This window comes from Candidatus Methylomirabilota bacterium (genome assembly GCA_035764725.1).
Classification (GTDB): Bacteria; Methylomirabilota; Methylomirabilia; order Rokubacteriales; family CSP1-6; genus DASRWT01.
This window is the reverse complement of the sequence record DASTYT010000013.1, coordinates 1-56,312: the sequence shown is the minus strand read 5'-3', so window position 1 is coordinate 56,312 and position 56,312 is coordinate 1. Positions and strand designations below refer to the sequence as shown.

At 70.1% G+C, this 56,312-nt stretch carries 57 protein-coding genes (1 of these 57 running past the window's edge); 14 read left to right on the top strand and 43 right to left on the bottom strand.

Annotated elements, in window-relative coordinates:
• The 5 genes from VFX14_01865 to VFX14_01845 all read right to left on the bottom strand — a co-directional run.
• Positions 1-266: the 5' portion of a metal ABC transporter permease gene (locus VFX14_01865; protein HEU5188414.1), read on the bottom strand. Its footprint begins 1,021 nt before the window's first position; 266 of the gene's 1,287 nt are visible here — the first part of the coding sequence; its start codon is at positions 264-266; its stop codon lies off the left edge, out of view.
• Positions 267-283: 17 nt separating this feature from the next.
• Entirely contained in the window at positions 284-1,207 is a 924-nt protein-coding gene (locus VFX14_01860; protein ID HEU5188413.1) for a metal ABC transporter substrate-binding protein, read from the bottom strand.
• Between the two features lie 3 nt (positions 1,208-1,210).
• Entirely contained in the window at positions 1,211-2,335 is a 1,125-nt protein-coding gene (locus VFX14_01855) for an acetamidase/formamidase family protein (GenBank protein ID HEU5188412.1), read from the bottom strand.
• Between the two features lie 89 nt (positions 2,336-2,424).
• On the bottom strand, positions 2,425-3,411 hold the full coding sequence (locus tag VFX14_01850; protein HEU5188411.1) for a DinB family protein: 987 nt from the start codon (positions 3,409-3,411) through the stop codon (positions 2,425-2,427).
• Positions 3,412-3,439: 28 nt separating this feature from the next.
• A complete protein-coding gene (locus tag VFX14_01845; protein ID HEU5188410.1) occupies positions 3,440-4,222 on the bottom strand; it encodes an enoyl-CoA hydratase-related protein in 783 nt (260 codons plus the stop codon).
• A 91-nt stretch (positions 4,223-4,313) separates the two neighbouring features.
• Between VFX14_01845 and VFX14_01840 the strand changes: the two genes are divergently transcribed.
• Positions 4,314-5,339 carry an ABC transporter substrate-binding protein gene (locus VFX14_01840; GenBank protein HEU5188409.1) on the top strand — a complete coding sequence of 342 codons (1,026 nt, stop codon included), beginning with the start codon at positions 4,314-4,316 and terminating at the stop codon, positions 5,337-5,339.
• 4 nt (positions 5,340-5,343) lie between these two features.
• Here the strand turns inward: VFX14_01840 and VFX14_01835 are convergent, their stop codons facing one another.
• Genes VFX14_01835 through VFX14_01825 form a run of 3 tightly spaced genes read right to left on the bottom strand, consistent with a single transcriptional unit; the run spans position 5,344 to position 8,839 of the window.
• Positions 5,344-6,504 carry a CoA transferase gene (locus VFX14_01835; protein ID HEU5188408.1) on the bottom strand — a complete coding sequence of 387 codons (1,161 nt, stop codon included), beginning with the start codon at positions 6,502-6,504 and terminating at the stop codon, positions 5,344-5,346.
• On the bottom strand, positions 6,501-7,628 hold the full coding sequence (locus tag VFX14_01830; protein ID HEU5188407.1) for an acyl-CoA dehydrogenase family protein: 1,128 nt from the start codon (positions 7,626-7,628) through the stop codon (positions 6,501-6,503). Before VFX14_01830 ends, VFX14_01835 begins: the two co-directional genes overlap by 4 nt.
• A complete protein-coding gene (locus tag VFX14_01825) occupies positions 7,625-8,839 on the bottom strand; it encodes an acyl-CoA dehydrogenase family protein (GenBank protein ID HEU5188406.1) in 1,215 nt (404 codons plus the stop codon). Before VFX14_01825 ends, VFX14_01830 begins: the two co-directional genes overlap by 4 nt.
• A 94-nt stretch (positions 8,840-8,933) precedes the next feature.
• Here VFX14_01825 and VFX14_01820 point away from each other — a divergent pair, with 94 nt between their 5' ends.
• From VFX14_01820 to VFX14_01800, 5 genes are read left to right on the top strand one after another with little or no spacing between them, the layout of a single operon-like run.
• On the top strand, positions 8,934-9,527 hold the full coding sequence (locus VFX14_01820; GenBank protein HEU5188405.1) for a LemA family protein: 594 nt from the start codon (positions 8,934-8,936) through the stop codon (positions 9,525-9,527).
• Positions 9,528-9,548: 21 nt separating this feature from the next.
• Positions 9,549-10,328, top strand: coding sequence for a TPM domain-containing protein (locus tag VFX14_01815; GenBank protein ID HEU5188404.1), 780 nt, complete (start codon positions 9,549-9,551; stop codon positions 10,326-10,328).
• A 10-nt stretch (positions 10,329-10,338) separates the two neighbouring features.
• Positions 10,339-10,797, top strand: a complete 459-nt coding sequence (locus VFX14_01810; GenBank protein ID HEU5188403.1) for a TPM domain-containing protein — start codon at positions 10,339-10,341, stop codon at positions 10,795-10,797.
• Positions 10,798-10,833: 36 nt separating this feature from the next.
• Positions 10,834-11,934 (top strand): DSD1 family PLP-dependent enzyme, encoded by a 1,101-nt coding sequence (locus VFX14_01805; GenBank protein ID HEU5188402.1) that lies wholly within the window; start codon positions 10,834-10,836, stop codon positions 11,932-11,934.
• Between the two features lie 13 nt (positions 11,935-11,947).
• Entirely contained in the window at positions 11,948-13,243 is a 1,296-nt protein-coding gene (locus VFX14_01800; protein ID HEU5188401.1) for an ectonucleotide pyrophosphatase/phosphodiesterase, read from the top strand.
• A gap of 71 nt (positions 13,244-13,314) precedes the next feature.
• Here VFX14_01800 and dusB read toward each other — a convergent pair whose 3' ends face one another.
• Genes dusB through VFX14_01775 form a run of 5 tightly spaced genes read right to left on the bottom strand, consistent with a single transcriptional unit; the run spans position 13,315 to position 19,907 of the window.
• Positions 13,315-14,325 (bottom strand): tRNA dihydrouridine synthase DusB, encoded by a 1,011-nt coding sequence (gene dusB / locus VFX14_01795; protein ID HEU5188400.1) that lies wholly within the window; start codon positions 14,323-14,325, stop codon positions 13,315-13,317.
• 37 nt (positions 14,326-14,362) lie between these two features.
• On the bottom strand, positions 14,363-15,583 hold the full coding sequence (locus tag VFX14_01790; protein HEU5188399.1) for an alpha/beta fold hydrolase: 1,221 nt from the start codon (positions 15,581-15,583) through the stop codon (positions 14,363-14,365).
• A gap of 10 nt (positions 15,584-15,593) precedes the next feature.
• Positions 15,594-16,124, bottom strand: a complete 531-nt coding sequence (locus VFX14_01785; GenBank protein HEU5188398.1) for a hypothetical protein — start codon at positions 16,122-16,124, stop codon at positions 15,594-15,596.
• A gap of 7 nt (positions 16,125-16,131) precedes the next feature.
• Entirely contained in the window at positions 16,132-18,672 is a 2,541-nt protein-coding gene (locus VFX14_01780; GenBank protein ID HEU5188397.1) for an ATP-binding protein, read from the bottom strand.
• A complete protein-coding gene (locus tag VFX14_01775; GenBank protein HEU5188396.1) occupies positions 18,669-19,907 on the bottom strand; it encodes an amidohydrolase family protein in 1,239 nt (412 codons plus the stop codon). The genes VFX14_01780 and VFX14_01775 overlap by 4 nt, the downstream gene beginning before the upstream one ends.
• Positions 19,908-20,135: 228 nt before the next feature.
• On the opposite strand from VFX14_01775, the gene VFX14_01770 reads away from it, so the two are divergent.
• Positions 20,136-20,303, top strand: coding sequence for a hypothetical protein (locus VFX14_01770; GenBank protein ID HEU5188395.1), 168 nt, complete (start codon positions 20,136-20,138; stop codon positions 20,301-20,303).
• Positions 20,304-20,372: 69 nt separating this feature from the next.
• On the opposite strand, the gene VFX14_01765 is transcribed toward VFX14_01770, so the two are convergent.
• From VFX14_01765 to VFX14_01710, 12 genes are read right to left on the bottom strand one after another with little or no spacing between them, the layout of a single operon-like run.
• Positions 20,373-21,911: an ABC transporter substrate-binding protein gene (locus VFX14_01765; protein HEU5188394.1), complete on the bottom strand. Its 1,539-nt coding sequence runs from the start codon at positions 21,909-21,911 to the stop codon at positions 20,373-20,375.
• 25 nt (positions 21,912-21,936) lie between these two features.
• A complete protein-coding gene (locus tag VFX14_01760; protein ID HEU5188393.1) occupies positions 21,937-22,776 on the bottom strand; it encodes an ABC transporter permease in 840 nt (279 codons plus the stop codon).
• Positions 22,773-23,693 carry an ABC transporter permease gene (locus VFX14_01755; GenBank protein HEU5188392.1) on the bottom strand — a complete coding sequence of 307 codons (921 nt, stop codon included), beginning with the start codon at positions 23,691-23,693 and terminating at the stop codon, positions 22,773-22,775. The genes VFX14_01760 and VFX14_01755 overlap by 4 nt, the downstream gene beginning before the upstream one ends.
• 45 nt (positions 23,694-23,738) lie before the next feature.
• Positions 23,739-24,245: a hypothetical protein gene (locus VFX14_01750; GenBank protein HEU5188391.1), complete on the bottom strand. Its 507-nt coding sequence runs from the start codon at positions 24,243-24,245 to the stop codon at positions 23,739-23,741.
• 10 nt (positions 24,246-24,255) lie between these two features.
• A complete protein-coding gene (locus VFX14_01745; GenBank protein ID HEU5188390.1) occupies positions 24,256-24,831 on the bottom strand; it encodes a class I SAM-dependent methyltransferase in 576 nt (191 codons plus the stop codon).
• Positions 24,828-25,781: a hydroxymethylglutaryl-CoA lyase gene (locus VFX14_01740; GenBank protein HEU5188389.1), complete on the bottom strand. Its 954-nt coding sequence runs from the start codon at positions 25,779-25,781 to the stop codon at positions 24,828-24,830. The genes VFX14_01745 and VFX14_01740 overlap by 4 nt, the downstream gene beginning before the upstream one ends.
• Positions 25,778-26,329 carry a GNAT family protein gene (locus tag VFX14_01735; protein HEU5188388.1) on the bottom strand — a complete coding sequence of 184 codons (552 nt, stop codon included), beginning with the start codon at positions 26,327-26,329 and terminating at the stop codon, positions 25,778-25,780. The genes VFX14_01740 and VFX14_01735 overlap by 4 nt, the downstream gene beginning before the upstream one ends.
• A gap of 3 nt (positions 26,330-26,332) precedes the next feature.
• A complete protein-coding gene (locus tag VFX14_01730) occupies positions 26,333-27,271 on the bottom strand; it encodes an MBL fold metallo-hydrolase (protein ID HEU5188387.1) in 939 nt (312 codons plus the stop codon).
• Between the two features lie 4 nt (positions 27,272-27,275).
• Positions 27,276-28,439, bottom strand: coding sequence for an acyl-CoA dehydrogenase family protein (locus VFX14_01725; GenBank protein HEU5188386.1), 1,164 nt, complete (start codon positions 28,437-28,439; stop codon positions 27,276-27,278).
• 34 nt (positions 28,440-28,473) lie between these two features.
• Positions 28,474-28,833 carry a RidA family protein gene (locus tag VFX14_01720; GenBank protein HEU5188385.1) on the bottom strand — a complete coding sequence of 120 codons (360 nt, stop codon included), beginning with the start codon at positions 28,831-28,833 and terminating at the stop codon, positions 28,474-28,476.
• Position 28,834: 1 nt separating this feature from the next.
• On the bottom strand, positions 28,835-29,629 hold the full coding sequence (locus VFX14_01715) for an enoyl-CoA hydratase-related protein (GenBank protein ID HEU5188384.1): 795 nt from the start codon (positions 29,627-29,629) through the stop codon (positions 28,835-28,837).
• Positions 29,613-30,806, bottom strand: coding sequence for a CoA transferase (locus VFX14_01710; protein HEU5188383.1), 1,194 nt, complete (start codon positions 30,804-30,806; stop codon positions 29,613-29,615). Before VFX14_01710 ends, VFX14_01715 begins: the two co-directional genes overlap by 17 nt.
• A 103-nt stretch (positions 30,807-30,909) precedes the next feature.
• Between VFX14_01710 and VFX14_01705 the strand changes: the two genes are divergently transcribed.
• Genes VFX14_01705 through VFX14_01690 form a run of 4 tightly spaced genes read left to right on the top strand, consistent with a single transcriptional unit; the run spans position 30,910 to position 35,379 of the window.
• On the top strand, positions 30,910-31,956 hold the full coding sequence (locus tag VFX14_01705) for a 2-dehydropantoate 2-reductase (protein ID HEU5188382.1): 1,047 nt from the start codon (positions 30,910-30,912) through the stop codon (positions 31,954-31,956).
• A complete protein-coding gene (locus VFX14_01700) occupies positions 31,953-33,536 on the top strand; it encodes an ABC transporter substrate-binding protein (protein HEU5188381.1) in 1,584 nt (527 codons plus the stop codon). The genes VFX14_01705 and VFX14_01700 overlap by 4 nt, the downstream gene beginning before the upstream one ends.
• A 22-nt stretch (positions 33,537-33,558) precedes the next feature.
• Positions 33,559-34,482, top strand: a complete 924-nt coding sequence (locus VFX14_01695; protein ID HEU5188380.1) for an ABC transporter permease — start codon at positions 33,559-33,561, stop codon at positions 34,480-34,482.
• 3 nt (positions 34,483-34,485) lie between these two features.
• Positions 34,486-35,379 carry an ABC transporter permease gene (locus tag VFX14_01690; GenBank protein HEU5188379.1) on the top strand — a complete coding sequence of 298 codons (894 nt, stop codon included), beginning with the start codon at positions 34,486-34,488 and terminating at the stop codon, positions 35,377-35,379.
• A gap of 9 nt (positions 35,380-35,388) precedes the next feature.
• Here VFX14_01690 and VFX14_01685 read toward each other — a convergent pair whose 3' ends face one another.
• The 4 genes from VFX14_01685 to VFX14_01670 all read right to left on the bottom strand — a co-directional run bounded on the left by VFX14_01685 (position 35,389) and on the right by VFX14_01670 (position 40,345).
• Positions 35,389-37,479, bottom strand: a complete 2,091-nt coding sequence (locus VFX14_01685; GenBank protein HEU5188378.1) for a 3-hydroxyacyl-CoA dehydrogenase NAD-binding domain-containing protein — start codon at positions 37,477-37,479, stop codon at positions 35,389-35,391.
• 79 nt (positions 37,480-37,558) lie between these two features.
• Entirely contained in the window at positions 37,559-38,620 is a 1,062-nt protein-coding gene (locus tag VFX14_01680) for a phosphotransferase (GenBank protein ID HEU5188377.1), read from the bottom strand.
• Between the two features lie 28 nt (positions 38,621-38,648).
• Positions 38,649-39,242 carry a YceI family protein gene (locus VFX14_01675; GenBank protein HEU5188376.1) on the bottom strand — a complete coding sequence of 198 codons (594 nt, stop codon included), beginning with the start codon at positions 39,240-39,242 and terminating at the stop codon, positions 38,649-38,651.
• Positions 39,243-39,313: 71 nt separating this feature from the next.
• Positions 39,314-40,345, bottom strand: coding sequence for a methionine synthase (locus tag VFX14_01670; protein HEU5188375.1), 1,032 nt, complete (start codon positions 40,343-40,345; stop codon positions 39,314-39,316).
• Positions 40,346-40,379: 34 nt separating this feature from the next.
• On the opposite strand from VFX14_01670, the gene VFX14_01665 reads away from it, so the two are divergent.
• A complete protein-coding gene (locus VFX14_01665; protein ID HEU5188374.1) occupies positions 40,380-40,769 on the top strand; it encodes a hypothetical protein in 390 nt (129 codons plus the stop codon).
• A 3-nt stretch (positions 40,770-40,772) separates the two neighbouring features.
• Positions 40,773-41,627, top strand: coding sequence for an alpha/beta hydrolase (locus tag VFX14_01660; GenBank protein HEU5188373.1), 855 nt, complete (start codon positions 40,773-40,775; stop codon positions 41,625-41,627).
• Positions 41,628-41,637: 10 nt separating this feature from the next.
• Here VFX14_01660 and VFX14_01655 read toward each other — a convergent pair whose 3' ends face one another.
• From VFX14_01655 to VFX14_01605, 11 genes are read right to left on the bottom strand one after another with little or no spacing between them, the layout of a single operon-like run.
• The gene (locus VFX14_01655) at positions 41,638-42,351 is read right to left on the bottom strand and encodes an ATP-binding cassette domain-containing protein (protein HEU5188372.1); all 714 of its coding nucleotides are present in this window, start codon (positions 42,349-42,351) and stop codon (positions 41,638-41,640) included.
• Complete coding sequence (locus VFX14_01650; GenBank protein ID HEU5188371.1) at positions 42,348-43,103, bottom strand: ABC transporter ATP-binding protein; 756 nt, start codon at positions 43,101-43,103, stop codon at positions 42,348-42,350. The genes VFX14_01655 and VFX14_01650 overlap by 4 nt, the downstream gene beginning before the upstream one ends.
• Positions 43,100-44,068: a branched-chain amino acid ABC transporter permease gene (locus VFX14_01645; protein ID HEU5188370.1), complete on the bottom strand. Its 969-nt coding sequence runs from the start codon at positions 44,066-44,068 to the stop codon at positions 43,100-43,102. The genes VFX14_01650 and VFX14_01645 overlap by 4 nt, the downstream gene beginning before the upstream one ends.
• A gap of 10 nt (positions 44,069-44,078) precedes the next feature.
• On the bottom strand, positions 44,079-44,966 hold the full coding sequence (locus VFX14_01640) for a branched-chain amino acid ABC transporter permease (GenBank protein ID HEU5188369.1): 888 nt from the start codon (positions 44,964-44,966) through the stop codon (positions 44,079-44,081).
• 10 nt (positions 44,967-44,976) lie between these two features.
• Positions 44,977-45,993, bottom strand: a complete 1,017-nt coding sequence (locus tag VFX14_01635) for an ABC transporter substrate-binding protein (GenBank protein ID HEU5188368.1) — start codon at positions 45,991-45,993, stop codon at positions 44,977-44,979.
• Positions 45,969-47,249 (bottom strand): ABC transporter substrate-binding protein, encoded by a 1,281-nt coding sequence (locus tag VFX14_01630; GenBank protein ID HEU5188367.1) that lies wholly within the window; start codon positions 47,247-47,249, stop codon positions 45,969-45,971. The genes VFX14_01635 and VFX14_01630 overlap by 25 nt, the downstream gene beginning before the upstream one ends.
• 23 nt (positions 47,250-47,272) lie before the next feature.
• Positions 47,273-48,307, bottom strand: coding sequence for a methionine synthase (locus VFX14_01625; protein HEU5188366.1), 1,035 nt, complete (start codon positions 48,305-48,307; stop codon positions 47,273-47,275).
• 12 nt (positions 48,308-48,319) lie between these two features.
• Positions 48,320-49,471 carry an acyl-CoA dehydrogenase family protein gene (locus VFX14_01620; GenBank protein ID HEU5188365.1) on the bottom strand — a complete coding sequence of 384 codons (1,152 nt, stop codon included), beginning with the start codon at positions 49,469-49,471 and terminating at the stop codon, positions 48,320-48,322.
• Between the two features lie 28 nt (positions 49,472-49,499).
• Positions 49,500-50,600, bottom strand: a complete 1,101-nt coding sequence (locus tag VFX14_01615) for a PrpF domain-containing protein (protein ID HEU5188364.1) — start codon at positions 50,598-50,600, stop codon at positions 49,500-49,502.
• Positions 50,597-52,540 (bottom strand): aconitate hydratase, encoded by a 1,944-nt coding sequence (locus VFX14_01610; GenBank protein HEU5188363.1) that lies wholly within the window; start codon positions 52,538-52,540, stop codon positions 50,597-50,599. Before VFX14_01610 ends, VFX14_01615 begins: the two co-directional genes overlap by 4 nt.
• Positions 52,527-53,675: a citrate/2-methylcitrate synthase gene (locus VFX14_01605; GenBank protein HEU5188362.1), complete on the bottom strand. Its 1,149-nt coding sequence runs from the start codon at positions 53,673-53,675 to the stop codon at positions 52,527-52,529. The genes VFX14_01610 and VFX14_01605 overlap by 14 nt, the downstream gene beginning before the upstream one ends.
• 50 nt (positions 53,676-53,725) lie before the next feature.
• Between VFX14_01605 and VFX14_01600 the strand changes: the two genes are divergently transcribed.
• Positions 53,726-54,163, top strand: coding sequence for a response regulator (locus VFX14_01600; protein HEU5188361.1), 438 nt, complete (start codon positions 53,726-53,728; stop codon positions 54,161-54,163).
• Here VFX14_01600 and VFX14_01595 read toward each other — a convergent pair.
• The 3 genes from VFX14_01595 to VFX14_01585 all read right to left on the bottom strand — a co-directional run.
• Positions 54,160-55,107 (bottom strand): LLM class flavin-dependent oxidoreductase, encoded by a 948-nt coding sequence (locus VFX14_01595; GenBank protein ID HEU5188360.1) that lies wholly within the window; start codon positions 55,105-55,107, stop codon positions 54,160-54,162. The two genes, VFX14_01600 and VFX14_01595, sit on opposite strands and share 4 nt — an antisense overlap.
• 13 nt (positions 55,108-55,120) lie before the next feature.
• Positions 55,121-55,891 (bottom strand): SDR family NAD(P)-dependent oxidoreductase, encoded by a 771-nt coding sequence (locus VFX14_01590; protein ID HEU5188359.1) that lies wholly within the window; start codon positions 55,889-55,891, stop codon positions 55,121-55,123.
• 4 nt (positions 55,892-55,895) lie between these two features.
• A partial coding sequence (locus VFX14_01585; protein ID HEU5188358.1) for a thiamine pyrophosphate-dependent enzyme occupies positions 55,896-56,312 on the bottom strand: 417 nt, incomplete at its 5' end.

Genomic DNA, 56,312 nt, shown 5'->3' with positions numbered 1-56,312 from the left:
TCCTGCGGGAGGGCGACCCGGCGGGTGCGGGAGGCGGCGAGGAAGCCAGCGCCCGCCACCGCGAAGGCCAGCGCATACCAGTAGGCGGCCGGGCTCTGGATCGCATGGCCGGCCAGGAACGCCGCCGTGATGCCGAGCGCGGCGACCTGAGCGAGGGCCAGGTCCACGAAGATCACGCCGCGGGCGAGGACATGCAAGCCCAGATAGACGTGGATGCCGGTGAGGACGAGGCAGGCGAGAAAGGGCACTGCGAGGATGTCGAGCATGTCGCGGGACTCGGAACCTAGCGCGGGGCCGCCGCGGCGGCGGCCTCGACGAGGCGACGGATGTCGAGGTCGAAGAGGGTCAGGTAGTCGGTGGCGTCGGGATCCGCGCCCACCGACGCGGGCAGCGTAACCACGCGGGCGCCGCCGCGCGCGGCGACCTGGCTGACCACCGAGGGATTCGACCAGGGCTCGGCGATCACGAGCCGCACCGCGCCCTCTCGCATGTGGGTTGTCAGCGCGCCGAGCGACTGCGGGGAGGGCGGCACGCCGGGGCTCGGCTCGATGGCGGCCACGATGATGAGCCCGAATCGGCGCGCGAAGTATGGCCACGAGTCATGCGCCACCACCACGCGGAGGCCGCGCAGCGGCGCGGCGGCGCGCGTCCAGCGCGCGAGGCCGGCGTCGAGACGGGCCAGGAAGCGCGCGCGATTGGCGGTGAAGGCGGCCTGGTCCGCCGGCGCCACCCGCGCGAGCCCGCCGAGAATGCTCGCGGTGATGACGCGCGCGTTCTCGGGATCGAGCCAGTAGTGGGTGTTGCCGAGGCCGTGCACGTGCCCGCCTCGCGCGGGGCGCGCGCGCACCGTCTCCGCGTCGAGCAGTTCGATGCCGGTCGAGACGTCGAGATCGCCGCGCGCGCCGCGGGCCAGCGCGGGATTGCCTGCGGTCTGGACGGCGCGCGCCAGCCAGGGCTCGTGGTCGAGCCCGATGCGCACGAGCAGGGCCGCGTCGCGGAGCCGTGCGAGCTGCCCCGGCTTCACCTCGACGGCGTGGGGATCGTGGACGGCGGGGGTCAGGCTCTCCGCACGGACGCGGTCACCTCCCACCGCCTCCACCAGCGCCTTCAGATCGGTGGTGGTCGTGACGACGGACAGCGCGCCGCCGCCCCAGGCGGGGGCGGCGGCGAGCAGGAGGGCGGCGAGCAGCGCCGCGAGGCACGCCACCGGCTACTTCTTGGCGAACACGCTCTTGGGGATCATGCAGTGCACGCCCTTGCGGACGTCCACGACCTGGCTGACCCGGCAGTCGCCGACCATCGAGGTCAGCGCGTAGGCCTCGTACCGGTCCAGCGGCACCATCTTCTGCGCGGCCAGGAAGTCGACGGTCTCGCGCACGGCGGCGACCATCGCCTTGTTCAGGTCCTCGTCGAAGCCGGTCATGATCCAGTGGGTGCGCGTCTCGATGCGCGGCCACTCGAGCTTCATGTCCTTGCGCACGATGAGCTGCATGACGATCTCGCGGTACGAGCACTCGAGCGCGGTCAGATTCACCTCGCCGTTGCCCTGGCGGCAGTGCGAGTCGCCCGTCCACACGAGCCCACCCCTGAGGAAGATGGGAATGAAGATCGTGGAGCCTTCCTGCAGCTCGTTGATGTCCATGTTGGAGCCGTTCTTCCAGGGCCGCAGCGTGGACACCGGCGCCATGGGGTCGGTGGAGCCCCCCTTGCGGGGCGACGGATCCCTGGGGTCGATGCCGACGGCGAGGGTGCCGGGGAAAGGTTGCAGATCCACCGTGAGGCCGGGCTTGAACTCGGCCTGCCGCTTGTCCCAGTCGAGGTAGAAGTACTTGAGATAGCCGTTCGGCATCTCGGAGGCCAGCGCGCCGATGGTGGGGAAGTCCTTGCCGGGCAGGCTGAAGTTGGTCCCGAAGGCCTTGGGCACGATCTTCAGGATGCGGATCTCCATCACGTCACCGGGCTCGGCGCCATTGACGTAGATGGGCCCGGTGAGGGAGTGTGGGCCACCGCCGGGATTGGCGCGCCGGAGGGCGACGATCTCGTCCATGGTGGTGCCGGGGACGATCTTGTTGTGGGAATGCATCATGGTCTCGACGGCGACGGTGTCGCCGGAGTTCACCACGAGCTTGGGGGACTCGTGGGGATCGAGCCAGCCCCATTGCGTGGTCTCGAGCGTCGCCGGAAGCACGTGGTAGTTGCCGCCGGCGATCGGCACCGTGCGGTCGCGCTTCGATTCCTCGACCTGCTGGGCGGTGGCGTAGAGCCCCAGGCTCAGCAGAACGGCGGCGAGGGCGATACCGGTCGCGAGCCACCGGCGGGTCCGGAGTCGGGCCATGAAGGTCTCCTTTCGAGTCGCGGTTCGGGGTCTAGCCGCCCATCGCGACACTGCGGAGCGGGCCGTGCCGTGCCGGATTCTACCGCACCTCAGGTGCTTCCTTTCAGCGCCCGCCGCAGCTGGTCGACGTGATCCCCGTCGTGGGCGGCGAGGAGGCCCGCGAACTCGGCCAGCGTGAGCATTCCCCGGGCGGGATGGATGCCGCGCCGCGCCCACTGCGCGGGGGTGAGATGGCGCAGGAAGGCGAGCGACTCCGCCCGCCGGCGCCGGAAGGTCTCGAGAGCCTCGACGGTGTCGTTGCGCCGATACTGCCGATCGTCCACCCACCGCTCGGGCGCGCTGCCGTCGTCATAGCGGGGCTCGTCCAGGTCGAGCATGGCCTGGAAGAAGGCGAGGAAGGGCTCCTCGGTGTCCCGCACGTGACACACGATCTCCTTCGCGCTCCAGGCATGGGCGGAGGGACGTCGGGACAGGGCCGCGTCGTCCGCGCCCGCGATGGCTGCGGCGAGGTCGTCGGGGGTGCGCGCGAGGCGCGCGAGCGAGTCCTCCACAGGAGGGCCCTTCTCTACGGCGCCCTCGGCGTCGGTCACAAGCTGGTGAAAGAGGTGGGACTCTCGCGCGTAGAAGCCCTCGGTGTGGAAGGAGTCGCTCAGCTCGAGCCCCGCGTAGTCGAGATGATGCCCCACCTCGTGGAGCAGCGTGCGGAGAAAGGTGCGGAACGCGACCACCCGGCGCTGCTTGGCCGTGCGCATCCAGAGCGTGATCAGCGGCGCCTTCCCGCTGCGCGGCTCCGCTTCGTAGAGGCCGTGGAGCTCACCCCAGCGCGCGTGGGGCCGGACGGCGAGCACCTGCACCCGGACCGGCGGCAGCCGCAACGCGCCGGCCAGCGCGCTCACGAGCTGCTGGGCGGCTGCCTCCGTCGCCGCCCGCTCCTCGCCGGCGAGCGCGGCGGCGAGGGCAGCGACCCGCGTGCGCAGGGCCTCCGGGCTCGATAGCGGCACGGCGGTGATGGCGTCGCTGCGGAGATAGATTGCCTGCTGCGCGCGATTCAGCCGCTTGAAGTAGGCGAAGGGCATCCCCTCGCCATCTTACGACCGCGGGCGGCTAGCGGCCCGACCAGTTCGGCTTGCGCTTCTCGAGGAAGGCGCGGGCGCCCTCCAGGCGATCTTCGGTGGTGCGCAGCAACGTCGAGAGGTCCGCCTCGAGGCGAATGCCGTCGGCCAGCGGCAGGGCCATCCCACCCACCACCGCCTCCTTGGCGTAGCGCAGGGCGATCGGCGCCTTCGCGGCGATGGCGCGCGCGAAGGTGGCGGCGGCCCCGGCCAGCTCGGCCGCCGGCACCACACGCTCCACCAGTCCGATGCGGAGCGCCTCCTCCGCGGGTACCCGCTGGCCGGTGAGGATCATCTCGAGCGCCTTGCCGCGGCCGACCAGCCGGGGCAGCCGCTGGGTCCCGCCGCCGCCGGGGATGATGGCGAGGTTGATCTCGGTCAGGCCGAGCTGCGCATCGTCGGCGGCGATGCGGATGTCGCAGGCCAGCGCGAGCTCGAGCCCGCCCCCGAACGCGTAGCCGCGTATGGCGGCGATGATGGGCTGGGGACACCGGTCCATCGCCTGGCGGAAGTCGATGCGCTTGCGCTCCTCACGGAACTGCGCGGGCACCAGCGGCTCCACGAACTCGCGGATGTCCGCGCCCGCGGAGAAGGCGCGCTCGCCCGCGCCCGTGACCAGGGCCACCCGCACGGTGTCGTCGGTGGCGAGGCGCGTGAACACCTCGGTCAGCTCGCGGCGCATGGCGTTGTTCATGGCGTTGTGCACGTCGGGCCGGTTCAGGGTGACGGTGGCAACGTGATCGGCCACCTCATACCGGATCGCCTCGTAGGTCATGGCAGCGCGCTCCCTCTCGGATTGCGTTGGCTCGATAGTTGGTGGAAGATCGCGGGACTGTCGCGGCGACGCGGCGAAAAGGGGCGTGGGCATGCGGCTCGACCGGCGGTCATTCGTTCGGCTCGTGGGGACGGGAGCCATCGTCTGGGCCCACGCCGGCTGCACACAAGGACGCTTTCCGGGACCTCGAGAGCCGTATTCGGCGACCCGGCGGCCGGTCATCGGCTATCTCAGCGGCTGGTCCGCGGAGGAATCGAGGCCCATCGTCGCCGCGTTCCACGCGGGCTTGAAGGAAGCCGGCTACGTCGAGGGGATGAACGTCCTCGTCGAGTCCCGGTTCGCCGACGGCCAGGTCGACCGCATCCCCGACCTGGCCAAGGAGCTGGCGCGCCGCCCGGTGACCGTGCTCGTGGCCACCGGGGGGGCACAGACCGCCGTCCGGGCCAAGCCGATGGTGCCGCCCATCATGCCGATCGTCTTCGCGATGAGCGAGGATCCCGTCAAGCTCGGTCTGATGACCAACATGACCCGCCCGGGCAACAACGTCACCGGCATACGCTTCGTCATCGACGATCTGGCCACCAAGGGGGTCGAGATCGTCCACGAGCTCCTCCCCAAAGCGACGCTGGTCGGCTTCCTCGTCAACCCCGACGACCCCGACAGCGAGCCACGCACGCGCGGGGCCCAGACCGCCGCGGACGCGCTCGGGCTCAAGCTGGTCGTCGTGGGGGCGAGCACGGAGAGCGCGATCGACGCGGCCTTCGACGGGCTCGCGCAGCAGCGGGTGGGGGTGCTGCTCGTGGATGTCGCGCGGTTCCTGACCGAGCAGCGGCGCAAGATCACCGCCCTCGCCGCCCGGCATGCGCTGCCCACCGTGTATCCGCTGCGGGAGTTCGTGGACGCGGGCGGTCTCCTGTCCTATGGCATCAGCATTGCCGACGCGAACCGGCAACTCGGCATCTACACCACGCAGGTGCTTCGGGGCGCCCGGCCGGGGGACCTGCCGGTGATTCAGGCGACGAAGCACGAGCTCATCATCAACCGACGTGTGGCCCAGGTGCTCCTGCTGCCGGTGCCGAGGACGATGCTGGTCCGCGCCGACGAGGTGCGCGACTGAGCGGTCACGGCCCCGGCCGCTTGCCGCCCACGACCTGGCGGCGGCGGAGATCGGCGATCTCGTCGTCGCGGTAACCGGCCTCGCGCAGCACGGCGTCGGTATGCTGGCCCAGCGTGGGCGGCGGCCCCGCATCCTCGGCCTGGGTCTCCGAGAAGCGGAGCGGCTGGCCCATCAGCGACAGCGGCCCGATCTCGGGGTGGTCGTACTGCACCACCATCTTGTGGTGCGCCACCACCGGGTCCTTCATGAAGTCGAGCATGGTCTGCGTGCCCGCGGCGGGGATGTCGTGCTCGGCGAGGATGCGCAGCCAGACGTCTCGGGGCTTGGACGCGAAGGTTTCCTCCAGCAGCGTCATGAGCTGGTCGCCGTTGTCGCGACGGGCCAGCCAGGAGCCGAAGCGCGGATCGTCGGCCATCTCGGGGTGGCCGATCGCCTGGCAGAGCTTGCGCCAGAAGGACTGGTTGCCGACGGCGAGAAAGAGCCACTCGCCGTCCTGCGCCCGATAGATACGGTAGGTCGGTGTTTCCTTGTAGGTGCGCTCGAGGCCGGGATAGTCCACCACGCTCCCGGACTGTAGCGCCATCACGCCCTGCAGGAGCGAGGTGCGCACATGCTGGCCGCGGCCGGTGCGCTCGCGCACGAACAGGGCGGCGAGGATGGCCTGGCAGGACAGCGCCGCGGTGTAGTAGTCGGTGACCGCGATGCGCATGTATTTGGGCGGGCCGCCGAAGCCCTGCGTCGTCATCACGCCGCCCATGGCCTGGAGCAGGGGGTCGAAGCCGGGGCGCTCCCGGTAGGGCCCGTCGGGACCGAACGCGGTGACCGACGAATAGATGATGCGCGGATTGACGGCACGGAGGTCCTCGTAGCCCACGCCCAGGCGGTCCACCACGCCCGGCCGCATGTTCTCCATGGCCACGTCGGCGCGGCGGGCGAGGCGGTGCACGATGGCGCGCCCGTCCGGCTCCTTCAGGTTGACGGCGAGCGACCGTTTGCCGCGATTCCACCCGTAGAAGCCGGGCAGCTCGCGGAAGGAATCGCCCTCGAGGCCCTCGACCTTGATGACGTCGGCGCCGAGATCGGCCAGCATCATCGCCGCATAGGAGCCGGCGATGTACGACGTCAGGTCGACGACGGTGACGTTGGCGAGCGGGCCGGAGGTCATGAAGCGGAGGACACGTGCCTGGCGATGAGCTCGCGGTGATATTCGGCGTCGCCGAACTGCACCTCGAGCGACTTGGCGCGCTTGAAGTAGAGGTGGAGGTCGTACTCCCAGGTGAAGCCGATGCCCCCGTGCACCTGAATAGCCTCGCCGCACACCTTACGCGCCGACTCGCTGACGTAGGACTTGCAGATCGAGGCGGCGATGGCGGCGTCCTCCGCGCCCGCCTCCAGCGCCCACGCCGCGTAGTACACGGCAGAGTGGCTGTTCTCCACCTCCATCAGCATCTCGGCGCACTTGTGGCGAATGGCCTGGAAGGTGCCGATGAGCTGCCCGAACTGCTCGCGCACCTTGGCGTACCCCACCGCCATGTCGAGCGAGCGCCGCGCCGCGCCCAGCATCTCCGCCGAGGCGCACACGGCGGCCCGGCGCAGCGTGGACTCCAGGATGGCGCCACCGCCGCCCGCCCCGCCGACGAGGGCGTCCGCCCCGACGCGCGCGCCGTCCAGGCGCAGCTCCGACCAGCGCGTGGTGAGATCCATCCCGGTGACGGGCTTGAGGGCGGCGCCGGCCCCCTTGGGGTCCACCAGGAACAGCGAGAGGCCCTCGGGCCCGCGCGCGGGCACGAGCAGCGCATCCGCCACGTGCGCCCAGGGCACGAAACGCTTCACGCCGGTGAGCGCCCAGCCATCGCCCGCCCGGGCGGCGGTGGTGGTGATGCCGGCGGGGTCACAGTCGAGGCGGTCCTCCTGGAGGGCCGCGCTCAGGCGGGCGCGGCCGGAGGCGATGGCGGGCAGCCACTTCTCCTTCTGCGCCGCCGAGCCTCCGAGCAGGATGGGGAAGCCGCCCAGCACCACGCTGGCGAGGAAGGGGCCGGGATAGGCAGCGCGGCCCATCTCCTCGTGGATCAACGCGAGCTCGACGAGGCCCAGCCCGGCGCCGCCGTACTGCTCGGGGAAGGGAAGGCCGAGCCAGCCGAGCTTGGCCATCTCGCCCCAGAGGGGCTCCCCGTAGCCCGTCTTGTCGTCCATCATCGCGCGCACGTGCTCGGGCTTGCAGTGCTCGTCGAGAAGGGCGCGGACGGAGTTCTTCAGCAGGACCTGGTCGTCGCTGAACGAGAAGTTCATCGGGCGCCTCCCCGGTCCGCGCGCGACTCCTTGGGCAGGCCCAGGATGCGCTCGCCGATGACGTTCTTCTGGATCTCCGACGAGCCGGCGTAGATGGTGCCGGCGCGGGACCAGAGGAAGCCGTACGCCCAGGTGCCCATCTCGCCGACGGCGGTGTCGATCTCCAGCGCGAGCTCGGCGGGCGCGCCGTCGGTGAGCTGGCCGTAGGGCCCGAGGATCTCCTGCGCCACCTCCATGAAGCGCTTCTCGAACTCGGAATAGGAGAGCTTGGTGAGCGATCCGCCCGCGCCGGGATGCTCGCCCTTCTCCAGCTGCGTCAGCACGCGGAGCGCGTTGTAGCGCTCGACCTCGAGGTCGGCCCAGATCTTGCCGAGGCGCTGCCGTACCGTCGGGCTCTCCATGAGCGGGCGGCCGTTGCGCATGAGCTTCTTCGCCGCGCCGACCAGGCGGTGGTACTGCGCGGCATAGCCGGAGATGCGCGCCAGCGAGCGCCCGCCGCGCTCGTAGCCCAGCGTGGTGTTGGCGATGGCCCAGCCCTCGCCGAGCTTGCCGATCTGGTTCTCCTTCTCCACGCGCGCGTTCGTCATGAACACTTCACAGAACTCCGCCGAGCCCGTGATCTGCTTGAGTGGCCGCACCTCGACGCCGGGCTGGCGCATGCTCATGAGGAAGCACGTGATGCCCTTGTGTTTCGGGACCTTGGGATCCGTGCGGGCGAGGAGCAGACCCCAGTCCGCCACCTTCCCGCCGCTGGTCCAGATCTTCTGGCCGTTCACCATGAAGTGGTCACCCTTGTCCTCGGCGCTGGTCTTGAGCGAGGCGAGGTCGGAGCCGGAATTGGGCTCCGAGTAGAGCTGGCACCACATCTCCTCGGCGGTGAGGATCTTCCGGAGATACCGCTTCTTCTGCCACTCGTTGCCGTGCACCACGATGGTCGGCCCGACGATGCCGAGGCCGAGTCCGTTGGTGGGCGCCGGCGCGGCGGCGTGCGCCATCTCGTCGGCGACGATGGCCTGCTCCATGGGGCGGGCGCCCTGGCCGCCGTACTCCTTGGGCCAGCCCATCCCGAGGAAGCCGCCCTCGTAGAGCTTGCGGTGCCAGACCTTGCGTTCTTCCAACGTGCGAGGTGGGGAGAATGGCAGATTCCGCTCGAGCCACGTCCGCACCTGCTTGCGATACGCGACGTCTTCCGGGGAGTAGTTGAGATCCATGGCGGGCGCCTCCTGGGGCTGGCGGGTACGCCCGTTTCTAGCATGGGGCCCAGGGGCGGTCAACACGGCGCGAGACCACGCTATACTACCGCCCATGAAAGCCATCATCGTCGTCCTCGTGGTGCTGCTGGTGGTCGTGGGCGGCCTCTTCATGTGGGGTGTCGGGGTGAACAACCGGCTCGTGGCCTCCGAGCAGGGGGTCAACGCCGCCTGGGCCCAGGTGCAGACGGTGTATCAGCGGCGCGCCGACCTGATCCCAAACCTTGTCGAGACGGTGAAGGGCTTCGCCGCCCAGGAGCGCACGGTGCTCGAGGAAGTCACGAAGGCGCGCGCGAGCGCGTCCCAGATGACCCTCACGCCGGAGATGCTGAACGACCCCAACGCGCTCCGGAAGTTCCAGGAGGTGCAGAACCAGCTGGGCGGCGCGCTGTCGCGGTTGCTCGTGACCGTCGAGCGCTACCCTGACCTCAAGTCGAATCAGAACTTCCTCGCGCTGCAGAGCCAGCTCGAGGGCACCGAGAACCGGATCGCGGTCGAGCGTCGCCGCTACAACGAGGTGGTGCAGGGCTACAACACCCAGATCCGCGTCTTCCCCGCCAGCATGGTGGCCGCCTTCCGAGGCTTCAAGGAGAAGGCGTACTTCGAGGCCGCCCCGGGCAGCGAGGCCGCGCCCAAGGTCAAGTTCTAGGCGCTCGGCGAGTAGGCTCCCGTGCGCCCGATCCGCCTGGCGCTCGCGATCGCCCTCCTCGTCACCGCGCTGCCCGCGGTGGTCGCTCTCGCGCTGACCGTTCCCCCCGCGCCGACCCGGCGCATCAACGACTACGCGGGTGCGTTGAGTCTCGCGGAGCGCGATCGTCTCGAGGCCAAGCTTGCCGAGCGCGAGCGGACGAGCCAGAACCAGGTCGTGGTGGCGATCTTCCGCTCGCTTGAGGGCGAGAGCCTGGAGGATTTCTCGATCCGGCTCGCGGAGCGGTGGAAGATCGGGCAGAAGGGCCTGGACAACGGCGTCATTCTCCTCGTCTTCCTCGACGACCGGAAGCTACGCCTCGAGGTGGGCTATGGGCTGGAGCCCACGCTCACCGACGCGGTGACCTCGACGATCATCAACACTGTGATCGTGCCCCGCTTCCGCGAGCGGCAGATGGCGGTGGGGATCGAGGCCGGGCTCGACGCCATCGACGCGGCGATCCGGGGCGAGTTCCGCGCGGAGGCGCGCCGCGAGCCGCGGCGCAGCAACGATCGTCTCCCCGCCTTCGTCCCGCTCCTCTTCGTTGTGCTCGTGATCGTGGGGATATTCATGGCCGCCCAGCGGAACGCCGCGTACGCCCGCCGTCAGGGCTGGACCGGCGGCTCTCGTGGATGGGGCGGCCCGTATTATGGGGGCGGCGGATTCGGGGGCGGCGGATTCTCCGGCGGTGGATCATCCGGCGGCGGCTTCAGCGGCGGGGGCGGGTCCTTCGGCGGCGGCGGCTCGAGCGGAAGCTGGTAGGAGGCACGGCATGGCTCGACATCCACGATGGCTCAAAGAATTCGCGTCGAATGCCGATCTCGACGCGGTGGCGGACGCGGTCTCTCGTGCGGAGCGCGGGACCGCGGCCGAGATCCGCGTCCATCTCGATCACCGCTGCGCCGGGGACGCGATGGCGCGGGCGATCGAGGTCTTCGAGCGCCTCCACATGCACGAGACGGCGGAGCACGCCGGGGTGCTCCTCTACCTCGCCGTGGTCGACCACAAAGTGGCGGTGCTCGGCGACACGGGCATCCATCAGCGGGTGGGACAGGGCTACTGGGATGGGGTCGTCGCGCGTGTCATCGGCCACCTGCGCGAGGGCCGTCCGCGCGAGGGTCTGGTCGGCGCCGTCTCCGAGCTCGGCGACGCGCTGTCGACGCATTTCCCGCGCCGGCGTGACGATCGCAACGAGCTATCCGATCGCGTGAGCGTCGACGGCGGTGGCTGATCCGGCGCGGCGCCGCCGTGCTATGCTTCCGACGCCATGACGAAAGCCGAGCTGCCGACGCCCGCTCTCCTCCTCGATCTCGACCGCTTCGAGCGCAACGTCCAGAAGATGGCCGCGCACGTGAAGGCGGTGGGCAAGAAGCTGCGGCCTCACGCGAAGACGCACAAGTGCCCGGAGATCGCGCGCCGCCAGATCGCGGCGGGGGCGGTGGGGGTGTGCGTGGCGAAGGTCGCCGAAGCGGAAGTGATGGCGGCGGCGGGTATCCGGAATCTCCTCATCACCACCGAGGTCGTGGGAGCGGAGAAGATCGGGCGGCTGCTCAAGGTGCTCGACCGCAATCCCGAGACCCTCGCGGTGGTGGACAACGCCGACAACATTCGCGAGCTGGCGGCGGCGATGGGCCGGGCCGGCAAGGTTCTGAACGTCCTCGTCGACGTGGAGGTCGGCGGCCGCCGTACCGGCGCCGAGCCGGGCGAGCCCGCGCTCCACCTCGGCAAGCTCGCGGCCAACGAGCGCGCGCTGAACCTCCGCGGCCTCCAGGGCTACGCGGGGCACTGCGCGCACGTCGTGGGCTGGGCGGCGCGGCGCAAGGCCTCCCACAAGTGGATGAAGCGGCTCATGAAGACGCGCGATCTCTTCGAGAAACACGGGCTGCCCACGGAGATCGTCACCGGCGGGTCCACCGGCACGTTCGACATCGACCCTGAGCTGCCGGGGCTCACCGAGCTGCAGTCCGGGTCCTACTGCGTGATGGACATCGACTACCGACGGATCGGCGCCAAGGGCGGCAAGATCAACGATCAGTTCGAGACCGCGCTCACCGTGCTGACCACGGTGGTGAGCCGCCCGAGCGTGGAGCTGGCCATCGTCGACGGCGGCTTCAAAGCGTTCTCGACGGACCGGCCGTTCCCGCCGGAGACGGTGGAGTGGCCCGGGCTCGAGTTCTCGTGGGCGGGCGACGAGCACGGCCGGCTCACCATCGTGGATCCGGACCGCGCCCCCCGCCTGGGCGACCGCATCGAGTTCCTCCCGCCGCACTGCGATCCGACCTTCAACCTCTACGACCAGATCTACGCCATGCGCGGAGACAAGGTCGAGGCGGTCTGGGAGATCGCCGGGCGCGGCAAGAGCCAGTAGCGGCGAGCCTGGCATGCGCCGGGCCCTCCTCGTGAGTATCGACGGCTTCGCGGGGTTCTACTGGGACGACCCCGCGTTGCGCATCCCCACGCTGCGGCGGCTCGCCGAGCGCGGCGCGGTGTCCTCGCGGATGACCGCGGTCTTCCCCAGCACGACGTGGCCCACCCACGTGAGCCTGGTCACGGGCGTGCGGCCGCGCACCCACGGGGTCGTGGGCAATCACATCCTCGACCGCGCCACCGGGCTCAGCCAGGACCTCACCGGCGACCCCCTCTACGACGCGGGCGCCATCCTCCGGTCGCCCACCATCTACGACCGTGCGCACGCCGCGGGACGGAGCACCGCCGCGGTGGACTGGCCGTGCACGCGCCACGCGGCCACGCTCGACTGGAACCTTCCCTTCTTCAAGGATCAGCGCGTATTCGAGACCCACACCGCGCGCGCCGTCTGGCAGGAGCTGGTCGCCCTCGGTTATCCCATGGACCGTCAGGGCGAGTGGGCGCTCCTGGCCAAGCGCTTCCTCAAGGACGCGATGGTGGCGGACGTGGCTGCCCACCTCCTGCGGACTCGCGGGCCCGATCTGCTCTTGCTGCACTTCCTCTGCGCGGACAGCCATCAGCACCTCTTTGGCCCCCGCTCGCCCGAGGCGCGCTGGGCCATCGAGTACATCGACGGCCTGATCGGCCAGGTGCTCGCCGCGCTCCCCGCCGGCGCGCTCGATCGCGACACCGTCGTGTTCGTGGTGTCGGACCACGGCTTCTTGCCCGCCGAGCGCGAGATCCGGGTGAACGTGCACCTGCGCCGGCGCGGCCTGCTCGCAGTTGACGGCGAGGGCCACGTCGCCAGGGGAGACGCGCGGCTCGTGATGAATCACGGCGCCGGCTACGTCTACCTTGCGGGCGGTGGCGACCGTGCTCGGCTGGCCCGCGACCTCGCGCGTGAGCTGGCCGGCCTCGAGGGGGTGGCGGGCGCGTGGCCCGCGGAGGAGTACGAGAGCCTCGGGCTGGCCGCGCCCCACGAGAACGCGCTGGCCGGCGACCTGGTGCTCGACGCGGCGCCGGGCTACTGCTTCGGCGATGAGGCGCGCGGGGACGATCTCCACGCGCCGCCGCGCTATCGCGGCACCCACGGCCAGCGGCCCGAGCACCCCGACAACGCGGCCTTCTTCCTCGCGGCGGGGGCGGGCGTGCGGCGCGCGGGAGGGCTCGGGCCCATCACGAGCCGGGACGTGGCGCCGACGCTCGCGTCGCTGCTGGGGCTCGAGATGGGAACGGTGGAGGGACGGCGCCTCGACGAGGCGCTGGCCTAGGCCCAGGAGGCTGCTGAAAAAGGGTCAGATGCGAGGCGGCGCCCGCAGGCCGCGCGCGAGGCGTAGTCTCTCTACGTTGAGCGCGCGACCAAGGGCGCCAACGACGCAGATGGCCCTTTTTCAGCAGCCTCCTCCCAGTGGCGGTCCCAGTAGGCCTTGAACGTCGCCCACACGTCCTCGTGGGTGCGGCACTCGAAGAGGCGCCGGCGGCAATCGGTGGCGTGCCCCAGCCCTTCCGTGTACCAGGCCAGATGCTTCTGCATCTGGACGAGCGCGTACTTCTCGCGGAAGTGGCCGCGGATCAGCGCGCAGTGCCGCGCGATCACGTCGATCTTGTAGTCGCGCTTTCCCTCGGCTGACAGCGCGTCGAAGCTCTCGCTGAAGATCCACGGGCGTCCCAACGCCCCGCGTCCGATCATCACCGAGGCGCAGCCGGTCTCCCCCGCCATGCGGTGCGCGTCGGCCATCGAGCGCACGTCCCCGTTGCCGGTGACGGGGATGGACACCGCCGCGACCACGTCGGCGATGATCTCCCACGGCGCCCGCCCGGTGTGGCGCTGCGCGCGCGTGCGGGGGTGCACGGTGATCGCGTCCACGCCCTCCGACTCGGCCATCTGCGCGACCTCCACCGCGTTCAGGTGCTCGTCGTCCCAGCCACCCCGGATCTTCACAGTGAGGGGCACCGACAGCGCCTTGCGCATCGCGCGCAGGATACGGCTGGTCGCCGCGAGGTCGCGCATCAGGGCGGCCCCCTTGCCCTTGCCGGTGATGCGGGGCATGGGACAGCCCATGTTCAGATCGACGAGATCTGCGCCCAGGCCCTGGAGCTTCTCGGCGGCGCGGCTCAGGAGCTCGGGGTCCTTGCCGAGGAGCTGCATGGCGAGCGGCCGCTCCTCGGGGAAGTAGGCGGCAATGTCGTTGGCGTGCGGATGGTTGGTCAGGAGCGCCGCCGCATCCATCTCCTCGGTGGTGGTGAGCCCGCTCCCGCACTCCTTCACGATGAGCCGGAACGGCGCGTTGGTGATCCCCGCCATGGGGGCCATCCGCGCGAGCGAGGCGATCTCCACCGGGCCGATCTTCATGGCCGTTCCAGTATACCGGGCGCGGCGCCGTCAGCCGCTATCGGCGGGAGGACGGGGTCCGGGGCGGCGCCGGCGGCGGCAGCTGCTTCCCCATATCCCGGTCCGTGGAGGAGGCGGGACCCGGGGACGACGTCGGGGCGGAGCGTGTCGCGTTCTCCTGCTTCACCCGCTGACCTCGCTCGATGAAGGCCGCGATCTCGCGGTTGAGCGCGTCGACGTCGGCGGGGATCGCGCCCGAGGCGGCCATGTGACCGGTCACGGACGCCGGGTTGATCTGCACTCCGCGTGACGAGGAGATGTAGCGGAAGGCGTCCCGCGCCTCCCACTCCGGGTTGAGGAGGTCCTTGACGCCGGTCAGGATCAGCACGCTCGACTTGATGGCGCGCAGGGTCTTGAACATGTCACCGCTGCCCCCAGGGCCGGCGCTGATGTCGTGCTGCTCGTAGGCCCAGGTCTGGTAGATCCAGTCGTTGGCGTCGAAGTCGGGCACGAGCGCGTCCTCCTGCGTCTTGAGCCAGGGCAGCACGTCCGGGCCGTTGGGGAACTGCGCGTTGAGCTGCTCGGGCGTGCGCGAGGCCAGGATGGTCACGATGTCCCGCCAGAGCCGGATGCCCGCCTCGGGCGGGGTCGTGTACTCGCCGCCCTTCCACGCCGGATCGAGCATGATCGCCTTGCGGCTCGCCTCGAGCACCGTCACCGTCCACGCGGGCGTTCGTAGCAACGGGACCATGGCGATGAGCTGATCGGCGAAGTCCGGATAGCTCACACCCCATTGCAGCGTTTGCATGCCGCCCATGGAGGCACCCACCACCGCGACCACGTGCTTCACGTCGAGGTGCTCGGTAAGGAGCCGGTACTGCGACTGCACCATGTCGCGGATGTTGAAGCGCGGGAACTTCATGTGGGCCTGCGCGGTGCTGTTGGACGGTGAGGTGGTGAGCCCATTGCCGATCGCGTCCACCGCGACCACGAAGAACTTGTCGGTGTCCAGGGCCTTCCCGGGGCCGATGAGGAAGTCGAGCCGATGATGATTCCCGCCGATCGCGGTGAGCACGAGGATCGCGTTCGACTTGGCGGGATTGAGCGCGCCCTGGGTGACGTAGGAGACCGCGAAGTCCTTGATCACCTCGCCGCTCTCGAGCTTGAGATCGCCCATGGCGTAGCGCTGATGGGGTGGGTCGGTGTCCTTGTGCGCGAGACCGGGCGCGGGGGCCAGCAGAACGGCGGCCAGGCCGACGACGGCGAGCATCGGGCGCATAGGGCCTCCTTCAGGCGTGGGGCGGTGGCGGGAGGGCGCCGATGGGCGCCCATTCGCGCGGCGCCGGACCCGGATCGGCGCACCGCTCGAGGTCGAAGCTCTGGGAGACGGGATGACCGCTGCTGGTCCAACGCGGCGCCGGCCCGGTGAGACGAAGGCGGGCGGTCGCCGGGTAGAAGGTGTAGACGAGATCGCCGCCGGCCACGCTCGCGGACGAACGGACGAAGTCCGAGGGCATGGGGATGAGGGCCACCGGCCACTTGAAGGTCAGGATACCGGCGGCGCCGGACGCGACGCGCTCCTCGCGGAACCGGCCGCTGATCGCCTCGCCGTCGAGGCCCCAGCCGACCACGCGGCCGTTGACGCCGACGCCACTGATGACCACCTTGCACTCCGCGCCCCAGCGGCCGACGAGCTGGCGGGCGACTTCGCTCGGCGGCGTGAGGCTGAGCGAGGCGCCGCGCCGCTCGAGCGAGTCAGTGGAGGCGCAGCCGGCGACGAGTCCCACGACGAGAAGGACCAGTCCCGGCCGCGCCCTCACGGGGCGGCTACTCCCACGCGGGCACGAGCGCGCCCCCGGCGTCCCGACGCTGCGGCGCCCAGGCGAGCGTCATGACCTTCACCGCAATGTTCGCTTTGGTGGGCTTGAGCGAGACGGGCTCGAGCGGCTGCTGGGTGGGGTCCATCTGCGCCGCGACCGCGTCCGACTCCCGCTTGAACTCCGCGTCGAGATCGGCGAGCTGCTGCTGCAGGCTCTCCGCACTCTCCTTGGCCCGTGAAACGTCCTGCGCTTCCTTCATCGCGCGGCCCGCGCCGCGGGCCGCGGTGGTCGCGCGGCCCAGGGTCGTGGCGCTGACCGCCTTGCGGCCGAGGATTGCGCCGAGCACTGTCGCGCCCAGCGAGATGGCGACCTGAAGACCCTGCTGCGTGGCCTGGCCCGACTCGCGCTCCACCGTCTGCTGAGCCCGCCGTTCCTTCTCCTGGAGCGCGGCAATCTTCGGCGCGTATTTCTGGCGCAGGCTCTCCACCGCGGCGTCACGCGCCTCCCGCGCGCCGTGCTGGATCCGCGCGCGGAACTCGGCCTCGGACTCGCCCGGGCGCGAAACCTCCTTGGTCGCCGGACAGGAGAGGAGCTCGAGGGCCCGCGTCCGGAACAGCCACCCCGCGAAGTCGCGGCTCCAGTCGGCGTAGCTCTTCTTCTTGGTGGCGATGCCGGGCAGCTCAACGAACTGCGCGCCCGCTGCGGGCTCGGCCTCGAGGTCGGCGAGCGCCACGCTCGTCTCGCGCGCCTGCTCCCAGTCCACCGGCACCACACCCTCGCCGATCGGCACGAGCACGCTCACGTCCTGGCTGACGTCCATCCCGCGCCTGGCGTCGACGAAGCGGACCTGGGCTGCGCCCAGTAGCATGGGCGCGTAGACCAGCGCGCCGCCCGGGCCGCGCGGGGGCAGGAACTGCTGGGGGATGTCCGGCGGGAGCACCGGCCGCGCCGAGCCTGAGGAAGCGGGCGCCGCGGGTCGCGCGGGCGCCGGCGCCGTCCGCGCGTCGGGCGCGGCGGCGCGGCGATCGGCCATCAGCGTCCGGATCTGGTCCCGCGTGAGGGGCCCGCGGAGATACGACATGGCCCAGCGCGTCTCGAAGACGACGGGCGCGTCCTCGTGGACGTTGTTCATGAGGAAGATGCGGTTGCCGAGCCCCGCGATGGTCTCCTCCATCTTGCCGCGGTCGAAGCGGCTGCCCGCGCCCGCCGCCGCGCCCTCCAGCCCGTCCAGCACGCGCGCCTTGTCGCGGTCCGTCTGCAGCCGGCCGATGAGCCACGTCCCCGCGTTGGAGAGCCCCTTGTAGTCGAGGTCCACCGGGTTCTGGGTGGCGAGCACCACGCCGACGCCGAAGGCGCGCGCCTGCTTGAGCAGGGTGAGCAGCGGCTGCTTGGACGGCGGGTTCGCCACCGGCGGGAAGTAGCCGAAGATCTCATCCATGTAGACGAGGGCGCGCAGGCTCGTGGTGCCGGACTGATTGCGCATCCAGCCCAGCGTCTGGTTCAGCAGCAGCGAGACGAAGAACATGCGCTCGGCGTCGCCCAGGTGCGCGATGGAGAAGATCGCGACGCGGGGCTTGCCCTCCTTGGTGAAGAGCAGGGTCTGGATGTCGAGCGGCTCGCCCTCCATCCACGCCGCGAAGCCGGGCGCGGCGAGGAGGTTGTTGAGCGTCATGGCCAGCGCGAAGCGGTCCTTGGCGGGGAAGAAGGCGTCCACGTCGAGCACGCCCACGCGCTTCACCGGCGGGGACTGGATCTGCTGGATGAGGCCGGCGAGATCGAGGTCGCGACCCTCCGCCCACGCCGCGCGGAGGATGGTGGAGATCAGGATGTGCTCGCGGCTCTTCACCGGATCCGCCTCGACCCCGACCAGGCCGAGCAGGCTCGTCACCGTGGTGCTGATGCGCTCGCCGAGGGCCTCCGCGTCCCCCTGCACCGCGCGCGGCGGCGCTGCGAAGGACTTGAGGATCGACACCGAGATTCCCGCGTTGCTGCCCGGCGTGTAGATGGCGAAGTCCGCCGCCTCGCGCAGCCGGCGGATGCGCGCGCCGTCCTCGCCCCAGCTGGCGAGACCCCTGGTCCAGAGCGCCGCCTGCTGCTCGGCGAACGCATCCGGCGTCATGCCCTTCCGCCGCGCGTCGTCCTCGTTGATCCAGGGGCGGAAGTCGGCGGGCCGGAGCTCGGGGAAGGTGAGGAGGAGATTGCCCAGATCGCCCTTGGGATCGATGACCAGGGCGGGGATGCCGTCGATGGCGGCCTCTTCGAGCAGCGCCAGACAGAGCCCCGTCTTGCCGCTGCCCGTCATGCCTACGCACACCGCGTGGGTGACGAGGTCCTTCGCGTCATAGAGCAGTAGGCCGCCCGCGGACTGCTTCGTGCCGAGATCGTAGGGGCGCCCGAGGTAGAACACGCCGAGCCTCTCGAAGTCGGCGGGGGAGGTGCCGGTGGGCGTGGCCGCGGCGGGCGCGGCGGTGCTCGACGCACGCGCGGCCGCCTGCGCCGAGGCTCCCGCCGCCTTGCCGCTCTTGCCGCCCTTGGCGCTCTTGCTCATACCGTCCGCTTGTAGGCGACGCCCCCCTTCATGATCATGAGCAGATTGTCCTGATTCTGGAAGAGGCGCAGATCCTTGAGTGGGTTGCCCTTGAGGACGAGGAGATCGGCGTACTTCCCGGGCTCGACCGAGCCGATGTCCGGCTCCATCTTGAAGATCTGCGCGTTCACCTGCGTCGCGGAAAGGAGCACCTCCAGCGGCCTCATGACCTGCGCCTTCAGCTCGAACTCCACCGTCCGCTGGGACTGCATGTCGCCCAGGAGGTCCGAGCCCGAGCCGATCTTGCAGCCGGCTCGATAGGCGTGGGTCAGGCCCTCCACGCTCCGCTCACGGGCGATGTTGATCTTCTGGATCTGGTGATCGCCGATCCCGTAGTTCTTGCCCTCGCGATAGATCGCCTCGTAGGTGACCATGGTGGGCACGAGGAACGCGCCCGCCTTCTTGATCGCCTGCGCCCCCGCCGCGTCCAGGAGATTGCCGTGCTCGATGCAGCGCACGCCCGCGGTCACCGCGTTGCGGATGGCGGCGCCCGAGTAGGCGTGGGCGAGCACGTACTTGCCGACCGCGTTCGCTTCCTCGACCGCCGCCTTCATCTCGTCCACCGTGTACTGCGTGGTGTCGAGCTCGTCACCGGGCGACATGGCGCCGCCCGAGGCCATGATCTTGATCTGGTCCACGTCGTGGCGGATCTGCTCCCGCGCGGCCTTGCGCACCTCGTCAGCTCCATCGGCGATGATCCCCGCCATGCCGACGCAGCACTCGACCGGCGCAATCCACTCGGCACGGCGGCGCTTGTCCGCGTGGCCGCCCGTCTGGGAGAGCGGCCGGCCGGACACGAGGAGCCGTGGGCCGGGATAGAGCCCCGAGGATACCGCCTCGCGGAAGCCGTAGTCGGCGCCGCCCGCGTCGCGCACGGTGGTGAAGCCCTGCATCAGGCACTGCTCGATGCGGCGCATCGCCTTGGCGGCGATCAGGCTCGGCGGGCTATTGCGGTGCTGCTCGGGGATGTTGGCGTCCACCGCGCACATGTGCACGTGGGCGTCGGTGAGCCCGGGCATCAGGGTCTTGCCCTTACAGTTGATGGTGTCCACGCGGCCCTTGAGCGGACCGAGCTTGCCGGACCGGATGACGTCCTTGATCCGCTCGCCTTCCACGACGACGGCGGCCCCGTCCACGGGATCCTTTCCGGTGCAGTCGATCAGGAAGGCATTGGTGAAGACGGTGATTCCAGCCATGAGGCCTCCTCGGCGGCACGACGTCTGGCAGCGGGCGGATTCTAACAAGATTTCCAGGCGCTTGCTTCAGGCGTCCTGCCCTGGACCCGGCGCGTTGACGGGCAAAGGTCCGCGCACCCGCCGGCCTTTGCAATGCGTCAAGTGGCTGAAAGATGGAGCGTATCGCGATGGCACGACCCATGCGCTCTCGACTCTGTGGGGGCGCCAGCTGGCGCCGGGGAGGGGACGATGCAGATCGACCCGTGGTACGACCTGGCCGTCCGCGAACTCAGCGAGCTGACCGATCACGCCAAGGAGATGCTCAGCGAGGCCGAGCAGGCCGCGATGGCGGCGAAGAGCGCCGCCGCGAGCACCCCGGTCGACGACGCGCAGGCCGAGCCGCCCGGCGCCGCCTGATCGGGCCTCGTCGCGGGGAAGGGGCGGCGGAGGCCGGGAGAGCCCGGCGCCCGCCGCCCCGACGTGCTTCTAGCGGGCGACCACCTTCGCCTCGTACATCCACACCTTCTCGTCGGCCCGCGGCGTCCACTCGATCCAGGGCGCCACGCCGTAGAGATCGTGCTGCTGCCAGAGGAACACCCACGGCACCTCGTCGTGCACGAGCTGCTGGAGCTCGGCCCAGGCCTCCAGCCGCTTCTTCGGATCGACGATGGTGACGGCCTGGGCGATCTTCGCGTCGATGGTGGCGTTGTTCCCAAACGACGAGTAAGTCGGCTTGGCCTGGAAGAGCTGCTCGATGGTGCCCTGGGCCTCGAGCGCCGGACCCCAGCCCAGGAAGAACATGTCGCCGGTGGTGCGGTTCTTGATCTTGTCCAGATGCGTGCCCCACTCGTTCACCACCACGTTGACCTTGATGCCGAGCCGGCCGAGCTGGGAGGCGATGGCGAGCGAGACGTCCTTGTCGAGCGGATAGCGGCCCGACGGGGTATCCAGCGTCAGCTGTAGCTTGGTCGGGTCGACGCCTGCCTCCTTGAAGAGGGCCTGAGCGCGCGCGGGGTCGTACTTGATGCATTCGATCTTGGGCGAGTAGTCCACGTTGAGCGGCGAGAGCGACCCGCACATCTTCGTGGCGCGCCCGCGCAGCACCTGGGCGATCAGCTCGTCCACGTTGACGGCGTGGTGGACGGCCTTGCGCACCCGGAGATCCTGCATGGGACCGGGCTTGAGGTTCACGAGGGCCAGGTAATTGATCCGCGAGGACACGGTGGCGCGCACCTTGGCCTTGCCGCTCTTGTCCACCTGCTCCACGTTGAGGGGGGGCACGTCCTTCATGATGTCGATCTCGCCGGCGAGGAGCGCGGCGAGCCGGGCGCTGAACTCGGGGATGTAGCGGAAGGTCACGCGGCTGAGATCGGCCGGCCCCTGCCAGTAGTCGGGATTGCGCTCGAGGACCAGCTTCTCGTCGCGCACCCACTGCACGAACTTGAACGGCCCGGTGCCGATGGGCTTGGCGGCGAGGGCCTGCACGCCCTGCTCCTTGAGCGCCTTCGGCGGCATGGGCAGGAAGTCGGTGGCGGCCATGCGGTCGATGAGCCCGGGCCACGGCTTGTCGGTGATGAAGCGCACCGTGTAGTCGTTGACGATCTGGACTTCCTTCACCTGGGCCCACCGCGGCGCGTAGTGCGTCTTGTTCGCGGGGTCCTTGATGTAGTCCATCGTCGCCTTCACCGACTGGGCGTTGAAGGGCTCGCCGTTGTGGAACTTCACCCCCTGCTTGAGGGTGAACTCCCAGGTGGTGTCATTGACGATCTTCCACCCGGTGGCGAGCATGGGCGCGGGCTTGTAGGTCTTGGCGTCCCGGTCCACCAGGCGGTCGTACATGTGCTCGACCTGGTCGTTGGTGGTCCAGTCCACGATGGTGTTGGGGAGCAGCGAGCGCGGCTCGGCCGCGAACGCCACCACCACTTCCTTGGTCTTGGCACGGTCCTGGGCGGGCGCCGCCGCGGGCAGCACGAGGACGGCGGCCAGGGTCGCGAGGGCCAGGGTGCGGATCCGGGGAATCACCATGAAGGCCTCCTCTGAGGGCGCGCCGTCAGGCGCGGAATTTCGGGTCGAGCACGTCGCGCAGCCAGTCCCCGACGAGGTTGATTCCGAGCGCGGTCAGGGCCAGGGCCGCGCCGGGGAAGGCGGCCAGCCACCACGCGACGTAGAGATAGTCGCGGCTCTCCGAGAGCATGCTCCCCCAGGCCGGAGTCGGGGGCTGCACGCCGAAACCGAGGAACGAGATGGCCGCCTCCGCCACGATGAACTGCGAGAACTGGAGACTCGCAACGACCAGGATCGACGGGAGCACATTGGGAAGCACGTGCCGGAACAGGATGCGGCCGCGGCCCAGGCCCAGCGCCGCCGCCGCCTGCACGTACTCGCGCTGCTTCACCGACAGGACCTCCCCACGGACCACGCGAGCATACACGACCCATCCGGCTGCGGCCAGGCTGATGATGATGTTCCGGAGGCCGAGGCCCACGATCGCGTTGATGGTCAGGGCGAGGAAGATGAGCGGGAACGAGAGCTGCACGTCCACCAGGCGCATGAGCACCGTCCCCGGCCACCCGCCGAAATAGCCGGCGAGGAGGCCGAGGAGGCCGCCCATTACTGCGGTGATGAGCACCACGCAGATCCCGATGAACAGCGCGATGCGCGCCCCGTAGAGCACCCGCGAGAAAAGGTCGCGGCCGAGCTGATCGGTGCCCCACGGATGCCCCGCGGTGCCGGGCGGCTTGAGGCTCTGGGCGAAGTCGCCCACGAGGGGATCGTGGGGCGCGAGCAGCGGCGCGGCCAGCGCGACCACGATGGCGATGCCGGCCAGCGCGAGGCCGAGGAAGCCGAGGCCGTTGCGCCGCGCAGTCTCGAGCAGGGGGCGCGCGCTCACGCGGGCCTCGACGTGCGCGGGTCGATCCAGCCGTAGATCACGTCCACGAGGAAGTTGATCAGGGTGTAGGTGAGCGAGATCACGAACACCGCGGCGAGGACGACGGGGAAATCGCGGTTGAGGAGGGCCTGCACGGTGAGGCGGCCCACCCCCGGCCAGGCGAAGATGGTCTCGGTGATGACGGCGCCACCCAGGAGCTGGCCCGTCTCGAGCCCGGCCAGCGTGACGATGGGGATAGCCGCGTTCTTGAGCGTGTGCTTGGCCACCACCAGCAGCTCCGCGAGGCCCTTGGCGCGGGCGGTGAGGATGAAGTCCTCGCCGAGCACGTCGAGCACGGACGAGCGGGTGAGGCGCGCGATGCGCGCGGCGTAGAAGCTGGCGAGCACCAGCACCGGCATCACGTAGTGGGCGAGCCCGCCGGTGCCGCCGGTGGGGAGCCAGCCCAGGCGTACCGAGAAGAGATAGATCAGCATGAGGCCCAGCCAGAAGCCGGGGATCGCTTGCCCCAGCACGGTCGCGCCCATCCCGACGTAGTCCCAGACGGAGCCGCGCCGCATCGCCGAGATCACGCCGACGGGAATGGCGAGGCAGAAAGTCAGGAGCAGGGCGAGGCCGCCGAGGCGGAACGTGGCGGGCAGCCGCTCGAGCACGAGGTGGAGCGCGTCCTGCTTGTAGCGCAGCGACTCGCCGAAGTCGCCGCGCACCGCGCCCGCCATGAAGCGCCCGTACTGCACGGGCAGGGGATCGTTGAAGCCGAGGCGCTGGCGGAACTCGTTGACGTCCTTCGCCTGGATGTCCATGGGAAGAAACAGCAGGACGGGGTCGCCGCCCAGGCGGGCGAGGAAGAACACGGCGGTGAGGGCGAGGAAGACGACGAGGAGGGTCTGGGCGAGCCGCGAGAGGACGAATGCGCGCACTCTACCGCCGCACCCGGTCCCCTCGCCCGGCGCGCATCGGGCCGGTCAGGGGGACCGGAACTCCTGGTCGAGGATCTCGGTGATGAAGCGGTCCAGCGAGACGGGGTAGAAGCGCACGTTGGGCGCGAGGATCACGCCGGTGTCGATGACCTCGCGCTGGGTCAGCTCGTCGAGGGCGCGCTCGATCTGAGCCTGGGGATCCCGGTCGACTCTCTGGATGGAAAGGTCTTCGCTTTCGAGCGTCACCTGGTGCCGGGAGGAGTACATGAACGAGAAGACGCGCGCGACGAGCGTCTGGTCCATGACATCCGTGTCCTTGAACAGATCGCCGTAGGTCTGCCCGGCGCGCCCGGGGGCGAGCACGAGGCGTGGCGAGACCTTGATCTTGCCCCGGATCTCCACCGCGGCCGCCGGCTTCCCCTCCTGCGGTCCCACCAGCACGTAGGGGAGCACGTGATAGCCGGCGATGATCCCGGTGACCGGCTTGCGGAGGATCTCCGTCTGGTCGAAGAGATGCTTGAGGAACTCGGGGTCGTGACGCTCGCCGAACACGGGGGGAGGCCTAACCGCGGAACACCGAGGCTTCCATGCAATCGAAGCCGAAGTCGTGCTCGCGGCTCTCGTACCGGCCGCTCTCGCGCACGTGGTCGAGATAGGGCTTCACGTCACGGCGGAACATGCCGGTGTTGTCGGCGATGACGAGCGCGCCCTTGACGAGCCGCGGCTCCACCGCGCGGAGATAGTCGAGATAGTCTTCCTTCCTCGCGTCGATGAGGAGGAAGTCCACCGGGCCGCGCAGCATCGGCAGCACGCGGAGCGCATCGCCGACGACCACGCGCACGCGGCCCTTCAGGCCGGCCGCCGCGGCGTTGTACTCGGTGAACTTGGCAAGGTAGTCGTTCTGCTCGACGCAGGTGAGCCGCCCGCTCCGCGGCATGCTCGCGGCGATGAGAATGGCGGAGTATCCGAAGAGCGAACCCACTTCGATCCCGCGGGTCGGCGCATGCCGGGCGATGAGGCGACGCAGCACGCGGCCCTTCTCCACGCCGATCACCGGGATGGTCCAGTGCGTCACCGCGCGGTCCATGAGCCGGAGCATGCGCGCGGCCTTCTTCGGAAGGGGCTTGGGACGGCTCATGCGCGGAGGCCGGCTAGCTTGGCCTGCACGGAGTCCGGCAGGGGGTACTTGCGGTCCCACGCGCCCGCCTTGACGATCTGGCCGGGCAGGACGTGGCCCACGATCTCCTGCACGCGCCGCGACGTGGCGACGTAGGCGCCCAGATCGATACCCGTGTCCACGCCCATCGCGTGCAGGCAGTGGATCAGGTCCTCGGTGCACACGTTGCCCGACGCGCCCGGCGCGAAGGGACAGCCCCCCAGGCCGCCGATGGAGGCGTCGAAGCACGTCACGCCGTGCTCCATGGCGGCGAGGATGTTCGGGATGGCCATGGCGCGGGTGTCGTGGGTGTGGAGCGTCCACTCGACGCCGGGGAAGCGCGGTACGAGACGCTCGAGCACGCGGCTCACCTGCGCGGGGTTCGCCATGCCGGTGGTGTCGGCGAGCCCGATGCCCCGCGCGCCCATGTCCACCAGCGCCGCCACGATCTCCTCGAGGCGCGCCACCGGCACCTCGGTCTCGAACGGACAGCCGAACGAGCAGGAGATGCCCGAGTTGACGGGCACACCGGCGCGGTGGGCCACCTCCATGGTCGCGCGCAGCTTGCCGAGGGACTCCGCGATCGACATGTTCACGTTGGCCTGGTTGTGGCTCTCGCTCGCCGACACCACGGTGTGGATGGCGTCCACCTGCGCGTCCACCGCGCGCACCGCCCCCTTGTCGTTGGGCACCAGCGCCGCGTAGCGGGTGCCCGGCCGGCGCGTGATCGCCGCCATCACCGCCTCCGCGTCGCGGAGGGCAGGCACCGCCTTGGGAGAGACGAACGAGGTGACCTCGATGCGCGGCACCCCGGTGGCGGAGAGCCGGTTCACCACCTCGACCTTGGCCTCGGTGGGAATCCAGTCCGGCTCGATCTGGAACCCGTCCCGCGTGCCCACCTCGCACAACATCACCCGCGGCGGCAGCTTCATGGCGTCCCCCCTCTGACCGCCCACTCGTCTTTCAGGATCTCGCCGATCCACATGTCGTGCCACCGGCCGTCCACCAGGAAGTGGCGCCGGTAGAGCCCGCACTGCTTGTAGCCGGCCCGCTCCAGGGCGCGGCGGCTCGCCTCGTTCGGATTCACCACCGTGGTGATCAGCTTTTCGAGCCCCAGCTCGAGGAAGGCGTAGCGGGTGCGAAGGCGCATGGCCTCGCCGGCGTAGCCCTTGCCCCACTCGTCCTTCTCTCCGATCACGATGCCCGTCATCGCGTGGCGATTGCGCCAGTTGATGTCGTGAATGCCGCTGTTGCCGACGAGGCGCCCGCTCGGCTTGGCGATGATGGCCCACATCACCATCTTGTCGTCCGTCGCGGTGCGCTCCAGCCACTCCGTCTCCCCCTTGTCCGAGAGGGGATGGCGGTAGAGCATGTAGCGCGTCACCTCCATGTCGGCGAACCACCGCCGGTAGGCGGGCAGGAACTCGGCCCGCGGCGGCTCGAGCCGGATGCGCTCGCCCTCGATCACCGGGCCGAGCACGGCTCAGGCCTCGAAGGTGAAGGTGCTGCCCACGGAGGGCACCACCATCTCGGACGGGAGCTGCCGGCCGATCGCAATGCAGGCCTCCATGCCGGTGCAGTGCTGCGGGACCAGCCACTGGAGGCCGAGCCGCCGAAACTCGTCCACCACCAGGCTCACCCGCTCCTCGCCGAGCCCGCTCAGGTGGAACCCGCCCATCACGGCGTGGATGCGCGGCACCCCACTCACGCGCGCGGCATGGCGGCAGATGCCCACGATGCCGCGGTGCGAGCACGAGGTCACCACCACGAGGCCGCGGCCGCGCACGTGGGCGATCAGGGTTTGCTCGCCGATGAAGGTGTCCTGCACGACCTCGCCGTCGCGTTCGACGCGGAGCGACGCCGGGATCGTCTCGCCGGGCACCGTCTCGTGCATCTCGCCGGAGAGCATCACGCCCTCGGGCAGCACGGTGGGCTTGGCGATCACCCGCACGTCCAGGTCCTGACGCTCGAGCTCCGCGCGGTCGAGCCGGCCGATGTAGACGCGGTCGCCCGCTCGCTCGCTGTAGCGGGGTAGGAAGTGGTCGGAGCCCGCGTAGAAAGGCATCGCGCGCTTCATGAGCCGCCGGCTGTCGCGAAGGAACCCGGGCAGGCCGCCCCAGTGGTCCTGATGCCCGTGGGACAGCGCGAGGGCATCCAGGTCTGCGGGGTCGAGCCCGAGCTCGTGGAGATTGTGCAGGTACGAGTCGCCGGTGAGCCCCCAGTCGAAGGCGATGCGGCTGGTCTCGCGCCCGCGCGTCACCTCCACCCAGTGGGCAAGGCCGTGCTCGGCGCGCAGGGTAGGCATACGCCGGGCGCGGGTATGCGTCCACCGGCGCGCAACCTTCTCGTCCACGCGCAGGTTGTCCACGGCGTTGTCCACCACCGTGGTGACGCTGATGCGATCGACGGCCTCGAGCGTCATGTCCTCAATAGGAGCGCGGCATGCCGAGTACGTGCTCGCCCACGTACGCGGCCACGAGATTGTTGTTGATGGGCGCGGTCCGGTAGAGGCGCGCCTCGCGGAACTTGCGCTCGACGTCGTACTCCTCGGCGAAGCCGTACCCGCCGTGGCAGTCGACGCACGCGTCGCCCGCCTGGATGGCCGCCTCGGACGCCAGGTACTTGGCCATGTTGGCCTCGGGCCCGCAGGGGATGCCGGCGTCGAACATCTTGGCCGCCTTGGTGCGCATGAGATCGGCGGCCTCGATGGCCATGTGGGCCTTGGCGATGGGGAACTGCACGCCCTGGTTGGCGCCGATGGGCTTGCCGAAGATCACCCGCTGGCTCGCGTAGGCCACCGCCTTGTCGATGAACCAGCGAGCGTCGCCGAGGGAGTCGGAGGCGACGAGGATACGCTCGGCGTTCATGCCGTCGAGGATGTAGGAGAAGCCTCTCCCTTCCTGGCCGATGAGGCTCTCGGCGGGGATCTCCATGTTGTCGAAGAAGAGCGCGTTGGTGGAGTGATTCATCATCATGCGCAGCGGCCGCACCTCGAGCCCCTTGCCCTTGAGGGGCCGGATGTCGATGAGGAACACGCTGAGCCCGTCCGTCTTCTTCTTCACCTGGTCGACCGGCGTGGTGCGCGCGAGGAGCAGCATCAGGTCGGACTGGAGCACCCGCGAGATGAACATCTTCTGCCCGTTCACGACGTAGCGATCGCCGTTCTTGATCGCGGTGGTCTGGAGCTTGGTGGTGTCGGAGCCCGCGTTGGGCTCGGTCACACCGAACGCCTGCAGGCGCAGCTCGCCGGTAGCGATCTTGGGCAGGTATGTCTTCTTCTGTGTCGCCGAGCCGTGCCGCAGCACCGTGCCCATGATGTACATCTGCGCGTGGCAGGCGCCCGCGTTGCCGCCCGAGTGGTTGATGGCCTCCAGGATCAGCGCGCCTTCCATGATGCCCAGGCCCGGCCCGCCGTACTCCTGGGGGATCAGCGCGGCGAGGTAGCCGGCCTTGGTGAGCTCGTCGATGAAGCGCTCGGGGTACTCGCGCTTGGCGTCGAGGTCGCGCCAGTATTCGGGCGCGTACTGCTTGCAGAGATCGGCCACCGCGGCCTTCAGCGCCCGCTGCTCGTCGGTGAGTACGAACGTCATGTCCTTGGTCATGGCTGCCTCCGGCGCACGGTGCTCAGGTCCGGGCCGCGGTGAGGATGATCTCCACCAGGCAGCCGTCGGCGAGGGGCGCCCCCACGCAGGCCCGCTGCGGCCAGTGGTCGGGATCGGGGCCGATCCAGGCGTTCCACACCGCGTCCATCTCGGCCTTGGTGGCCATGTCGGCGAGGAAGATCTGGGCGGAGAGGATGCGGGTCTTGTCCGCGCCCGCCTCGGCGAGGCTCTTGTCGAGCGCGGTGAGGCACTGCTCGGTCTGGCCCTTCACGCCTTGCGTCCGGTCCGGTGCGGTGGCGACCGTCCACACGAGGTCGCGGTAGATGGAGCCGCGGTTGCGGCCGGTCGCGCTCCCGCGAAGACGACGGATCATGTCGGCCATGTCAGCGCCCCTTGAAGCGCGGCTTGCGCTTCTCGTTGAAGGCCCGGACTCCTTCCAGGCGGTCCTCGGTGGTCACGGTGTTGTTGTAGGCCTCGATGGCGAGGCGGAGCGCCGTCTCGAGGTCGGTCTCGCTGCCCCAGCCGATGGCCTGCTTCGCCTTGCGCACGGCGACGGGCCCATTGTCGGCGATGGTGCCGGCAATCTCCAGCGCCTTGGCGCGGGCCTGCCCGGCGGGCACGAGGTGGTTGACGAGCCCGATGGCCTTGGCCTCGCGCGCGTCCACGCGCCGCCCGGTGAAGATCATCTCCTTGGCGAGCGGGCCGCCCACGATGCGCGGCAGGAGCTGGGTGCCGCCGATGCCGGGGAAGATGCCCCGCGTCACCTCGGGCACCGCGAACACCGCGGTCTCGCTCGCCACCACGAAGTCGGACAGCACGGCCAATTCGCAACCCCCGCCCATGGCAAAGCCCTCCACCGCGGCGATGACCGGCACGGGGCAGTGGAGCACGAGGAAGGCGCCCTCCTCGAAGATCACGTGCTGGGCGCGCCAGGCCTCGTCGGTCATGCCCTCGCGCTCCTTGAGGTCGCCGCCCACGCAAAAGGCCTTGGTGCCGGCGCCGGTGAAGACGACGGCCCGTGCGATGGTGTCCCACTTGAGCGCCTCGAAGCAGCGCAGGAGGTCGCGTCCCATCGCCGTGTTCATGGCGTTGAGCGCCTCGGGACGATTCAACTCTACGGTGACGACGAAGTCGTCGGCCGAGCGCGTGACGTTGAGCGTTTTATAGTCCGACGACATGGCGCCTCGCGAGCTCCTGGATGGTGGCGGCGTCGTAGCCCAGCTCCGCGAGCACCTCGGCGGTGTGCTCGCCCAGGAGCGGCGGCACGCGCGTCACACCGGCCCGCTCGCCGTCCCAGCGGATCGGCAGGCTCAGCGCCTTGTAGTCGGGCAGGCGCGGGTGCTTGACCGGCACCACCATGCCGCTGGCCTCGGTCTGGGGCTCCGCGAGGACCTTGTCGATGGTGTTGATGGGCGCGCACGGCACGCCCGCGCGCTGAAGGCGCGCGAGCACGTCGGCGGAGTCGAGCGCGCCCGTCACCGCGGAGAGCGCCTCCACCAGCGCCTTCCGGTTCGCGACGCGCGAGGGATTGTCGCGGAAGCGCGGGTCCTGGGGGAGCGCGGGCACCGCGAGGGCCGCGCACGCCTTCACGAACAGGGCGTCCGAGCCGGCGGCGATCATGACCCAGGCGTCGCGGGCGGGGAAGGCCTCGTACGGGCAGATCATGGCGGTGCCCGAGCCCTGCGGGGTCGGCACCTCGCCGGTGCCGAGGTACTGGTTGGTCTGGAACGCGGTCCACGCCAGCGCGGTGTCGAAGAGCGCGGTGGTCACGTGGGCGCCGCGGCCGGTCCGGTCACGCTCGCGAAGCGCGCCCAGGATCGCGGTGACCGCCCAGAGCCCCGTGCCCATGTCCACCAGCGACACCGGCACGCGTGCGGGCGCGGCGCCGGGATGCCCGGTGAAGGACATGATGCCGCCGTAGGCCTGCATGAGCGGGTCGTAGCCCGGCCGGTCGCGCAGCGGGCCCTCGGTGCCGAACGCGGTGACCGAGCAGTAGACGAGGCGCGGGTTGATCTCGCGTGCGCGCTCCCAGCCGAAGCCGAGCTCCTCCACCGCGCCCGCCCGCAGCGACTGGACGAACACGTCGGCGCGCGCGAGCAGGCGCTCCACCACCGCGCGGCCGTCGGGCGCCTTGAGATCGACGGCGAGGCTCCGCTTGTTGCGGTTCACCGCCATGAAGGTGGCGCTCTCCTCGCCCCAGTAGGGCGGCGCCCATGCGCGCGCGTCGTCCCCGCGGCCGATCCGCTCGATCTTCACCACCTCCGCGCCCAGGTCCCCCAGGACTTGCGCGCAGTAGGGGCCCGCCACGTTCTGGGTGAGATCGGCGACGAGAAGGTCGGCGAGAGGGGCGTCCATGGACCCGATATTATAGCCCGATGCGGCGGGCCGCCGTCGTCTCCCGCCTGCGCCGCCGTCGCGGATTGACGGCCCTCGGAGCGTGTGATAGTCAGGGGGCGTCATGGCCGTCACGGTGTACGGTGCGGGCGCGATCGGCGGCATCACCGGCGCCGCGCTCGCGCGAGCCGGCCGCGACGTGCTGCTCGTGGACATCGAGCGCGCGCACGTCGACGCGATGAACGCCCATGGCCTGACCATCGAGCGCGCCGACGGTGAGGTGACGGTGCCGGTACGCGCCGCCACGCCGGACGCGATGCCGGTCCACCTGGACCTGGTGCTCCTCGCCGTCAAGTCGCACCACACCGCCGCCGCCCTCGACGTGCTGGCGCCCCGCCTCGCGCCCGACGGCGTGATCGTGTCGCTGCAGAACGGGCTCAGCGAGGAGTTGATCGCGGCGCGGGTGGGCGCCCCCCGCACCATGGGCTGTCTCGTCAACTGGGCCGCGGACTGGCTCGCGCCCGGGCGGATCCAGCACGGCGGCGAGGGGGCCTTCGTCGTCGGCGAGCTGGACGGTGCCGACTCGCCGCGGGCGCGCGCGATCGCGTCGTTACTCGCGCCGGTGACAGAGACGCGGGTCACCAGCAACATCTGGGGCTACAAGTGGGCCAAGCACGTGTACGGCGCCGTGCTCTTCGCCACCGCCCTCGTGGACGCCCACATCTACGACGTGGTCGAGCGGAGCCCGGAGATCCAGCACATGCTCGCCTGCCTGGTCGCGGAGGGCATCGCGGTGGCCGACGCCTGGGGCGTGGCCGTCGAGCCCTTCGACGAGTTCGATCCCGCGTGGTACCGCGCCGCCGCCAAGGGCGACACCACCGCGCGCGGCCACGCCATGGCGGCGATCGCCGCGCACTATCGCGCGCACACCAAGACCAAGAGCGGCATCTGGCGTGACCTCGCGGTGCGCCGGCGCAAGACCGAGGTGGACGGCCAGACCGCGGTCACCGCCGCGAAGGCCCGGGCCCGCGGGGTGTCCGCGCCGCTCACCGCGCGGCTCATCGAGCTGATCGAGGATCTCGAGTCCGGCCGGCGCCCGATGGCGTGGTCGAATCTCGACGAGATGGTGAAGGTGGCTCCGCCTCTCACGCGAAAGGAGATGTCCCGATGAAGCAGGCCATCCGGCTCCTCGCCGGGCTGATCGCGGCGCTGCTGGTGCTCGGCGCCGCCGGGGAGGCGGCCGCGCAGAAGCGCGGCGGCACCCTCACCATCGTCCGTCCCACCGATCCCGTGTCGCTCGAGCCCAACCTCGAGACGACCGCGCCGGGGGCGTGGGTGTACTTCAACATGCTCGAGGGGCTGCTTACCCTCGACGAGAAGATGCAGGTCAAGCCGGCGCTCGCCACGTCGTACGAGGTCATGTCGCCGACCAAGGTGCGCTTCAAGCTGCGCCCCAACGTGAAGTTCCACGACGGGACGCCGTTCAACGCGGAGGCGGTGCGCTTCACCTACGACCGCGCCCTCAACGGCAAGCCCCCCGCGCGCTGGGCCAGCCTCGCCGGCTCGCTCGCGGGCGCCGAGGTCGTCGACAACCTCACGGTCGACATCGTCACCAAGGAGCCCTACGGGCCCATCCTCCGTACCCTCGCCATGTACTGCATGGGCATCGTGTCGCCCACCGCGGTAGGCAAGCTGGGCGCGGACTTCAGCCGCGCCCCGGTGGGCACGGGCCCGTTCAAGTTCGTGGAGTGGAAGACCAACACGCACGTCATCATCGAGCGGAACAACGACTACTGGGGCGACAAGGCATTCGTCGATCGTGTGATCTTCAAGGTAGTGCCCGAGGAAGGCGCGCGCATGCTCGCGCTGCAGACGGGTGACGCCGACATGGTGCTGTTCCCGGCGCCCGCCCAGCTGCCCGCGCTCCGGAAGGACCCGAAGTACACGGTGCACGAGACCACCGGTATCCGGGTGGTGTTCGCCGGCCTGCACGCCGGCCTGCCGCCGCTCGACGACGTGCGCGTGCGCCAGGCGCTCCTGCACGCGGTGGACCGCAAGGCCATCCTCGACAACATCATGGAGGGCTCGGCGGGGCCGGCGCTCGGCGTGCTCGCGCCCGGCGTCTTCGGCTTCAAGGACATGCAGCTCGACAAGCTCTATCCCTTTGACCGAGCCAAGGCCAAGGCCCTGCTCGCGCAGGCCGGCTGGACGCCCGGCCTCGACGGCATCATGCAGAAGGGCGGGCAGAAGCTCTCGCTGTCCTGGCTGACCGCGCGCGGGCGCTATCCCAAGGACGGCGAGATCACCGAGGCCATCCAGGCCATGTTCAAGGACATCGGTGTCGAGGCGAAGGTACAGGTGCTGGAGTGGGCGGCGGTGTTCCAGCAGGTCCGAGGCAACCCCCTCAACCACCACATGTTCACGCTGGGCTGGGTGACATCGAACGCCGACGCCGACTACTCCCTCTACGCGCTCTTCCACAGCAAGCAAACGCCGCCCACGGGCTGGAATACCTCACGGTATGCGAACCCGAGGGTCGATACCCTCGTCGAGCAGGCGCGGCGCAGCCTCAACCAGACCGAGCGAGAGAAGCTCTACGGCGAGGTGCAGGACATTCTCGCCAAGGAGATGGTGTGGATCCCCGTGTACACCACGAAGGAGATCATCGTCACCCGCGCCAACGTGAAGGGTTTCCACATCCACCCCGTCGAGTACAACCTCGCCCTCTGGAAGACCTGGATAGACAAATAGCCGAGCGCCGGGGAGGCGGCGGATGCTGACCTTCATCGTCCGCCGCCTTCTCCTCGCGGTGCCGGTGCTGCTGGGCGTGGTGTTCGTGGTCATGCTGACCGTGGACCTCCTGCCCGGCGACGCCGTCTCCCTCATGCTGGGCGAGCACGCCACCCCGCAGGCGGTGGCGGCGCTCCGCGACCACCTCGGCCTCGACAAGCCGCTCGCCACCCGCTACGTGCAGTACGTGGGCCGGCTCCTCACCGGCGATCTCGGCCGCTCCATCCAGCAGAACCGGCCGGTGGCGGCGGAGCTGGCCGACGCATGGCCGGCCACGCTCGAGCTCACCGTCGCCGCGCTGGTCCTCGCCGCGTTCTTCGGCGTGGGGGCGGGCGTGGTCTCGGCGGTGTGGCCGTCGTCGTTCTTCGACACGCTCGCGCGGCTCGGCTCGCTGTTCGGGCTCTCGCTCCCCGTGTTCTGGACGGGGCTCGTGCTCATCGTGATCTTTGCGTGGTGGCTGCCCTGGTTGCCCGTGGGCGGCACCGGCTCGCCATCGCATCTCGTGCTGCCCGCGGTGGCGCTCGCCCTGCCCTCGACGGCGATGATCGCGCGCATGACCCGGTCGAGCGTGCTGGAGGTCCTGCGCGAGGACTACGTGCGCACCGCGCGGGCCAAGGGCGTACGCGAGCGCTGGGTCGTGACCAAGCACGCGCTGCGCAACGCGGCCATCCCCGTCCTGACGCTGCTGGGCCTCCAGGCGGGCCAGCTCATGGGGGGCGCCGTCCTCACCGAAACCGTGTTCGCGTGGCCGGGTCTCGGACGCCTCATGGTGAAGGCGATCTTCGCGCGGGACTACGTCCTCCTGCAGGGCGCGGTACTCGTATTCTCGCTCGCCTTCGTACTCGTGAACCTCATCGTGGATCTCTCCTACGGCGCGCTCGACCCGCGCGTCTCCCGGCAGGGCTAGGCGATGAGCACCGAGGCGGTGATGTCGGGGCCGGCGCCGCGCGTGGAGACGAGCGGGCCAGGCAGCCTCGCCTGGCGCCAGTTCCGTCGCAACCGGCTCGCCCTCGTCGGCCTGGCTCTGGTGGCGGCGCTCCTCGGTGCCGCCGCGTTCGCGCCGTGGCTCGCGCCGCGCGACCCCGCCAAGCAGAGCCTGATCGAGAAGCGCGCCCGGCCCGGCGCCAAGTACCTGCTCGGCGCTGACGAGTTCGGCCGCGACATCCTCTCGCGCGTGATCTACGGCACGCGGGTGGCGCTGCTCGTGGGCACGGTCTCGGTGCTCATCGCGCTGGCGATCGGGCTCAGCCTGGGCAGCCTCGCCGGCTTCGCGGGCGGCTGGACCGACACGCTCATCATGCGGGCCATGGAGATCCTGCTGGCGTTTCCGTATCTCCTGCTCGCGATCGCGGTGGTCTCCGCCCTCGGGCCCGGCGTGCTCAACACCACGATTGCGGTGGGGATCTGGGGCGCGCCCACGGTGGTGCGGCTGGTGCGCGGCTCGGTGCTGAGCCTGCGCGAGTCCGAGTACGTCGCGGCGGCGCGCGCCCTGGGCGCCTCCGGCCCGGGGCTGGTGGCGCGGCACGTGCTGCCGAACCTCCTGCCCACGGTGATCGTCTACGCCACGCTCTTCATGGCCAACGCCATCCTCGTGGAGGCGGCGCTGTCGTTCCTGGGGCTGGGCGTGCAGCCCCCCACCGCGTCGTGGGGATTGATGGTCTCCACCGGGCGCGACCTCCTGCTCGTCGCGCCGCACGTCGCCACCATTCCCGGCGTTGCCATCATGATCGCGGTGCTGGGCTTCAACCTGCTGGGCGACGGTCTACGCGACGCGCTGGATCCCCGCCTCCGGGGCGACCGCTAGCCGTCCCGGCTAGAGTTCGCCGAACTTCTTCCCCTCCCGCGCCAGACGTTCGAGCAGCGGCGCGGGCTGCCACTGCTCGCCGTGCTGCTTCTGGAACTTGCAGATGTCGTCGTAGACCGCCGCCGGGCCCACGGTGTCCGCGTAGAACATCGGGCCACCGCGATGGACGGGGAAGCCGTAGCCGTAGATGTAGATGATGTCGATGTCGCTCGATCTGAGCGCAAAGCCTTCCTCGAGGATCTTCGCGCCCTCGTTGATGAGGGCGTAGACGCAGCGCTTGAGGATCTCCTCGTCGCCGATCGCGCGGCGCTCGATGCCCTGCTCCTTGGCCGTCTTCGCGATGAGGGCGTCGATCTCGGGATCCGGCACCGGCGTGCGGTTGCCTTTCTCGTAGCGGTACCAGCCCGCGCCCGTCTTCTGACCGAAGCGGCCCATCTCGCAGATCCGGTCGGCGATGGGCGAGTAACGCAGGCGACGGTTGCGGCTGGCCTCCTTGCCCTTGCGGATGCGCCAGCCCACGTCGAGGCCGGCCATGTCGCCCATGGCGAAGGGACCCATGGGCAAGCCGAAGTCGTAGATCACCTTGTCCACCTGCTGCGGCGTGGCCCCCTCCTCCACGAGAAATTCGGCCTCGCGCAGATACGGCGCGAGCATGCGATTGCCGACGAAGCCGTCGCAGTTGCCCACGAGCACGCCCACCTTGCGGATGCGGCGGGCCAGCTCCATGGTGGTGGCGATGGTGTCCTTCGAAGTCGCCTTGCCGCGCACGATTTCGAGGAGGCGCATCACGTTGGCGGGGCTGAAGAAGTGGGTGCCGATGACCTGGCCCGGCCGCGACGTGGCGTTCGCCATCTGGTCGATGTCCAGCGTGGAGGTGTTGCTGGCGAGGATGGCGCCCGGCTTCGCCGCCTTGTCGAGGACCGCGAACACCTTCTTCTTGACGTCCATCTCCTCGAACACCGCCTCCACGACGATGTCAGCCTCCGCCACCGCGTCGTAGGCGAGCGTGCCCTGGATCAGCGCCATGCGCGCGTCCATGTCCTTCTGGCTGAGCCGGCCCTTCTCCACGGTGGCCGCGTAGTTCTTCCGCACCACCGCGAGGCCCTTGTCCAGCGCCTCCTGGCTCATCTCGAGCACGCGCACGGGAATGCCGGCGTTGGCGAAGTTCATCGCGATGCCGCCGCCCATGGTCCCGGCGCCGATCACCGCCGCCGAGGCGATCGTCTTGACGGGGGTTTCCTTGGGCACGTCGGGGATCTTGGTGACCTCGCGCTCGGAGAAGAACACGTGGATCTGCGCCTTCGACTGGGTGGACTGCATGCACTGGGCGAACAGCTCGCGCTCGCGCTTGAGGCCCTCGTCGAACGGCAGGGTGGCGGCGGCTTCCACCGCGTCCACGCAGCGGAACGGCGCGAAGAACCCGCGGGCGCTCCGCTCGAGGCCCTTGCGGAACTCGGCGAACACGGCGGGGCTCGTCCCGCGCACCTTCTCTCCCAGGTCGCGGATCTTGCGCAGCGGCTTGCCCTCCGCGACGAGGCGCTCCGCGTACGCGCAGGCGCCCTCGAGGAGGTCGCCGGGCACGATCTCGTCGATGATGCCGAGAGCCTGGGCCTTGGCGGCCGGGATGGGGTCACCCGCCACGATGAGCGGTAGCGCGGCCTCGGGTCCGGTGAGCCGCGGCAGCCGCTGGGTGCCGCCGGCCCCGGGCAAGAGGCCCAGCTTCACCTCCGGGAATCCCACCTGACCGCCGGCGACGGCACAGCGGTAGTGACAGCCAAAGGCTACCTCGAGCCCGCCGCCGAGGGCGGTGCCGTGAATGGCCGCGACCACGAGCTTGGGGCTTCCCTCGTACTGCGCGATCACCGCGTTGAGATCGGGGGGCATGGGGGGCTTCCCGAACTCGCGGATGTCCGCGCCGGCGATGAAAGTACGCCCGCCGCCGATGAGGACGAGCGCCCGCACGCCGGCGTCGGCGATGCCCGCGGCGAGGGCGTCCGCGAGCCCCTGCCGCACCCCCTGGCTCAGCGCGTTGACGGGCGGGTTGTTGACGGTGATGACGCCGATGCTGCCGCGCCGCTCGTACTGCACCAGATCTGCCATGGTCTCCCCCTCGGTGATCGCTGCGGTGAGGGGGACATGGTGACCTCTTCCCCCGCCTCGCGCAAGGGGGGCGACAGCCTCAGCCCAGCTTCTGGACGAGGGCCCAGCCCGCATCCGCGAGCGGGCGGGCGCGGGCGCCGCGCGAGCGCGCGTGGGGATCGTTCGCGGTGCCCGCGACGACGCGCCCCATGATGCCTTGTGCGATGGCGGAGAGGCGGAACATCGAGAACGCGACGTAGAAGTCCCAGTCCTTGATGCCATCGCGCCCGGTGCGTCGGCAGTACGCGGCGAGGTACTCCGACTCCGACGGCATGCCGAGACCAGCGAGGTCGGCGCCCTCGAAGCCCTCCATGCTGTCGGCGGGCAAGCGATAGGGCATGCAGTTGTAGGCGAGGTCGCTCAGGGGATGGCCCAGGGTCGAGAGCTCCCAGTCGAGGATCGCGATGATGCGCGCCTCGATGGGGTGCACGATGCTGTTCCCGAGCCGGAAGTCCCCGTGGACCAACGTAGTCGAGTCCTCGGCGGGGATGTGCTCGGGCAGCCACGCCATGAGCTTTTCCATGGACTCGATGTGCTCGGTCTCGGAGGCGCGGTACTGCTGGGTCCAGCGGTGGAACTGACGCTGAATGTACTGACCGGTGCGCCCGAAGTCGCCGAGGCCGATGGCCTTGTAGTCCACGGTGTGCAGGCGCGCCAGCACCTCGTTCATCGAGTCGTACATCTTCGCCCGGTCGGCGGGCGGGACCTCCGGCAGCCGGGGGTCGGTGAGCACGCGGCCGACCACGCACTCCATCACGTAGAACCAGGTGCCGATAACCTCGTCGTCCTGGCACAGGAGATAGGTCTTCGGCACCGGCACGCCCGAGTCGGCCAGCGCGGTGATGACGCGGTACTCGCGGTCGACCGCGTGGGCCGAGGGCAGGAGCTTGCCCGGGGGCTTGCGCCGGAGCACGTACTGGGCGCCGGGCGTGGCGAGATGGTAGGTGGGATTGGACTGCCCGCCCATGAACTGTCGCACGGTGAGCGGGCCCTTGAAACCGTCAATGCGCTCGGCGAGATAGCGCTCGAGCCGCCCCACATCGAAGCGATGCGACTCGCGCACCGCCTCGGTGGCGTCGACGTTCATGGCCGGGGCTGTCATGCCGGCCTTTATAGCACGGGCCGCGGCGCTAGCGAATCGCCTGGGCCCGAAGGGCGAAATCGATACGGACCTTCTGACCGATCGGGTTCAGGATCGAGTCGTAGCTGACGCCGTACTCGTCGCGGTTGATCTCGAACCGGCCCCGTGCCTCGAGCCGTCCATCGGCCACACTGACTTGCACCGGCACCCGCACCTCGCGTGTCACGCCCCGCAAGGTGAGACGTCCCACGAGGACGAGGCGGCCGCCGTCGCGCTCCGCGCGCGTGCTCTCGAACGTGATGGTGGGGAAGCGCTCGACGTAGAGGAAATCCTCGCTGCGCAGGTGGTTGTCGCGGCGTCCGATGCCGGTGTCGATCGACGCGGCCTCGATGCTCACGCGGACGCGACCGCTCGCGAGGTCGGCGGGATCCGCGAGCACCTCGCCGGCGAATCGGCTGAATCGGCCATCCGCGCTCGCGAGGCGCGAGGTCGCGTGAAAGCCAAGCTGGCTCGCCTCGGTCAGCACCCGGAAGCGCGTGGTGTCCGCGCGCACCTCGGACGGCCCGGCGAGCGCCGCGAGCGCCACCGCGAGCAGCAGGGCGAGCCCGCGGAGCGCCCGCGCGAAACGAGACGGGCTGGTCATGCCCTCATCGTCTCACGGACACCTATTGCGGGATCCGCGGACCGCGGGCCGGGAAGCGGCGCGAGGCGCGGCTAGGACCGGCGGCCGGTGAGCTCGCTGCGGGCGAGGGCGGCGCCCGCGGCGAGCGCGCCGATCTTCTGGTTGCACATGTAGCGGGGTGACCAGCCGAACCCGCAGTCCGGGTTCACGTAGAGCTTCTCGGCCGGGCACACCTGGAGCACCCGGCGGATGCGCTTGGCCACGTCCTCGGCGGAGTCCGTGTAGAAGCCCTTCACGTCGATGACGCCGGCGCCCAGCTCGCGCGCCGCGCCGAACTCCTTCCACACATCCAGCTCCGCCAGTTCGCGTCCGGCAAACTCCAGCACGAACTGGTCGGCGCGCGCCTTCAGCAGCCCGGGAAAGTAGGGGCGGTAGGACCGGTCGAAGCGCGAGCGCCCGAAGCGGTTGCCGAAGCAGACGTGGAAGGCGAGCTTGGCCTTCACGCCCTCGGTGGCCATGTTGTAGAGCCGCGCCATCTCCTCGCCGGAGACATTGCCACGCGCGGGCTCGTCGAGTTGGATGAAGTCGGCGCCCGCCGCCACCAGCCCCTTGAGCTCCTCGTTGATGACCTCGGCGAAGCGCTCTGCCACGTCGACCACGCCCTTGTACATCTTGCCGGGGTGGATGCGTGAGCCGAAGGTGAGCGGTCCCGCGCAGGTGGCCTTGGTGCGCCGGGTGGTGTGGCCCTTGAGATACGCGAACTCCTTGATGATCCCGAGCCCGCCCGGCGGCGTCTCGATGCGCCCGACGGCCTCGTAGCGCGTCTGCTGGTCGTAGCCCCAGGGCCCGGCCTTGCGGCGTACCTCGATGGGCTCGATGCCCTTGATGATGGCGTAGTAGGAGTCGACGTAGCCGTCGAGCCTCCGCACCTCGCCGTCGGTGATGATGTCCAGGCCCGCCCGCTCCATGTCACGGATGGCGGTGTCGGCGGCGTCGTCGAACATCTCCTCGAGGTCGGCCGGGCCGAACTGGCCCGCTTCGTGGGCCTTGACGGCGGTGTACCACCAGCCGCCCTTGCCATGGGAGCCGACGACGGTGGAGGGAATCAGGGGCAGCTCTGCCATCGGTCGTGTCCTTTCCTCGTGTATGATCGGCGCCGTGAGCGACGACGCGGTGCACGCGCGCATCCTCTCCATCACCGAGCTGGTCAACGGCGACCCGGGGCTCGTGCGCCGAGGCCGTCACTGCTCGACCACCTTCCTCCTCGAGGCCGGCGAGACATCTTATCTCGTTCGCGTGCTCGAGGGGCGGGTGGCGTCGATCGAGCGCGGCCCCTTCCTCATGCGCCCCTGGACGTTCGCCGTTCGCGCGCCCGTGGAGGCCTGGGACCGCTTCTGGGAGCCCGTGCCGGCGCCCGGCTACCACGACCTCTTTGCCATGAAGAAGTTCGGGATGGCAAGCGTCGAGGGCGACATCATCCCCCTCATGACACATCTGCGCTACTTGAAGGACTTGCTCGCCGCGCCCCGGCGCGTGCGCGTCGCCTGAGCCATGGCCGACTTCGAGCCCATCGTCGGGCGGTATCTGCGGCTGACCCTGGGCGGCCGGCCCCATCGTGTCTACTTCGAGGAGGCGGGGCAGGGCATCCCGCTCGTATGCCTGCACACCGCGGGCGCCGACAACCGCCAGTATCGCCACCTGCTGAACGACGCCGCCATCACGGGCGATTTCCGCGTGCTCGCCTTCGACATGCCCTGGCACGGGAAGTCCCTGCCGCCGGCGGGCTGGCAGGACGAGGAGTATCGGCTCACCACGGCGGGCTACATCGAGATGATCCTGGCGTTCTGCGACGCCATGGGTCTCGAGCGCCCGGTGCTGCTCGGCTGTTCCATCGGCGGAAAGATCGTGCTGGAGCTGGCGCGCCTCCATCCCGACCGCTTCCGCGCCCTCATCGGCGTGGAGTCCGCCGCCTATCAGCCGCCCTGGTACGACGACACCGGCTTCCTCCATCGCCCCGATCTCCACGGCGGCGAGGTGGCGGGCGCGCTCATGTCCGGGCTGATTGCGCCGCAGAGCCCGTCCGAGACGCGCTGGGACACGCTCTGGGGCTACATGCAGGGCGGGCCGGGGGTGTTCAAGGGCGATCTCTGGTTCTACCGGGTCGACGGCGACTTCCGCGACCGCGTCGGCGAGATCGACGCCGCCCGTTGCCCGCTCTATCTCCTCACGGGCGAGTACGACTTCTCCTGCACGCCCGACGACACGCGCGCCACCGTGGAGAAGATCCCGGGCGCGAAGTTCACGGTGATGCGCGAGATCGGCCACTTCCCGATGAGCGAGAATCCCGCCCAGTTCCGGAAGTACCTGGCACCGGTCCTGGACGAGATCCGCGCCCTCGGGCGCTGATCCCCGCTCGCTACGCCGCGCCTCCGATCACGCGCATCACCGCGGCGTCTCGCCGAACGTCGGCAGGCGCGCCCGCGAAGATGATCTCGCCGCGCTCGATGACGTAGAGGCGCGCGGCGAACACCGGCACGTGGTGGATGTTGGACTCGGCGAGCAGAATGGCATGGCCGCGCCCCGTGATGGCGGCGATGCCGTCGGCCACCGCCGGGATGATGGCGGGCGAGAGGCCCTCGAAGGGCTCGTCCAGCAGCAAGAGCTCGGGATCCAGCGCCAGCGCCCGGGCGATCGAGAGCATCTTCCGCTCGCCGCCGCTGAGCGCTGGGCCCTTCCGTGCGGCGTAGCTGCGCAGCACGGGGAACACCGTGTGGGCGGCCTCGATCCGCTCACGGGCCGGACGGCCGCCGGGGCGCGTCCAGGTCGCGATCTCGATGTTCTCCGCGACCGTGAGGTCCGCGAAGATCCCACTATCCTCAGGCGCGAATCCGATGCCGGCCTTGGCGATCTCGTGGGTGGGGCGGCCGCCAACCTCGGCGCCCTTGAACGAGATGCTCCCCGCGCGCGGAGCGAGATAGCCCATCACGGTGCGGAGCAGGGTGGACTTGCCCGCGCCGTTCCGCCCGACCAGGCAGACGACCTCGTGCGGGCCGACCTCCAGCGTCACGCGGCGGAGGATGTGGCTCGACTGGATGAAGACGTCGAGGTCGCGAACGGCGAGCGTCGTCATGAGGTGTGGCGCCGGCCGATCATGGTGTCCACCACCGTCGCGTTCTCCCGGATGGCCTGCGGCGTGGCGTCGGCGAGCACGCGCCCTTGGTGCAGCGCGATGATCCGGTGCGAGTAGCCGAACACGATGTCCATGTCGTGCTCGACCTGGATGATGGCCTGGAGCCCGATGCGCCGGGCGGCGGCCACCAGGATCTCCATGATCACGTGCTTGTCCGCGGTGCTGACGCCGCTCGTCGGCTCGTCCAGCAGGATGATCTCCGGACGCAGCGCGAAGGCGGAGGCCACGTCGAGCAGCTTCTTGTCGCCCTGGGGCAGGGTGCGCGCGAGGGCGTGGCGCTTGTCCTTCAAACGAAACAGCTCGGCCACTTCGGCGGCGTCCTGCTGCACGGCGCGGTCGCGCGACAGGCTCGTCCAGAGTCGCGTGCCGCGGCGGAGGCGCGAGACGACGGCCGCCTGCAAGGTCTCCAGGACCGTCAGCTCGGGGAAGATCTGCACGAGCTGGAAGGAGCGGGCCATGCCGAGCCTCGCCAGCCCCACCGAGCCGATGCGTGTGACGTCGCGCTCCTTGAAGCGCACGCTGCCCGCGCTGGGCGCGAGAACGCCCGTGAGGAGGTTGATCAGCGTGGACTTGCCGGCGCCGTTGGGCCCGATGATCGACACGAACTCGCCAGCCGCCACTGCGAAGCTCACGTCGTCCAGCGCGCGAAACGCGCCGTAGCTCTTGGCGAGGCCGCGCGCCTCGAGGATCACCGGCGCGCCTCCACCGTCTCGCCAGTGGAGCCCGTCCACCGCGAGAAGAGCCCCATGAGCCCGCCCGGGGCCACGATCACGAGGAAGGCGAGAATCGCGCCGAACACGAGACGCCAGTACGGCACCACGGACATGACGAAATCCTGGAGATAGATGAACGCGAAGGCGCCGAGCACCGGGCCCCAGAAGTGGCTGAAGCCGCCCAGCAGCGTCATGAACACCACGTTGCCGGATTGCGTCCAGTAGGCGAGCGTCGGATCGACGTTGCCGGTGGGGGGGCCCAGCAGCGCGCCCCCGACCGCCCCGTAGACACCGGAGATGACGAACGCGTACCAGCGATAGCGTGTCACCCCGATGCCGAGGGCCTCTGCCTTGAGGGGGTTGTCCCGGATGGTGCGCAGGCAGAGCCCGAAGGGCGACCCGATGATGCGCCACATGGCCAAAGCGGCGAGCGCCAGGAGGGCCAGCGAGTAGTAGTAGTAGGGCCCCGCGAGGTACGCGGTCTTCCCGAGGCCGGCGAAGTCGTGGCCGAGGAGCAGGGGGCGGAGCACGCGCATGCCCTCGTCGCCGCCGGTGAGGCGATAGAACTTGACGAGGAACGTGTAGAACACCATCCCGAACGCCAGCGTGAGCATGCCGAAGTAGATCTTCACGTAGCGGACGCAGACGAGGCCGATCACGGCGGCGACGAGGCCGCCGGCCACTGCCGCGACGGCGAGGATGATCTCCAGGTGGCGGATGCCGAGCTGGCTCGTGAGGACGGCGCTCGCGTACGCGCCGACGCCGATGAAGAGGGCGTGGCCGAACGAGACCAGGCCGGTGTAGCCGAACAGGAGGTTCAATCCCAGCAGCACGACTCCGTAGGCCATGAAGGGAAGCAGCAGCAGCACCTGATAGGTGGGGACCGCGAGCGGCGCCGCCAGCAGCGCGGCCGCGGCGGCGGCGAGCAGGAGGCGCCCCGTCATGCCGGCAGGCTCATGCCGCGGCCGCTCCGAATAGTCCCCGCGGCCGGAGGGCGAGCACCGCGATCACGATGAGGTAGATCGCGATCATCTCGAGCTCGGGGTAGAGGGAGATGGCCGCCGCGCGTAGGAGCCCGACGACCAGCGCGCCCACGAAGGCGCCGCGCATGCTGCCGAGGCCGCCGATCACGACCACGGCGAAGGCCTCCACGATGAGCTCGATGCCCATCTCGCTCATGGCGGCGGTGGCGGGGATCACGAGCGCGCCGCCGAGCGTGCCCAGCGCGGTGCCGAGGGTGAACACCTTGGCGTAGACGCGTCCCATGTTCACGCCGAGCGCCTCCGCCATCTCCCGGTTGTCGGCGGCGGCGCGGATGATGCGGCCGAACGCGGTGCGCGTGAGCAGCCAGCCGATGCCGAGGGCGATGGCGAGGCTCGCGCCGATGACGATCAGGTTGTAGACGGGCACGGGGGCGCCGGCGATGCGCACCTGGCCGTAGGCGAGGTAGAGGCCAGCGGTGGACTGGGGCGCGGTGCCCCAGGTCAGACGGATCGCGTCCTCGAGCATGAGCACGAGTGCGAACGTCAGCAGGAGCTGGAACGTCTCGTCGCGGCCGTAGACGAAGCGCAGCAGCCCGCGCTCCACCACCCAGCCCACCGCGCCCACGAGGAGGCCGGCGGCGGCCAGGGGCACCAGGAACAGCGGCGGCGGGCCGCCCGCCTGGATGAACGCGCTCACCGCCGACACCCCGACATACGCGCCCAGCGCGTAAAAGGACCCGCAGGCGAGGTTGAAGATGCGCTGGACGCCGAACACCACCTGCAGCCCGGCGGCGACGAGAAACAGGATGGCGGCGTGGAACACGCCGCTCATCACGATGCTGACGACGCCGGTCGTCACGCGCGCGGGCTTATTCGACGACGCGGTCCGCGCGGCTCATGATCGAAGCCGGCACGGTCAGGCTGAGGGCCCGGGCGGTCTTCCGGTTGACCACCAGCTCGAAGGTGGCGGGCCGCTCTACCGGCATGTCAGCCGGCTTGGCGCCTTGCAGGATGCGCCCCACGAAGCCGCCCGCCCGACGAAACGATTCCCGCAGGCTCGGCCCATAGGTCATGAGACCGCCCGCCTCCGCGAATTCTACGAACATGGAGACGGTGGGCAGGCGTCGCTTCAGCGCGAGCGCGACAATCTCTGCGCGACGGAAGAACACCAGCGGCGAGGAGAGCAGGAGAACCGCGTGAGCCTGGGCACGACTCGCCGCGTCCATGGCGCCTTCGAGGTCCTGTGAGGCGCGCACGTCCAGCCGCTGGGGCTGAATGGATAGGCTTCGGGCGGCGGTGTCGGTCGCCTGGAACTGAGGGCCATTGACCACGGGGTCGCCCAGCACCGCCACCCGCGAGGTGGCCGGGAGCACCTCCTTGAGAATCTGCAGCTGCTTGCCACTCAATTGCGGCAGGTCGAGGAACACCCCGGTGATGTTGCCACCCGGCTGCGCGAGATTGCGGACAAAGCCTTGGGCCACCGGATCACTCTCGAGGTCTACCGCCACGATCGGAATTGTGAGAGTGGCCCGCTGCAGGGCCGACAGCGCACCGCCTCCTCTTGCGAAAAGCACGTCGGGGCCCGAACGGACGAGCTGCCCGGCAATTTCGGGCAGCCGTTCGGGTTTGCCGTCCGCATGACGGAGCTCGACAGCGATGTTCTGCCCATCGAGGAAGCCGAGGTCGCCGAGGCCCTGCTTGAACGCGTTCGCCAGGAAGTCCGCCCCAAGCGTCAGTCCGAGTACGGCCACGCGAGCTTTCCCCGGGCGCCGCGCCCGCTGCGCGCGGGCCGTCGAGGGCGCGAGGCCGGCGAGGCCCAGGCTGGCGAGGAACGCGCGCCGGTTCACTCCTCGAAAGCCGCTCAGATCTTCCAGCCGTTGATCCACTCGAGGAGCTTGGCTCCCGCCGGCTTCATCGCCTGCTTCGTGGACACGATCTCGATCGGATTGATGGTGACGAAGTCGTAGCTGTTCTTGTGCGTGGTGATGCCCTGGTAGAAGTTGCACATCTGCACGTGATCCGGCCGCCACGAGCGGCGCCCGGAGAGCGACTCCACCTCGATGCCCTCGAGGGCCTTGACGATCTCGGACTTCGATGGCCACTTCCCCGCGGCGGCGTAGGCCTTCTCCGCCGCCGCCTTGTAGGACTCGATGTTGAAGTACGCGTGGTCGCACTCGTAGGGGGGATACTCGTTGTACTTCGCCTTGTACTCGCGCACGAACTGCTTGAGGAGCGCCGAGCCCTTGGGGTCGTCGAAGTACATGGTGTTGTAGCCGAGGAGGAGCCCCTCGGGGGTGAACTCCTTCTTCAGCGAGTCGTGCACGCCGCCCGCGGTGGTGAATACGCCCTTCATGCTCTTGAACAGCCCCACCGCCGCCGCCTGCTTCATGAGGATGGTGGCGTCCCCCGACCAGAACGAGCACATGAGGAGATCGGCCTTGGACTGCTGGATGGCGGCGATGTGGGAGGTGAAGTCGGTGGCGCCGAGCTTGGGGAAGAGCTCGAGCACGAACTTCACGTCGGGGATGTAGCGCTTGAGCACGGCCTGATACGTCTCCCAGCAGTCGTGCCCGTACGAGTAGTCGTTGCCGATGCCCGCCACCGTCTTCACGCCCGTGAAGTACTTCGGCGTGAGGATGCCGGCCACGATGGCCTCGACCTCGTTGTCCACGCTCTTGAAGGCCCACTTCGGATTGGGCATGGTCTCGTCCACGCCCTTCTGCGTGGTGCCGTCCCACGAGAGCCACGGCACCTCCATCTCCTCGGCGACCGGGCCCAGGGCCAGGGTCACGCCCGTCGAGATGCCCCCGATGACCACCTCGACCTTGTCCTGGAGGACGAGCTTGCGGTAACGCTCCACGGTGTCCTTGGGCGTGGACTCTTCCTCGACGACGAGCTGAACCTGGCGGCCGAGGATGCCACCGGCCTTGTTGGCGCGCTCGGCCCACCACTCCGTGCCCCGGAGGCCCGCCGCGCCGACGGGCGCCGCGATGCCCGCGCGGATGGCGATGATCCCGATCTTCACGGGGTCCGACGGCACGCCGGGCCGCGCCTGGGCGCCGGCCCGTGCCGGCAGGCCCGCCGCGCCGAGCGCCGCGGCGGTACCGAGCGTCTTGAGAACGTCGCGTCTCGTCGTCGCCATCGTCTCCTCCTCGTCGTCCAGCGTTAGCCTCGGAGCTGCGTGCGGGCCAGCCGGGCGCCCGCGGCCAGCCGCTTGAGCTTCTCGAACGCCACCCAGCGCGGGACCGGGAAGAACCCGCAATCCGGCACCAGCGACAGCCGCTCGGCCGGGATGTGCTCGAGGCAGAGCCGGATCCGCTCCGCCACGTCCTCGGGAGTCTCCATGTAGAAGGACTTGACGTCAACCACCCCGCACGCGATCTCCCGGTCCACCCCGAGCTCCGACCACATCTCGATCTCGGCCATCTCGCGGTTGGCGTACTCGAAGACGAACTGATCGCACTTGGTCTCGAGGAGGGCGGGGAACATCCAGCGGTAGCTGCGCTTGCCGCGCGGTCGGGACAGGAGATTGCCGAAGCACACGTGATAGCCGATCTTGGCCTTCACCCCGGCCACGCAGGCGTTGAACATCTTGACGTATTCGGGGGCCTGGCCGGGGACGATGGCCGCCGAGGGTTCGTCGATCTGTATCCAGTCGGCGCCGGCGGCGGCCAGTGCCTTCAGCTCCGCGTTGACCGCGGGCACGAGGTCCCAGCAGAGGGCCAGGCGGTCATTGTCGTAGGCGTCGCCGGGGCGGGTCTGGACGTGGATGGACAGCGTGACGGGGCCGGGACAGGTCGCCTTCACCGGCTTGTCGGTCTGGCTCTTGAGGTAGGTGAACTCGTCGACGGTGCCGAGCCCCTTCGGTACCGTGATCTTCCGCGTAGGCCGGTACCGCGGCACGCTGTCGTAGGCATAGAGGCCGGTCTTGCGGAGGGGCTCCAGCGGCTCGAGGCCCTCCATCTTCCCGTAGAAGGTCTGCACGAAGAAGAAGCGGCGCATCTCGCCGTCGCAGATCACGTCGATGCCGGCCCGCTCCTGGTCGCGGATGGCGAGCTGCGTGGCGTCGTCGAAGGACTCCCTGGTGTCGGTCTGCCCGTAGTCGCCCGCCTTGATCTTGTCGAGCGCCGTCCAGAACCAGCCGGGGAAGCCGTGGCTGCCCATCACGTGGGTGTAGAGCACGGGGAGCGGGGCGGTCATGTCAGGGTCTCCTCACGACAGGAGCTTCTTGGCGATGATCTCCTTCATGATCTCGGACGTCCCGGAGGCGATCGTCCATAGCCGCACGTCGCGGAAGAAGCCCTCCACCGGGAACTCGCGCATGTATACGTAGCCGCCGTGGAGCTGCACCGCCGCGTACGCCACGCGATTGGCCACCTCGGTGGCGAAGAGCTTGGCCATGGAGACGTGGAGGGCGGCGTCGTCTCCGGCGACGTAGGACGCCACTGCGTGGTAGAGGAGCTGGCGCGCGGCCTCGATCTCCGTCGCCATGTCCACCACCTGGTGGCGCAGCGCCTGCTTGCGCGCGAGCGGCTCGCCGAAGGCCTGGCGCTCGCCGAGATAGGCCACCGTGTCCTCGAGCGCCTGGGCGGCGCCGGAGAGGGCCAGCACCGCGGCCATCAGGCGCTCGCGCTGCAGCCCGGTCGCGAGCTGCTGGAAGCCGCGGCCCTCCACGCCGAGCAGGTTCTCCGCCGGCACCGGGCACTCCTGAAAGGCCAGCTCGGCGGTGTCGGAGGCGCGCATGCCCATCTTGTCGAGCTTGCGGCTCACCGTGAAGCCGGGCCACCCGCGCTCGACGAGGAACATCGAGATTCCGTCGTGACGCCGCTCGGGGGTGCCCGGCCCCGTGCGCGCGGCCACGAAGTAGAGGTCGCCGTAGACGCCGTTGGTGATGAAGATCTTGCTGCCGGTGAGGCGGTAGCGGTCGCCGTTCTTGACGGCGCGCGTGGTGAGGGCGGCCATGTCCGACCCGGTCCCCGGCTCCGTGATGCCGAGCGCGCACACCGTGTCGCCCGCGATGATGCCGGGGAGATACTTCGCCTTCTGCGCGTCGGTGCCGTAGCGGGTGAGCCAGGGTGAGGACATGTCGGTGTGCACGAGCACGCTGAAGGCCACGCCTCCGGAGCGGCAGCGCGCCATCTCCTCGCCCAGCACCACGCTCGAGAGGAAGTCGCCGCCGGCGCCGCCGTATTCCGGGGGGAACTCGAGGCCGAGGAACCCGAGCTCGCCCAGCCGCCGCCAGAAGGCGCGCGGGATCCGGCCGGCGCTCTCCCACTCCGGGACGAACGGCGTGACCTCCTTCTCGACGAAGGCGCGGATGCTCTTCCGGAGCATCTCGTGCTCGGGCGTGAAGAGGGCGCTCACCTTGCCGCCAGAAACCTCCGGCGATCGATCACGGAATGCGGACCCACCCTTCCATGAGCCGCCGGGCCGTCCGGTACACGGTCACCCGCTCCGCGTGATAGTCGCCGCCCGGCCGCGTGACAGCGGCGTCCAGCGGAAGCACGCCGGAGGGATGACCGAGGCGCACGTCCGCGCCCGGCTTGGCCGTCGAGACCTCGTGGACGAGGCTGCCCTCGATGCGCGCGGCCACGGCGAGACACATCGATGAGGTGAGCGGGAACGCGCGATGGCAGTTGCCCATGGAGATCGCGCGCCCCACCACGTCCGAGGCGCCCCCGTCGTACGCCACGCCGTCGAGGGCGGTGAAGGGGACGGGCGCGGTGACCACCGCGATCTTGGGCGTGGCCGCGCTGCCGGAAATGCCCATGAGCTTGGCCGCGACGACGCGGATCGCCTCGAGCCGTGCGCACAGGGCGGCATCGCCGTCCATCGCGGTGGGCGACTCCGTGCCTTGGAGGCCGAGGTCGCGCGCGCGCACGAACACCATGGGAATGGAGGCGTCCACCAGGGAGGCCTCGACACCCTCGACGGTGTCGCGCGGGCGACCGGTGGGCAGGAGGCGCCCCGTGCCCGCGCCGCCCGGCTCGACGAAGTCGAGCGCGATGCGGGCGCCGAGGCCGGCCACGCCGGGGAGGTCGAAGTCGCCCCGGACGCGCGGCTCGCCGCCCTGCACGGGCACCCGTGCGACGATCAGCTTCTTCGTGTTGGTGTTGTGGATGCGCACCACCGTCTCGCCCTCGCGCGCGGGCACCAACCGCTCCTCGATTGCGAAGGGGCCGACGGCGGACGAGCAGTTGCCGCAGTTGCCCGTGTAGTCCACCTCGGGCTTCCGCACCTCGATCTGGGCGAAGGTGTAGTCGACGTCGGCGCCCGGCATGGTCGAGGGGCCGATGATCACCGCCTTGGACAGCGACGAGATGCCGCCACCGAGACCGTCGAGCTGACGGCCGCTGGGATCGGGGCTGCCGAGCGCGGCGAGGAGGATCGCGTCGCGGTCGCGCCCGGCCGGCGGCAGATCGCGCTCGTGGAAGACCAGGCAGCGGCTGGTGCCGCCGCGCATGTAGACGGCGGGGATGCGGCGCTGAGTCATCGCGATCCTCCGGCGGCGGTCTGGGCGAGCAGGCCGCCCGCGAGCAGGAGGTTGCGCTCGCGCGGCGTCAGGACGCAGCGGGCATGGAAGGTCCGCCCCGAGCGCTCATTGACGACGGCGACGCGGCGCCCGGCCTCGAGGGCGTCGCGCAGATCGGGAAACTGCAGCACGTCGTCCCGGCCGATGTCCTCGTAGTCCGCAGCATTCTCGAACTCGAGCGGCACGAGTCCCCAGTTGATGAGGTTGGCGCGGTGGATGCGCGCGAAGCTCTTGGCCAGCACCGCGCGCACGCCGAGATGCAGCGGTGACAGCACCGCGGCCTCGCGCGAGGATCCCTGCCCGTAGATCTCGCCGCCCACCAGCACGCTGTCGCCGGCCGCGCGGGCCCGTACCACGAAGTCCGCGTCCACGTTCTTGAAGGTGAACTCCGAGATGGCCGGCACGTTGGAACGGAACACCAGCGCGGCGGTGCCCGACGGCGAGATGTCGTCGGTGGAGACCTTGTCACCGAGCTTCAGCAGCACGGTGGCGCGGAGCGACGCGTCCACGGGTTTCCCCCGCGGCACCGGCTTGATGTTGGGGCCCTTCAGCACCTCGGTGGCCGCCGCGTCCGCCGTCGAGGCCGGCGGGAGCAGCCCGGCGTCCGACGCGGTGAGGGAGGAGGGATACTGCCGGGTCGGGGCGGCGCCGCGCGTGCGGGGATCCGTGATCACGCCGGTCAGCGCGGAAGCGGCCGCGGTGAGCGGCGAGCAGAGATAGATCTGGTCGTCCTTGACCCCGCTGCGCCCCGGGAAGTTCCGGTTGAACGCGCGCAGGCTCTTGCCGCCTGCGGCGGGCACGTGGCCGATGCCCGCGCAGGAGCCGCAGGTGGGTTCCGATACCGTGGCGCCGGCGGCGAGCAGATCGGTAAGGAGGCCCTCCCGCGCCATGATCTCGAGGATGCGGCTACTGCCCGGGAACACCACGAAGGAGACGTTCGGCGCCACGCGCTCGCCGCGCACCGCGCGCGCGACCGCCCACATGTCCTCCCACGAGGAGTTGGTGCAGGAGCCCACCATGACCTGCTCGAGGGCGGTGCCCGCGACCTCGCCCACCGGCACCACCTTGTCCGGCGAGGCGGGCAGCGCCACGAGCGGCTCCAGCGTCGAGAGGTCCAGCTCGATGCGCTCGTCGTACTCCGCCTGCGGATCCGCGCTGAGCGGCGTCCACTCGCGCTCGCGGCCGAGCAGCGTGAGGTAGCGGCGGGTCTCCTCGTCGGAGGGGAACACGCTGGTGGTCAGGGTCAGCTCCGCGCCCATGTTGCAGATGGTGGCGCGCTGGGGCAGGGAGAGGGCGGCCGCGCCCGGTCCGGCGTACTCGAAGATCTTCCCGCTCCCGCCGCGTACCGTGTAGCGGCGCAAGAGCTCCAGGATCACGTCCTTGGCGTGCACCCACGCCGGAAGCGCGCCGGTGAGCCACACCTGCACGACCTTCGGCATCGGCAGGTAGTAGGCGCCGCCGCCCATCGCCACCGCCACGTCGAGCCCGCCCGCGCCGATGGCGAGCATGCCCGTCGAGCCGCAGAGGGGCGTGTGACTGTCCGTGCCCAGCACGAACTGCCCGGGCACGCTGAACGTCTCGAAGTGCACCTGATGGCAGATCCCGTTGCCGGGCTTGGAGAACCACGAGCCGTAGCGCCGCGCCACCGTCTGCAGGTACCGGTGATCGTCGGTGTTGCGCGAGTCGGTCTGATAGACGTTGTGGTCGATGTAGGTGACCACCCTCGGCGGCTTCACGCGGGGGAAGCCCATCGCCTCGAACTGCAGCCACGCCATGCCCCCGTTGGTGTCGGTGAGCAGGCACTGATCCACGCGGAGCCCGATCTCGTCGCCGGCGACAGGCTTGCCCGCCACCAGGTGGGACGCGATCAGCTTCTGGGTGAGGCTGCTAGCGCTTGTCAACCGGGTGGTACGCGCGGCGGGCGTAGCCCTTGTAGTCGGCCCGCGGCCGGATGAGGCGGTTGTCGTCGTACTGCTCGAGGAGGTTGGCCGTCCAGCCCGCGATGCGCGCGGCGGCGATGACGGGCGTGAACAGATCCACCGGGATGCCGATCGAGTAGAACAGCGGTGCCGAGTAGAAGTCCACGTTGGGGATGAGCTTCTTCACGCCGTGGATCTTCGCGTGCAGGCGCACCGCCATGTCGTACCACATGCCCTGGCCGGACTGGCGGCAGGCCGCCTCCGCCATGCCGCGCAGGATGGCCGCGCGCGGGTCGCCCGCGGTGTACACGCGATGGCCGAAGCCCATGAGCCGCCGCTTCGCGGCGAGGGCCTTGTCGGACCACGGCTCGACGTTGTCCACGCGGCCGATCTCGATGAGCGTGCGCATCACCGCCTCGCCGGCCCCGCCGTGCAGCGTGCCCTTGAGGGCGCCCACCCCGCCCGCCACCGCCGAGTGCATGTCGGAGAGCGTGGCCGCGATGACGCGCGTGGTGAACGTGGAGGCGTTCAGCTCGTGCTCGGCGTAGAGGGTGAGGCTCGCGTCCAGGGCCTTGGTCACGACGTCGGTGGGCCGCTTGCCCGTGAGCATGTAGAGGAAGTTCGCGGCATGCGACAGGTCGGACGCCGGCGGCACCGGCGTCTCGCCGCTCCGCACCCGGTGATGCGCGCAGATCGCGGTGGCGAACTGGCTGGTGAGACGCAGCGACTTGCGGAGGTTGGCCGCGCGCGAGTTGTCGGTAGCGTCCGCGTCGTGCATGCCCAGGACGGCCACCGACGCCTGGAGCACGCGCATGGGATCGGTGTCGCGCGGCATCAGCCGGTACGCGTCCACGAGCGCGGGCGGGATGTTGCGCGCCCCGATCAACTCGACCTGGAAGCGGTCGAGCTGCGACTTGTTCGGCAGCTCGCCGTGCCAGAGCAGGTAGCACACCTCCTCGAAGGTCGCCTGGCGCGCCAGCTCGTCGATGTCGTAGCCGCAGTAGGCGAGGCGGCCGTTCCGGCCGTCCAGATCGCAGAGCTTGGTCTCGGCGGCAACGACGCCTTCGAGCCCGCGGATGAGCGTGCTGCCCTCGGTCATGGTGGGGTCTCCCGTCACGAAACGCTATACCGGCGCGGTATTGGACGCAACCCTGATATGGTAGATGCATGGCGGAGGCGCCGGCTCGCGGCACCATCTTGCTCGTCGAGGACGAGGAGGGCGTCCGCGCCGTCCTCTCCGAGCTGCTCGGCGGGCTCGGCTACACCGTGCTCCCCGCGGGCAACGGCGTCGAGGCCGTCAGCATCGCCAGCAGCCACGCCGGCAGCATCGACCTCGTGGTCACCGACATGGTGATGCCGGAGATGAGCGGCCAGGAGCTCGGGCGCACCCTCGCCCAGAAGTGGCCCGACCTGCGCATCCTCTACATGTCGGCGTTCGCCAGCAACATCTACTCGCCGAGCGCGCTCGCGAACGCCCTCGCCGACTTCATCTCCAAGCCCTTCGATCTGGAGGTCTTCCTCACGAAGGTGCGGGCGTTGATCGACGCGCCGCCGCGCGGCCGCGCCAGCGCCTCCGCGGCCGCCCCGCCCTCCGACCCCACCTAGGCCGGGCGCCGGATCCCGAAGGCGGGAAGCACCACCTCCGCGAAGGCCTGGAGGGCCTCCCAGTCGTAGGGCCCCTCGCGCAGCGCGATGTTCAGGCGGTGGACGCCCGCCTTCTGATACGCCTCGCACATCCCGATGACGTCCTTGGGCGTGCCGCGGAAGAAGCCGCCCCGCGGATTGTTGGCGCCCCAGTGCTTGAGGTAGAGGGCCTCGCCGCGCGCGGCGCCGGCGGCGTCCGCGCCCAGGTAGAAGCCCACGTTGACGCTGCGGAGCACCGCGCGGGGATCGCGTCCTTCCTTCGCGCACCAGTCGTCGAGCACGGCGTTCTTGGCCGCCCACACCTTCGGGTCGATGTAGGGCGCGTTCCAGCCGTCGGCATACCGAGCGGCCGCGCGGAGCGTCCGCTTCTCGCCCTGCCCGCCGATCCAGATACGAAGGCGCTTCTGCAGCGGCTTGGGATTGCAGCGGGCGTCCACCAGCTTGAAGTGCTTGCCGTCGAAGCTCGAGACCTTCTGGTCGAACAACAGGCGCAGGATCTGCACCGCCTCTTCGAGCTGATCCTCGCGGATGCCGATGCGCTCGAAGGGGATGCCGAAGCCGCGGTACTCCGCCTCGTGCCAGCCCGCGCCGATGCCGCACTCGACGCGGCCGCCGGAGATGTGGTCGATCGTGCACAGCGACTTCGCGAGGAGCCCGGGGTTGCGGTAGTTCACGCAGAAGACGAGCGCGCCGAGCCGCACCCGCGTGGTCTCCATGGCCATGGCGGTATAGGACGCGATGGCTTCGAAGCAGTCGCCGTCGCCGCCCTGCGGCGGGCTCTCCTGGAAGTGGTCGGCCACCGAGGTCCAGTCGAAGCCGGCGCCGTCGGCGAAGCGCCAGAGCTTGCGCAGCTCGTCCATGGGTCCGCCGAGATGTCCCACGTGAATGCCGAAGGTCATGGCCATCGCATCCCTCTCTTCAATGGGCGGTGGTCAAGGTGACGCCGCCGTCTACCACGAGCGTCTGCCCGGTGATCCAGCGCGATTCGTCGGACGCGAGGAACACCGCCGCCCAGCCTACGTCCCAGCCGGTGCCCTCGGTGCCGAGCGGGCTCGCCTTGCGCCGCCGCTCGCGTGCCTCCGGCCCGAGGTCCTCCACCATCGGCGTCCAGACCATGCCGGGCGCGATCGCGTTCACGCGGATGCCCTGACGGCCCACCTGGGCGGCCACACTTCGGACGAAGCCGATGACACCGGCCTTGGCCGCGGCGTAGGCGGTGCGGCCGTGACCCCGCAGGGCGGCGACCGACGAGACGCAGATGATCGCGCCGCCGCGGCGCTCGGCCATGGCGGGAATCGCCGCCTGGGTGGCGAGCAGCATCGACTTGAGGTCCACCGCCATCACGCGGTCCCAGTCCTCCTCGGTCGTCTCGAGCACGTTCTTGCGGGACTCGATGCCCACGTTGTTGTGGAGGACGTGGAGCCCGCCGTGGCGCTCCACCGCGGCCGCGACCATGGCCCGGCAGTCGGCGGCGCGGGTGACGTCGGCGGCGAAGGCGGTGGCGGTGCCGCCCTCGCCCTTGATGATGCCGACGGTCTCCTCCGCGCGACCGAGCTGCGCGTCCACGCAGAGGACGGCCGCGCCCTCGCGGGCGAAGAGGATGGCGGCGGCCTTGCCGTTGCCGAGGCCCGGCCCGCGCGAGCCGGCCCCCGCCACGATGGCGACCTTGCCCGTGAGGCGGCCGCTCATCGCCTCAGTTCTTGAAGTTGCTGTCGATGTGGACGTCGACCAGGTACGGACCACCGGACGCGAGCCCGCGCTTCACCGCCGCGCCGATGTCCACGCCCTTCTCCACCATCTCACCGGGCACGCCCAGCGCCTTGGCCATCCCCACGTAGTCGATGCGCGGGTTGACGAGGTCCATGCCCACGTACTGATCGTCCTCGGCGGAGAAGCCCTTCAGCGCGAGCGTCCGCTGCTTGAGGATGCGATAGGACGCGTTGTTGAAGATCACATACACGCACGGGATCGAGTCGTGCGACGCCGTCCACAGCGCCTGGATCGTGTACATGGCGCTGCCGTCGCCGATGAGCCCCACCACCGGACGGCCGGGCTGCGCGAGCTTGACGCCGAGGGTGGCGGGGAGGCCCCAGCCGATGCCGCCGCCGCG

Coding starts and splice junctions, on each gene's coding strand:
- VFX14_01855 (HEU5188412.1), bottom strand. CDS start 2,335: ATGGCCCGACTCCGGACCCGCCGGTGGCTCGCGACCGGTATCGCCCTC.
- VFX14_01850 (HEU5188411.1), bottom strand. CDS start 3,411: ATGCCCTTCGCCTACTTCAAGCGGCTGAATCGCGCGCAGCAGGCAATC.
- VFX14_01845 (HEU5188410.1), bottom strand. CDS start 4,222: ATGACCTACGAGGCGATCCGGTATGAGGTGGCCGATCACGTTGCCACC.
- VFX14_01840 (HEU5188409.1), top strand. CDS start 4,314: ATGCGGCTCGACCGGCGGTCATTCGTTCGGCTCGTGGGGACGGGAGCC.
- VFX14_01835 (HEU5188408.1), bottom strand. CDS start 6,504: ATGACCTCCGGCCCGCTCGCCAACGTCACCGTCGTCGACCTGACGTCG.
- VFX14_01830 (HEU5188407.1), bottom strand. CDS start 7,628: ATGAACTTCTCGTTCAGCGACGACCAGGTCCTGCTGAAGAACTCCGTC.
- VFX14_01825 (HEU5188406.1), bottom strand. CDS start 8,839: ATGGATCTCAACTACTCCCCGGAAGACGTCGCGTATCGCAAGCAGGTG.
- VFX14_01820 (HEU5188405.1), top strand. CDS start 8,934: ATGAAAGCCATCATCGTCGTCCTCGTGGTGCTGCTGGTGGTCGTGGGC.
- VFX14_01810 (HEU5188403.1), top strand. CDS start 10,339: ATGGCTCGACATCCACGATGGCTCAAAGAATTCGCGTCGAATGCCGAT.
- VFX14_01805 (HEU5188402.1), top strand. CDS start 10,834: ATGACGAAAGCCGAGCTGCCGACGCCCGCTCTCCTCCTCGATCTCGAC.
- VFX14_01800 (HEU5188401.1), top strand. CDS start 11,948: ATGCGCCGGGCCCTCCTCGTGAGTATCGACGGCTTCGCGGGGTTCTAC.
- dusB (HEU5188400.1), bottom strand. CDS start 14,325: ATGAAGATCGGCCCGGTGGAGATCGCCTCGCTCGCGCGGATGGCCCCC.
- VFX14_01790 (HEU5188399.1), bottom strand. CDS start 15,583: ATGCGCCCGATGCTCGCCGTCGTCGGCCTGGCCGCCGTTCTGCTGGCC.
- VFX14_01780 (HEU5188397.1), bottom strand. CDS start 18,672: ATGAGCAAGAGCGCCAAGGGCGGCAAGAGCGGCAAGGCGGCGGGAGCC.
- VFX14_01775 (HEU5188396.1), bottom strand. CDS start 19,907: ATGGCTGGAATCACCGTCTTCACCAATGCCTTCCTGATCGACTGCACC.
- VFX14_01770 (HEU5188395.1), top strand. CDS start 20,136: ATGCAGATCGACCCGTGGTACGACCTGGCCGTCCGCGAACTCAGCGAG.
- VFX14_01765 (HEU5188394.1), bottom strand. CDS start 21,911: ATGGTGATTCCCCGGATCCGCACCCTGGCCCTCGCGACCCTGGCCGCC.
- VFX14_01745 (HEU5188390.1), bottom strand. CDS start 24,831: ATGAGCCGTCCCAAGCCCCTTCCGAAGAAGGCCGCGCGCATGCTCCGG.
- VFX14_01740 (HEU5188389.1), bottom strand. CDS start 25,781: ATGAAGCTGCCGCCGCGGGTGATGTTGTGCGAGGTGGGCACGCGGGAC.
- VFX14_01730 (HEU5188387.1), bottom strand. CDS start 27,271: ATGACGCTCGAGGCCGTCGATCGCATCAGCGTCACCACGGTGGTGGAC.
- VFX14_01725 (HEU5188386.1), bottom strand. CDS start 28,439: ATGACGTTCGTACTCACCGACGAGCAGCGGGCGCTGAAGGCCGCGGTG.
- VFX14_01720 (HEU5188385.1), bottom strand. CDS start 28,833: ATGGCCGACATGATCCGTCGTCTTCGCGGGAGCGCGACCGGCCGCAAC.
- VFX14_01715 (HEU5188384.1), bottom strand. CDS start 29,629: ATGTCGTCGGACTATAAAACGCTCAACGTCACGCGCTCGGCCGACGAC.
- VFX14_01710 (HEU5188383.1), bottom strand. CDS start 30,806: ATGGACGCCCCTCTCGCCGACCTTCTCGTCGCCGATCTCACCCAGAAC.
- VFX14_01705 (HEU5188382.1), top strand. CDS start 30,910: ATGGCCGTCACGGTGTACGGTGCGGGCGCGATCGGCGGCATCACCGGC.
- VFX14_01700 (HEU5188381.1), top strand. CDS start 31,953: ATGAAGCAGGCCATCCGGCTCCTCGCCGGGCTGATCGCGGCGCTGCTG.
- VFX14_01695 (HEU5188380.1), top strand. CDS start 33,559: ATGCTGACCTTCATCGTCCGCCGCCTTCTCCTCGCGGTGCCGGTGCTG.
- VFX14_01690 (HEU5188379.1), top strand. CDS start 34,486: ATGAGCACCGAGGCGGTGATGTCGGGGCCGGCGCCGCGCGTGGAGACG.
- VFX14_01685 (HEU5188378.1), bottom strand. CDS start 37,479: ATGGCAGATCTGGTGCAGTACGAGCGGCGCGGCAGCATCGGCGTCATC.
- VFX14_01680 (HEU5188377.1), bottom strand. CDS start 38,620: ATGACAGCCCCGGCCATGAACGTCGACGCCACCGAGGCGGTGCGCGAG.
- VFX14_01675 (HEU5188376.1), bottom strand. CDS start 39,242: ATGACCAGCCCGTCTCGTTTCGCGCGGGCGCTCCGCGGGCTCGCCCTG.
- VFX14_01670 (HEU5188375.1), bottom strand. CDS start 40,345: ATGGCAGAGCTGCCCCTGATTCCCTCCACCGTCGTCGGCTCCCATGGC.
- VFX14_01660 (HEU5188373.1), top strand. CDS start 40,773: ATGGCCGACTTCGAGCCCATCGTCGGGCGGTATCTGCGGCTGACCCTG.
- VFX14_01655 (HEU5188372.1), bottom strand. CDS start 42,351: ATGACGACGCTCGCCGTTCGCGACCTCGACGTCTTCATCCAGTCGAGC.
- VFX14_01645 (HEU5188370.1), bottom strand. CDS start 44,068: ATGACGGGGCGCCTCCTGCTCGCCGCCGCCGCGGCCGCGCTGCTGGCG.
- VFX14_01630 (HEU5188367.1), bottom strand. CDS start 47,249: ATGGCGACGACGAGACGCGACGTTCTCAAGACGCTCGGTACCGCCGCG.
- VFX14_01625 (HEU5188366.1), bottom strand. CDS start 48,307: ATGACCGCCCCGCTCCCCGTGCTCTACACCCACGTGATGGGCAGCCAC.
- VFX14_01615 (HEU5188364.1), bottom strand. CDS start 50,600: ATGACTCAGCGCCGCATCCCCGCCGTCTACATGCGCGGCGGCACCAGC.
- VFX14_01600 (HEU5188361.1), top strand. CDS start 53,726: ATGGCGGAGGCGCCGGCTCGCGGCACCATCTTGCTCGTCGAGGACGAG.
- VFX14_01595 (HEU5188360.1), bottom strand. CDS start 55,107: ATGGCCATGACCTTCGGCATTCACGTGGGACATCTCGGCGGACCCATG.
- VFX14_01590 (HEU5188359.1), bottom strand. CDS start 55,891: ATGAGCGGCCGCCTCACGGGCAAGGTCGCCATCGTGGCGGGGGCCGGC.